The organism is Frankia sp. CcI156, assembly GCF_001983015.1.
In the GTDB taxonomy this organism is placed as follows: domain Bacteria; phylum Actinomycetota; class Actinomycetes; order Frankiales; family Frankiaceae; genus Frankia; species Frankia casuarinae.
Genome location: NZ_MOMD01000001.1, coordinates 57672 through 114938 on the forward strand (window position 1 = coordinate 57672; position 57267 = coordinate 114938).

The 57267-nt window shown below is 69.1% G+C and carries 64 protein-coding genes, 3 tRNA genes and 1 riboswitch (2 of these 68 running past the window's edge); of the genes, 7 read left to right on the forward strand and 60 right to left on the reverse strand.

All coding sequences use genetic code 11. From position 1 onward, the window contains the following. Window positions 1–1162, reverse strand: the 5' portion of a protein-coding gene (gene glyA / locus CcI156_RS00255; protein ID WP_076804043.1) for a serine hydroxymethyltransferase. It extends 101 nt beyond the left edge of the window; the window shows 1162 of its 1263 coding nt (coding positions 1–1162); it begins with the start codon at window positions 1160–1162; its stop codon lies off the left edge, out of view. Window positions 1163–1189: 27 nt separating this feature from the next. Further along, a riboswitch (ZMP/ZTP riboswitch) is annotated at window positions 1190–1276 on the reverse strand. A 278-nt stretch (window positions 1277–1554) separates the two neighbouring features. On the opposite strand from glyA, the gene CcI156_RS00260 reads away from it, so the two are divergent. Continuing rightward, window positions 1555–1878, forward strand: a complete 324-nt coding sequence (locus CcI156_RS00260) for a hypothetical protein (protein WP_011435076.1) — start codon at window positions 1555–1557, stop codon at window positions 1876–1878. Window positions 1879–1932: 54 nt separating this feature from the next. Here the strand turns inward: CcI156_RS00260 and alr are convergent, their stop codons facing one another. From alr to CcI156_RS00280, 4 genes are all read right to left on the reverse strand, one after another. Further along, window positions 1933–3087: an alanine racemase gene (gene alr / locus CcI156_RS00265; protein WP_076803935.1), complete on the reverse strand. Its 1155-nt coding sequence runs from the start codon at window positions 3085–3087 to the stop codon at window positions 1933–1935. Window positions 3088–3091: 4 nt separating this feature from the next. Continuing rightward, on the reverse strand, window positions 3092–4696 hold the full coding sequence (locus tag CcI156_RS00270) for an NAD(P)H-hydrate dehydratase (RefSeq protein ID WP_076803936.1): 1605 nt from the start codon (window positions 4694–4696) through the stop codon (window positions 3092–3094). Between the two features lie 81 nt (window positions 4697–4777). Continuing rightward, window positions 4778–5134, reverse strand: coding sequence for a holo-ACP synthase (locus tag CcI156_RS00275; RefSeq protein WP_011435073.1), 357 nt, complete (start codon window positions 5132–5134; stop codon window positions 4778–4780). Window positions 5135–5311: 177 nt separating this feature from the next. Continuing rightward, a complete protein-coding gene (locus CcI156_RS00280; protein WP_023839785.1) occupies window positions 5312–6223 on the reverse strand; it encodes a PadR family transcriptional regulator in 912 nt (303 codons plus the stop codon). 142 nt (window positions 6224–6365) lie between these two features. Between CcI156_RS00280 and CcI156_RS00285 the strand changes: the two genes are divergently transcribed. Next, window positions 6366–6926 (forward strand): SWIM zinc finger domain-containing protein, encoded by a 561-nt coding sequence (locus tag CcI156_RS00285; protein WP_011435071.1) that lies wholly within the window; start codon window positions 6366–6368, stop codon window positions 6924–6926. Window positions 6927–7140: 214 nt separating this feature from the next. Here the strand turns inward: CcI156_RS00285 and glmS are convergent, their stop codons facing one another. From glmS to rplM, 4 genes are all read right to left on the reverse strand, one after another. Further along, a complete protein-coding gene (gene glmS, locus CcI156_RS00290) occupies window positions 7141–9063 on the reverse strand; it encodes a glutamine--fructose-6-phosphate transaminase (isomerizing) (protein WP_011435070.1) in 1923 nt (640 codons plus the stop codon). Between the two features lie 137 nt (window positions 9064–9200). Further along, a complete protein-coding gene (gene glmM, locus CcI156_RS00295; protein WP_076803937.1) occupies window positions 9201–10568 on the reverse strand; it encodes a phosphoglucosamine mutase in 1368 nt (455 codons plus the stop codon). Window positions 10569–10677: 109 nt separating this feature from the next. Next, a complete protein-coding gene (gene rpsI / locus CcI156_RS00300) occupies window positions 10678–11085 on the reverse strand; it encodes a 30S ribosomal protein S9 (RefSeq protein WP_076803938.1) in 408 nt (135 codons plus the stop codon). Window positions 11086–11178: 93 nt separating this feature from the next. Next, the gene (gene rplM / locus CcI156_RS00305) at window positions 11179–11622 is read right to left on the reverse strand and encodes a 50S ribosomal protein L13 (RefSeq protein WP_076803939.1); all 444 of its coding nucleotides are present in this window, start codon (window positions 11620–11622) and stop codon (window positions 11179–11181) included. Window positions 11623–11915: 293 nt separating this feature from the next. Here rplM and CcI156_RS00310 point away from each other — a divergent pair, with 293 nt between their 5' ends. Continuing rightward, window positions 11916–13376 carry a hypothetical protein gene (locus tag CcI156_RS00310; RefSeq protein WP_051569455.1) on the forward strand — a complete coding sequence of 487 codons (1461 nt, stop codon included), beginning with the start codon at window positions 11916–11918 and terminating at the stop codon, window positions 13374–13376. Window positions 13377–13452: 76 nt separating this feature from the next. On the opposite strand, the gene truA is transcribed toward CcI156_RS00310, so the two are convergent. From truA to rpsL, 36 genes are all read right to left on the reverse strand, one after another. Beyond that, window positions 13453–14277, reverse strand: coding sequence for a tRNA pseudouridine(38-40) synthase TruA (gene truA / locus CcI156_RS00315; RefSeq protein ID WP_371681732.1), 825 nt, complete (start codon window positions 14275–14277; stop codon window positions 13453–13455). Between the two features lie 214 nt (window positions 14278–14491). After that, window positions 14492–15112 carry a 50S ribosomal protein L17 gene (gene rplQ, locus CcI156_RS00320; RefSeq protein WP_076803940.1) on the reverse strand — a complete coding sequence of 207 codons (621 nt, stop codon included), beginning with the start codon at window positions 15110–15112 and terminating at the stop codon, window positions 14492–14494. Window positions 15113–15244: 132 nt separating this feature from the next. Continuing rightward, window positions 15245–16294, reverse strand: a complete 1050-nt coding sequence (locus tag CcI156_RS00325) for a DNA-directed RNA polymerase subunit alpha (protein ID WP_011435063.1) — start codon at window positions 16292–16294, stop codon at window positions 15245–15247. Between the two features lie 175 nt (window positions 16295–16469). Further along, window positions 16470–17099, reverse strand: coding sequence for a 30S ribosomal protein S4 (gene rpsD / locus CcI156_RS00330; protein ID WP_076803941.1), 630 nt, complete (start codon window positions 17097–17099; stop codon window positions 16470–16472). A 95-nt stretch (window positions 17100–17194) separates the two neighbouring features. Next, window positions 17195–17599 carry a 30S ribosomal protein S11 gene (gene rpsK / locus CcI156_RS00335; protein ID WP_076803942.1) on the reverse strand — a complete coding sequence of 135 codons (405 nt, stop codon included), beginning with the start codon at window positions 17597–17599 and terminating at the stop codon, window positions 17195–17197. Between the two features lie 78 nt (window positions 17600–17677). Beyond that, entirely contained in the window at window positions 17678–18058 is a 381-nt protein-coding gene (rpsM, locus tag CcI156_RS00340) for a 30S ribosomal protein S13 (protein ID WP_011435060.1), read from the reverse strand. Between the two features lie 200 nt (window positions 18059–18258). Continuing rightward, window positions 18259–18372 carry a 50S ribosomal protein L36 gene (gene rpmJ / locus CcI156_RS00345; protein WP_003956441.1) on the reverse strand — a complete coding sequence of 38 codons (114 nt, stop codon included), beginning with the start codon at window positions 18370–18372 and terminating at the stop codon, window positions 18259–18261. 79 nt (window positions 18373–18451) lie between these two features. After that, on the reverse strand, window positions 18452–18673 hold the full coding sequence (infA, locus tag CcI156_RS00350; RefSeq protein WP_006541558.1) for a translation initiation factor IF-1: 222 nt from the start codon (window positions 18671–18673) through the stop codon (window positions 18452–18454). A gap of 300 nt (window positions 18674–18973) precedes the next feature. Then, entirely contained in the window at window positions 18974–19810 is an 837-nt protein-coding gene (gene map / locus CcI156_RS00355) for a type I methionyl aminopeptidase (protein ID WP_011435059.1), read from the reverse strand. A gap of 141 nt (window positions 19811–19951) precedes the next feature. Next, complete coding sequence (locus CcI156_RS00360; protein ID WP_011435058.1) at window positions 19952–20605, reverse strand: adenylate kinase; 654 nt, start codon at window positions 20603–20605, stop codon at window positions 19952–19954. Then, on the reverse strand, window positions 20605–21897 hold the full coding sequence (gene secY, locus CcI156_RS00365) for a preprotein translocase subunit SecY (RefSeq protein WP_076803943.1): 1293 nt from the start codon (window positions 21895–21897) through the stop codon (window positions 20605–20607). Before secY ends, CcI156_RS00360 begins: the two co-directional genes overlap by 1 nt. Window positions 21898–22158: 261 nt before the next feature. Next, window positions 22159–22689: a 50S ribosomal protein L15 gene (gene rplO, locus CcI156_RS00370; protein WP_254847217.1), complete on the reverse strand. Its 531-nt coding sequence runs from the start codon at window positions 22687–22689 to the stop codon at window positions 22159–22161. A 2-nt stretch (window positions 22690–22691) separates the two neighbouring features. Further along, window positions 22692–22877, reverse strand: a complete 186-nt coding sequence (rpmD, locus tag CcI156_RS00375) for a 50S ribosomal protein L30 (RefSeq protein WP_011435055.1) — start codon at window positions 22875–22877, stop codon at window positions 22692–22694. Next, window positions 22877–23485 carry a 30S ribosomal protein S5 gene (rpsE, locus tag CcI156_RS00380; RefSeq protein ID WP_011435054.1) on the reverse strand — a complete coding sequence of 203 codons (609 nt, stop codon included), beginning with the start codon at window positions 23483–23485 and terminating at the stop codon, window positions 22877–22879. The genes rpmD and rpsE overlap by 1 nt, the downstream gene beginning before the upstream one ends. A gap of 71 nt (window positions 23486–23556) precedes the next feature. After that, window positions 23557–23931 (reverse strand): 50S ribosomal protein L18, encoded by a 375-nt coding sequence (rplR, locus tag CcI156_RS00385; protein ID WP_011435053.1) that lies wholly within the window; start codon window positions 23929–23931, stop codon window positions 23557–23559. A 10-nt stretch (window positions 23932–23941) separates the two neighbouring features. Next, complete coding sequence (gene rplF, locus CcI156_RS00390; protein WP_011435052.1) at window positions 23942–24478, reverse strand: 50S ribosomal protein L6; 537 nt, start codon at window positions 24476–24478, stop codon at window positions 23942–23944. A 12-nt stretch (window positions 24479–24490) separates the two neighbouring features. Then, window positions 24491–24901 (reverse strand): 30S ribosomal protein S8, encoded by a 411-nt coding sequence (rpsH, locus tag CcI156_RS00395; protein WP_076803944.1) that lies wholly within the window; start codon window positions 24899–24901, stop codon window positions 24491–24493. A 153-nt stretch (window positions 24902–25054) separates the two neighbouring features. Further along, entirely contained in the window at window positions 25055–25240 is a 186-nt protein-coding gene (locus CcI156_RS00400) for a type Z 30S ribosomal protein S14 (RefSeq protein WP_011435050.1), read from the reverse strand. A 4-nt stretch (window positions 25241–25244) separates the two neighbouring features. Further along, complete coding sequence (rplE, locus tag CcI156_RS00405) at window positions 25245–25844, reverse strand: 50S ribosomal protein L5 (protein ID WP_076803945.1); 600 nt, start codon at window positions 25842–25844, stop codon at window positions 25245–25247. A gap of 41 nt (window positions 25845–25885) precedes the next feature. Continuing rightward, complete coding sequence (gene rplX, locus CcI156_RS00410; RefSeq protein ID WP_011435048.1) at window positions 25886–26212, reverse strand: 50S ribosomal protein L24; 327 nt, start codon at window positions 26210–26212, stop codon at window positions 25886–25888. A gap of 2 nt (window positions 26213–26214) precedes the next feature. Continuing rightward, complete coding sequence (gene rplN, locus CcI156_RS00415) at window positions 26215–26583, reverse strand: 50S ribosomal protein L14 (RefSeq protein ID WP_009740518.1); 369 nt, start codon at window positions 26581–26583, stop codon at window positions 26215–26217. A gap of 76 nt (window positions 26584–26659) precedes the next feature. Next, on the reverse strand, window positions 26660–26968 hold the full coding sequence (rpsQ, locus tag CcI156_RS00420) for a 30S ribosomal protein S17 (RefSeq protein ID WP_011435047.1): 309 nt from the start codon (window positions 26966–26968) through the stop codon (window positions 26660–26662). Between the two features lie 5 nt (window positions 26969–26973). Then, entirely contained in the window at window positions 26974–27240 is a 267-nt protein-coding gene (gene rpmC, locus CcI156_RS00425; protein ID WP_011435046.1) for a 50S ribosomal protein L29, read from the reverse strand. Beyond that, entirely contained in the window at window positions 27240–27656 is a 417-nt protein-coding gene (rplP, locus tag CcI156_RS00430; protein WP_009740521.1) for a 50S ribosomal protein L16, read from the reverse strand. Before rplP ends, rpmC begins: the two co-directional genes overlap by 1 nt. Window positions 27657–27658: 2 nt before the next feature. After that, entirely contained in the window at window positions 27659–28606 is a 948-nt protein-coding gene (gene rpsC / locus CcI156_RS00435; protein ID WP_076803946.1) for a 30S ribosomal protein S3, read from the reverse strand. After that, window positions 28606–29031 carry a 50S ribosomal protein L22 gene (gene rplV / locus CcI156_RS00440; protein ID WP_076803947.1) on the reverse strand — a complete coding sequence of 142 codons (426 nt, stop codon included), beginning with the start codon at window positions 29029–29031 and terminating at the stop codon, window positions 28606–28608. Before rplV ends, rpsC begins: the two co-directional genes overlap by 1 nt. Continuing rightward, on the reverse strand, window positions 29024–29305 hold the full coding sequence (rpsS, locus tag CcI156_RS00445) for a 30S ribosomal protein S19 (RefSeq protein WP_076803948.1): 282 nt from the start codon (window positions 29303–29305) through the stop codon (window positions 29024–29026). The genes rplV and rpsS overlap by 8 nt, the downstream gene beginning before the upstream one ends. A gap of 93 nt (window positions 29306–29398) precedes the next feature. Beyond that, window positions 29399–30232, reverse strand: coding sequence for a 50S ribosomal protein L2 (gene rplB / locus CcI156_RS00450; RefSeq protein ID WP_076803949.1), 834 nt, complete (start codon window positions 30230–30232; stop codon window positions 29399–29401). Window positions 30233–30278: 46 nt separating this feature from the next. After that, window positions 30279–30575 carry a 50S ribosomal protein L23 gene (gene rplW, locus CcI156_RS00455; protein ID WP_011435041.1) on the reverse strand — a complete coding sequence of 99 codons (297 nt, stop codon included), beginning with the start codon at window positions 30573–30575 and terminating at the stop codon, window positions 30279–30281. Continuing rightward, the gene (rplD, locus tag CcI156_RS00460) at window positions 30572–31309 is read right to left on the reverse strand and encodes a 50S ribosomal protein L4 (RefSeq protein ID WP_076803950.1); all 738 of its coding nucleotides are present in this window, start codon (window positions 31307–31309) and stop codon (window positions 30572–30574) included. The genes rplW and rplD overlap by 4 nt, the downstream gene beginning before the upstream one ends. Further along, window positions 31306–32013 (reverse strand): 50S ribosomal protein L3, encoded by a 708-nt coding sequence (rplC, locus tag CcI156_RS00465; RefSeq protein ID WP_011435039.1) that lies wholly within the window; start codon window positions 32011–32013, stop codon window positions 31306–31308. The genes rplD and rplC overlap by 4 nt, the downstream gene beginning before the upstream one ends. Window positions 32014–32030: 17 nt before the next feature. Beyond that, window positions 32031–32339, reverse strand: a complete 309-nt coding sequence (gene rpsJ, locus CcI156_RS00470; protein WP_007514815.1) for a 30S ribosomal protein S10 — start codon at window positions 32337–32339, stop codon at window positions 32031–32033. 298 nt (window positions 32340–32637) lie between these two features. Then, on the reverse strand, window positions 32638–33831 hold the full coding sequence (gene tuf, locus CcI156_RS00475; RefSeq protein ID WP_076803951.1) for an elongation factor Tu: 1194 nt from the start codon (window positions 33829–33831) through the stop codon (window positions 32638–32640). Between the two features lie 73 nt (window positions 33832–33904). Next, window positions 33905–35950: an elongation factor G gene (gene fusA, locus CcI156_RS00480; protein ID WP_076804046.1), complete on the reverse strand. Its 2046-nt coding sequence runs from the start codon at window positions 35948–35950 to the stop codon at window positions 33905–33907. Window positions 35951–36007: 57 nt separating this feature from the next. After that, window positions 36008–36478 carry a 30S ribosomal protein S7 gene (gene rpsG / locus CcI156_RS00485; protein ID WP_011435036.1) on the reverse strand — a complete coding sequence of 157 codons (471 nt, stop codon included), beginning with the start codon at window positions 36476–36478 and terminating at the stop codon, window positions 36008–36010. Then, window positions 36478–36852, reverse strand: a complete 375-nt coding sequence (gene rpsL / locus CcI156_RS00490; protein ID WP_076804047.1) for a 30S ribosomal protein S12 — start codon at window positions 36850–36852, stop codon at window positions 36478–36480. Before rpsL ends, rpsG begins: the two co-directional genes overlap by 1 nt. Window positions 36853–37405: 553 nt before the next feature. On the opposite strand from rpsL, the gene mug reads away from it, so the two are divergent. Continuing rightward, a complete protein-coding gene (gene mug / locus CcI156_RS00495) occupies window positions 37406–37993 on the forward strand; it encodes a G/U mismatch-specific DNA glycosylase (protein ID WP_076803952.1) in 588 nt (195 codons plus the stop codon). Here the strand turns inward: mug and CcI156_RS00500 are convergent. The 10 genes from CcI156_RS00500 to CcI156_RS00545 all read right to left on the reverse strand — a co-directional run bounded on the left by CcI156_RS00500 (window position 37970) and on the right by CcI156_RS00545 (window position 51676). Then, the gene (locus tag CcI156_RS00500) at window positions 37970–38884 is read right to left on the reverse strand and encodes an RluA family pseudouridine synthase (protein WP_076804048.1); all 915 of its coding nucleotides are present in this window, start codon (window positions 38882–38884) and stop codon (window positions 37970–37972) included. The genes mug and CcI156_RS00500 overlap by 24 nt on opposite strands. A gap of 348 nt (window positions 38885–39232) precedes the next feature. After that, window positions 39233–43120, reverse strand: coding sequence for a DNA-directed RNA polymerase subunit beta' (locus CcI156_RS00505; protein WP_076803953.1), 3888 nt, complete (start codon window positions 43118–43120; stop codon window positions 39233–39235). A gap of 105 nt (window positions 43121–43225) precedes the next feature. Beyond that, window positions 43226–46651: a DNA-directed RNA polymerase subunit beta gene (gene rpoB, locus CcI156_RS00510; RefSeq protein WP_076803954.1), complete on the reverse strand. Its 3426-nt coding sequence runs from the start codon at window positions 46649–46651 to the stop codon at window positions 43226–43228. Window positions 46652–47534: 883 nt separating this feature from the next. Further along, a complete protein-coding gene (gene rplL, locus CcI156_RS00515) occupies window positions 47535–47927 on the reverse strand; it encodes a 50S ribosomal protein L7/L12 (protein WP_076803955.1) in 393 nt (130 codons plus the stop codon). Between the two features lie 103 nt (window positions 47928–48030). Further along, window positions 48031–48594 carry a 50S ribosomal protein L10 gene (gene rplJ / locus CcI156_RS00520; RefSeq protein ID WP_011435030.1) on the reverse strand — a complete coding sequence of 188 codons (564 nt, stop codon included), beginning with the start codon at window positions 48592–48594 and terminating at the stop codon, window positions 48031–48033. 386 nt (window positions 48595–48980) lie between these two features. Next, window positions 48981–49697, reverse strand: coding sequence for a 50S ribosomal protein L1 (rplA, locus tag CcI156_RS00525; RefSeq protein WP_023839793.1), 717 nt, complete (start codon window positions 49695–49697; stop codon window positions 48981–48983). 137 nt (window positions 49698–49834) lie between these two features. Further along, window positions 49835–50269, reverse strand: coding sequence for a 50S ribosomal protein L11 (gene rplK, locus CcI156_RS00530; RefSeq protein ID WP_076803956.1), 435 nt, complete (start codon window positions 50267–50269; stop codon window positions 49835–49837). A gap of 35 nt (window positions 50270–50304) precedes the next feature. After that, a complete protein-coding gene (gene nusG / locus CcI156_RS00535) occupies window positions 50305–51138 on the reverse strand; it encodes a transcription termination/antitermination protein NusG (RefSeq protein ID WP_011435027.1) in 834 nt (277 codons plus the stop codon). Between the two features lie 155 nt (window positions 51139–51293). Beyond that, on the reverse strand, window positions 51294–51542 hold the full coding sequence (gene secE / locus CcI156_RS00540) for a preprotein translocase subunit SecE (protein ID WP_011435026.1): 249 nt from the start codon (window positions 51540–51542) through the stop codon (window positions 51294–51296). Window positions 51543–51603: 61 nt separating this feature from the next. Beyond that, a tRNA-Trp gene (locus CcI156_RS00545) sits at window positions 51604–51676 on the reverse strand. Between the two features lie 311 nt (window positions 51677–51987). Here CcI156_RS00545 and CcI156_RS00550 point away from each other — a divergent pair. After that, window positions 51988–53196: a pyridoxal phosphate-dependent aminotransferase gene (locus tag CcI156_RS00550; protein ID WP_011435025.1), complete on the forward strand. Its 1209-nt coding sequence runs from the start codon at window positions 51988–51990 to the stop codon at window positions 53194–53196. A gap of 44 nt (window positions 53197–53240) precedes the next feature. Here CcI156_RS00550 and CcI156_RS00555 read toward each other — a convergent pair whose 3' ends face one another. The 5 genes from CcI156_RS00555 to CcI156_RS00575 form a co-directional block, all read right to left on the reverse strand. Further along, complete coding sequence (locus CcI156_RS00555) at window positions 53241–53669, reverse strand: MaoC family dehydratase (protein WP_011435024.1); 429 nt, start codon at window positions 53667–53669, stop codon at window positions 53241–53243. Window positions 53670–53778: 109 nt separating this feature from the next. Beyond that, the gene (locus CcI156_RS00560; RefSeq protein ID WP_011435023.1) at window positions 53779–54240 is read right to left on the reverse strand and encodes a MaoC family dehydratase N-terminal domain-containing protein; all 462 of its coding nucleotides are present in this window, start codon (window positions 54238–54240) and stop codon (window positions 53779–53781) included. 230 nt (window positions 54241–54470) lie between these two features. Next, window positions 54471–54602 (reverse strand): 50S ribosomal protein L33, encoded by a 132-nt coding sequence (gene rpmG, locus CcI156_RS00565; RefSeq protein WP_070131962.1) that lies wholly within the window; start codon window positions 54600–54602, stop codon window positions 54471–54473. Window positions 54603–54732: 130 nt separating this feature from the next. Further along, window positions 54733–54806: transfer RNA gene (locus CcI156_RS00570), tRNA-Met, on the reverse strand. 99 nt (window positions 54807–54905) lie between these two features. Further along, a tRNA-Thr gene (locus tag CcI156_RS00575) sits at window positions 54906–54981 on the reverse strand. A gap of 417 nt (window positions 54982–55398) precedes the next feature. Here CcI156_RS00575 and CcI156_RS00580 point away from each other — a divergent pair. Next, window positions 55399–56889, forward strand: a complete 1491-nt coding sequence (locus CcI156_RS00580; RefSeq protein ID WP_076803957.1) for a GH25 family lysozyme — start codon at window positions 55399–55401, stop codon at window positions 56887–56889. A 178-nt stretch (window positions 56890–57067) separates the two neighbouring features. Beyond that, on the forward strand, window positions 57068–57267 hold the 5' end (the start) of the coding sequence (locus tag CcI156_RS00585; protein WP_011435021.1) for a hypothetical protein. Its footprint extends 358 nt past the window's final position; 200 of the gene's 558 nt are visible here — the first part of the coding sequence; it begins with the start codon at window positions 57068–57070; its stop codon lies off the right edge, out of view.

Genomic DNA, 57267 nt, shown 5'->3' on the forward strand with positions numbered 1-57267 from the left:
CATCGTCGATCCAGCCGGCGAGCACCGGCATGTGACCGACCCCCAGACCGCGGGTGGTGATGGCGGCGGTTCCCAGCCGGATACCGGACGGGTCGAAGGGCCTGCGCTGGTCGAAGGGCACCGCGTTGTAGTTCAGCTCGATCCCGGCCTGGTCGAGCGCCCGGGCCGCGGGCTTGCCACCGATGTCCCTGCTGGTCAGGTCGATCAGGATCAGATGGTTGTCGGTACCGCCGGTGACCAGGTCGAAGCCCCGCTCCACCAGGGCCTCGGCCAGCGCGCGGGCGTTCGCCACGACCGCGTGCGCGTAGTCGCGGAACGCGGGTGCCGYCGCCTCGCGCAGTGCGACGGCGATCGCCGCGGTGGTGTGGTTGTGCGGCCCGCCCTGCAGGCCCGGGAACACCGCCTTGTCGATCGCGGTGGCGTGCTCGGCGTCGGAGAGGAGCATCGCCCCACGCGGGCCGCGCAACGTCTTGTGCGTGGTGGTGGAGATCACCGGGGCGTGCCCCACCGGCGAGGGGTGTGCCCCACCCGCGATCAGCCCGGCGATGTGCGCGATGTCCGCGACGAGCACCGCCCCGACCTCCCGCGCGATCGCGGCGAACCCCGGGAAGTCGATCGTCCGAGGGATCGCCGTACCGCCGCAGAAAATAATCCTGGGACGCTCGGCCAGAGCGAGGTCGCGCACCTCGTCCAGGTCGATGCGGCCGGTGTCGGCGCGCACGCCGTACCGGACACTGCGGAACCACGTGCCGGTCGCGGAGACGCTCCAGCCGTGGGTCAGATGGCCGCCCATCGGCAGCGACAGGCCCATCACGGTGTCCCCCGGCTCGGCGAAGGCCAGATAGACGGCGAGGTTCGCCGGGGAACCCGAGTACGGCTGGACGTTGGCGTGCTCGACCCCGAACAGCGCCTTGGCACGGTCGACCGCAAGCGTCTCGATCGGATCGATGACCTGYTGGCCCTCGTAGTAACGCCGACCGACGTAGCCCTCGGAGTACTTGTTGGTCAGCACGGAGCCGGACGCCTCCAGCACCGCGGTAGAGACGTAGTTCTCCGACGCGATCAGCCTGATCGACGAGAACTGGCGCGTGGCTTCGGCCTCGACGAGACCGGCGAGTTCGGGATCGGCGACGGCGAGGTGGGGAATCRGTGGTTGATGCACCTTGACCTCCGGCAGGTCTGATCCGGCCGGGGGTGCCCAGGCGCGCGGCACCGTTCCGCTCGATCGCTCCCCGGTGGTCAGTTCCACCTCGATGCGCCAGTCACGACTCCGGGCCGAGTCTAGGGGATGAGCCCCGCCCCACAGCACCGGATCCACGCCGGTGCGACGCGTCGCGACGGCACCGGGCGTCGCGAAGACGACAAATGTCGTGAAGACGACAAGCCGGGCGCAGGCCACAGCACCGACGTCCACCGGACCGGGTGGGAGCGGGCCGACTACCGTGGAAGTGCCGCCCCGGCTGGATCGGCTGGATCGGCTGGATCGAGAAGCCGGGAGCGGACGGATCCAGTGGGATCAGATCGATCAGCGAGTGTGGACCGGAGGCGGAGATCGTGCGGCTGAGGTGGCACAGGAGCAAGGACATCCCGGCGAGCGCAGGCCGTCGTCTGACGGGCCCGGAGCGCGCCGCCGCACTAGGGGTGCCGGACGACACCGAGCCGGCCGAGGGCCCCGGCGCCGCGGCTCCGGCTCCGGTGCCGGCCGGGCCGGTGATGCTGACACTGACCACCCGCTCCCGCCTCGAGGAGGCCGAGCGCGAGGCCGCCGTCTCCCGTCCCGTGCGTCGGCGGATGGAGCGCGGCTCGCTCGGCGGCCACGTGTCGCCCACCGGCGGTCACGGTTCCGGCGGTGCCTGYGGCCCCGGCGGCTGCGGCTGAGCCCGCATCCCGCATCCCGCATCTTCGACTCGTCCGGCGCCGCCCGGCGGGCCGTCAGACGTAGCGGCGGGGGACCCGAGCCCCGACCCGGCTGACGATCTCATAGTTGATGGTGCCCAGCGCCGCGGCCCAGTCGTCCGCGGTCGGTTCGCCGCGGTCGCCGGGGCCGAAGAGCAGCACCTCGTCGCCGGCCGCCACCTGGTCGTCACCCACGTCGAGGACGAACTGATCCATGCAGACCGTGYCGGCGATGCGTCGGCGCCGCCCGCCGAACAGCACCTCCGCGGTGTTCGTCGCGGACCTGGGGATGCCGTCGGCGTAGCCCAGCGGCACCACGGCGAGCGTCGTCTCGCGTGTTGTCGTGTACCGGTGCGCGTAGGAGACGCCGGTTCCCGCCGGTACCCGCTTGGTCAACGCGGCGTGCGTCGTCAGCGTCATCGCGGGGCGCAGGCCAAAGGCCGCCGGCGGCCCGATCTCCGGACCCGGGGACAGTCCGTAAACGGACACTCCCGGTCGAACCAGGTCGAAATGCGCCTCCGGGCTGACCAGGGTAGCCGCCGAGTTCGCCAGATGCCGCACGGACGGGTGTAGCCCCGCCTTCGTGGCGATGTCGATCGCATCCCGGAAACGCCCGATCTGACCCTGCACCGTGGGATGCCCGGGGGCGTCGGCGAACGCGAAGTGGCTCCACACACCGATCACCTCGATCACGCCCTCGGCCTCGAGTGCCGCCCCGGCGTCGCACAGCGCCGGCCAGTCGGCCTCCGTGGCTCCCGCCCGGCCGAGGCCCGTGTCCGCCTTGAGGTGCACCCGGGCGGTACGGCCGGTCCGCCGGGCCGCGGCGGCGGCCTCCTCGAGCGCCCAGCCCGCGGACGCGGACAGGTCGACATCCGCGGCGATGGCGGCGGCGAACGATTCACCGGGCGCCGCGAGCCAGGACAGCACCGGGACGGTGAACCCGGCCGCGCGCAGGGCGAGCGCCTCCTCAAGGAACGCCGTGCCGAGCCAGGTGGCCCCGCCCTCCAGGGCCGCCCGTGCGCACGGGATCATGCCGTGGCCGTAGCCGTCAGCCTTGACGACCGCCATGGTGGCGGCGTCGCCTGCCCGGGCGACGAGGGCGGTCACCGACGTGCGGACCGCGTCGAGATCGATGACGGCACAGGAACGAAGATCATTCCCGGCCGGAGAACCGGCTCGCTGTTCGGTCACGCCGTCACGCTACTCCGCGTGGCATCCGTCGCCGGTCAAGCAGGTCGCCGATGACCTGGGGCAGGAGGGCGGGCAGATCATTCGCTGCCAGCGGCGCCGGGGCCCGCTCGGCGGCCCGGCCGTGCAGATAGGCGCCGACCGCCCCGGCCGTCGCGGGGGCGAGCCCGGCGGCGAGCAGCGAGCCGATCAGGCCGGTCAGCACGTCACCGGTCCCGGCGGTCCCCAGCCATGCCGATCCGGTCGTGTTGACCAGCGCCGATCCATCCGGCCGCACGACGAGTGTGCGGGCGCCCTTGAGCAGGATCACCGCTCCCGTCGCCGCCGCGGCCCGCCGGAGAACAGCGAGCCGATCGTCGGCGAGTTCGGCGACGGTGGCCTGCGCGTCCCGGCCAAGGGCGACCGAGACGAACCGCTGGAACTCGCCCTCATGCGGTGTGATCAGCACCGGCGCCGCCCGCTCGGCGACGGCGGGCCGCGCCGCGATGATCTCGGCAAGCGGGTCGAGGCCCCCCGCGTCGACCAGGACCGGAAGGTCCGTCGCCAGCAACGCCGTCAGCAGGGTACGGACCGCGGGTCCCGGCGCCAGGCCTGGGCCGATCGCCCAGGCCTGGACCCGGCCGGCGGCCAGCATCGTGTCGGCGTCACCGGCCTCGATGACGGTCACGACGGCCTCGGGATGCGCCATCCGCACGAAATCGCCGGCCCTGCTCACGACCGCGCCGACGGCCTCGCCCGCGACCTTCTCGGCGTGCCCCGCGGTCACTACCCGCAGGTACCCGSCGCCACCACGCAGCGCGCCGCCGACCGCGAGCACCGCGGCGCCCGGATAGGCGTCGCTGCCGGCGACGAGGCCGAGGACCCCGCGACTGTACTTGGACGCCGTCGGGCTGGGAACGGGCAATGCCGCGGCGACGTCGGCGTCGTCGAGAGCGCACAGGTCGGGTTCAGGCAGGTCCAGTCCGATGTCGACCAGCTCGACGGGGCCGGTGTGGGCGGCACCGGGCATGAGCCACAGGCCGCGTTTGCGGGTACCGAAGGTGACGGTACTGCTCGCCCGGACCGCCGGCCCCGCGACGGCCCCGGTGTCCGCGTCCACCCCGCTGGGGACGTCGACCGCCACCGTCCGTTCGGGGGGTGCCAGAACGGCGAGCCGGGCGTACGGCTCGCGCAGCCCGCCCCGGCCCCCGATGCCGAGCAACCCGTCCAGCACCAGATCGGCGGCGGCGAACAGGATACGCAGCCGCTCATCGTCGATCGGCTGCCCCGCACCCGCCGGACCGCCCGCGCCCACCACCGGACCCGGATGGTGCAGTCGGCCACCGGCCGCAAGCAGGGCTGCGGTGCCTTCCGGGTGGGTGCGGCCGGGTGCCACCGCATCAATCCGCGCCCCTCGGGCGGCCAGCCGCGCTCCGGCCCAGAGGGCGTCACCACCGTTGTCGCCACCGCCGGCGAGCACGACGACGCGGGCACCGTAGACCCGCCCGAGGCGTCGTGCGGCGTGCGCGACGAGCCCGTGCACCGCCCGCTGCATCAGAGCGCCGGGGGGCAGCGAGGCGAGCAGCGGCGCCTCGGCACCTCGAACCTGTTCGACCGTATGGGCATTGCGCATGCCGACATGCTGCCCCGCTCCGATCCGCGGGCGCCCGACAGGCCGGCACGGACCCACCGGACCCACCGGACCCGACCGTGCTCAGGTCTCGGCGACGACCATCGCCACGGCCACGCCGCCGTCGTGGGTGAGCGAGAGGTGCCAGGACGCGATGCCGAGCCGGGCCGCCGCGGCGGCCACCGTGCCGATGATCCGTAACGACGGTCGCCCCCCGGTACCGAGAACAACCTCGGTGTCGTGCCACTCGAGACCGGGGGGTGCGCCGAGAACCTTGGCGACCGCCTCCTTCGCCGCAAACCGGGCAGCCAACCGCTCAGGCCGGGCGAGGCCGCGTTCGGTCGCGGTGAACAGCCTCATCGCGATGCCCGGCGTGCGCGCCAGCGTCGCGGCGAACCGGTCGACATCCACCACGTCCACTCCGACGCCCACCACCGCCACCCGGAAAGGTTCCCACAAACGCGGTGTTGCGCCGCCGTCGGCACCGGGGTGGCCGTGAGGTCCCCGCCAGCCGGTTCACGCCCATCTCGCCGAGGGCGCCCGCGCCCCGCTGATCAACGCTTCGTCGATCAGTGCGTCGCAGCCCGCCCTGGGGCCGATCCGCCGTTGCCGTCGTCCTTAGCTGTCGCCATCGGGAGCGGTGCGGCCCTTGTCCGCGCCGGTGCCCGTGGCGGCACCCTCCGGTCTCATCGGGGGCTCGACGTCGTCCCCGGCGAGGATCCGGTAGAGACCACGGCGGGTCTCGGCGAGCAGGGACCGCGCCGCGGCGATCTGCGCTTCGTCTCCGGCCTGGGCCACCTGGACGATGGCCGCACCGACGGCGAACGCCAGCGTTCGCAAACTGGTGAGATCGTCATCGACCGCCGCCGCAGCAGTCTCCCACGGCTTGCGCTCCCCTGCGCGTGCCTCGACGTGCGCCCGCCCGGCGTCGGTGAGATGGAAGACTCGCTTGCCCTCCGCCTCCTCCGCGCGCACGAGACCCTCGTCGGCCAGCAGTGACAGGACCGGGTAGACCGACCCCGGGCTCGGCCGCCAGATGCCACCGCTGCGCTCCGCAAGCTCGCGGATCATCTGGTAGCCGTGCATGGGCTCCTCGGCCAGCAGCGCGAGCAGCGCCTCCCGGACGTCGCCCCGCCCCACCTTCGGCCCACGGCCGCCGAAGCTGCCGGGGCCACCGAAGCCGGGGCCGCCGAAGCCCGGACCGAACCCCGGACCGGGAAAGCCGCCGAACGGCCAGCCCGGTCCGCCCCGGCGGCCTCTCGGCCCGCCTCCCGCGTGCCCACCGTGCTCACGATGCCCACCGTGCTCACGATGCCCACCGTGCTCACGATGCCCACCGTGGCCGCCACGGCCGACGCGACCGGCCCGACCGCTCTCGGGGTGGTCCTGCTCGCCGGCCACCGCCTCCGACCGGCCACCACACTGCCCCCAAGCGCTCATCGCCTCGAAGAAGTCYCGCAGCCGGGACGGGCCGAACCCGGCCTCGCATCCCCAGTGGCCCCATGGGCCCGGCATCACCTGTGAAACCATGATCATTCCCTTCGAATCGGCGCGACCGGAGCAATCCGCTCACGCTCCATCACGTAGGCTCACGATATATCGCGATGCAATCGATGACAAGACCTACTCGGCTAGGCATCCCCGAACCGCGCGAATTCCGTAGGATTGAGCAGTGATCATTTCGGGGTCCGGGGAGAACGGGCACGGCGGAGACGCCGTCACCCCGCTCGAGGCAGCCTTCGAGGAACGCGCCTGCGCACAGCACGCCGGCACCGACGTCTTCATGGAAGGGGTGAATCTGGCTCTTCTCGGTCGAGTCGAACAACTCCGTATCCGCCCCACCAACGCATCCGGCACGGTGGACGACGACGGTTCGTACGAGGTCCGCCTGGAGGCGGCCGACGACGGGCCACGGACGGGCTGTACCTGCACCGAGGGATCCACCGGCTCGTTCTGCCGGCACGCGGTCGCGGTCGCCCTCGTGGCCACCGGCTCGGCGGGGCTCGCCGAGGACGACGAGGGGGAGGACGGCACGATCCTCGGCGAGGAGACCCTCTTCACCGACGACCCGGTCCACGCCGCGATGCGCGTCTTCCTCAGCCGCGCCCCTCGCGCCGAACTTGTCGAGACCCTGCTCGACGCCGCCGACGACAACGACGCCGTCGCCGATGCGCTGTGGGAGGCGACGGTCGCCTGGCACGGCCGTCAGCACGGAGCGACGCCGTCCACCTGACCGGCAGGCCCCTGACCCGCAGGCCCGAGCCCCCGCAGCCCGATGCCAGGGGCCCCACACTGCGCCGAAGGCGCCGTCGACTACCCCAGGAAGCTCGCCGAAGGCGAGCTGACAGAAACCCCGAACGGCGCCCGATGCCAGGGGCCCCCACACTGCGCCGAAGGCGCCGTGTGGGGAAGGCGCCGTGTGGGGAAGGCGCCGTGTGGGGAAGGGCTTACTCGACTGTCACCGACTTCGCCAGGTTACGCGGCTGATCGACATCGAGGCCGCGCGCAAGCGCCAGCTCGCACGCGAAGACCTGCAGCGGTAGCGTCGTGACCAGGGGCGCGAACAGCGACGCGGTCGCGGGCACGCGGATGAGATGATCGGCGAACGGTTCGACGGCGGTGTCGCTCTCTTCCGCGATCACGATCGTGCGGGCGCCACGCGCCCGGACCTCCTGGATGTTGGAAACGATCTTTCCGTGCAGGTTGGCACGACCCCGCGGGGACGGCACAACGACGAACACCGGCAGGCCGGGCTCGATGAGCGCGATCGGCCCGTGCTTGAGCTCCCCCGCCGGGAACCCCTCGGCGTGCATGTAGGCGAGTTCCTTGAGCTTGAGGGCCCCTTCCAGGGCCACCGGGTACCCCACATGACGACCGAGGAATAGCACCGCCTTCGCGTCGGCCAGGGCGCGGGCGAGCTCCCGCACCGGCTCGACCGTTCCCAGCGTCCGTTCGATCAGCTCGGGCATGCGCTGGAGCCGCTCGACGTACGCGGCGACCTCGTCGCCGTAGAGCACGCCGCGCACCTGGGCCAAGAACAGGCCGACGAGAAGGCACGCGGCGACCTGCCCGAGGAAGGTCTTGGTGGACGCGACCCCCACCTCCGGGCCGCAGCGGGTGTACAGCACCGCATCGGACTCCCGAGGGATCGTAGAACCGTTGGTGTTGCAGATGGCCAGCACCCGCGCCTTCTGCTCGCGCGCGTGTTTGACCGCCATCAGCGTGTCCAGCGTCTCGCCGCTCTGGCTGATCGCGATGACGAGGGTGGACCGGTCGAGCACCGGGTCGCGGTAGCGAAACTCCGAAGCCATCTCGACCTCGCAGGGCAGCCTGGTCCAGTGCTCGATTGCGTACTTCGCGATGAGGCCGGCGTGGTAGGCGGTGCCGCAGGCGACGATGAAGACCTTGTCCACGTCCCGGAAATCCTGGCCAGACAGCCGCTCCTCGTCGAGCACGATCGCACCGTCGGCGGAAAGCCGACCGCGCAGCGTGTCTGCCAGGGCGGTCGGCTGCTCGCTGATCTCCTTGAGCATGAAGTACGGGTAGCCGCCCTTCTCGGCGGCGCTGGCATCCCAGTCGACGTGGTAGCGCCGACCCTCGATGATCTGGCCGCCGAAGTCGGTCACCGTCGCACCGTCCCGGCGGGCCTCGACCACCTGATCCTGCCCGATCTCCAGCGCCTCCCGGGTGTGGGCGATGAAGGCCGAGACGTCGCTGGCGAGGAAGGTCTCCCCCTGACCGAGCCCCACGACCAGCGGGCTGTTACGCCGGGCCCCGACAACCACCTCCGGGAAGTCGCGGTGCAGCACGACCAGGGTGAACGCGCCTTCCAGCCGCCGGCAGACCCGTCGCAGCGCGACGGTCAGCGGATGCGCGCCCCCGTCGTACCCGCGGTCGGCACCAGCACCAGCACCAGCACCGGTGCCGGTGCCGGTGCCGGTGCCGGCAAGCTCGACTTCGAGGAGATGGGCGACGACCTCCGTGTCGGTCTCACTGGCGAGCTCGTGGCCGACCGTCTCCAGCTCGACCCGCAACGCGGCGAAGTTCTCGATGATCCCGTTGTGGATGACGGCGATGGCGCCGGTGCAGTCGGTGTGCGGATGGGCATTCGCGTCGGTTGGTCCACCATGCGTGGCCCACCGGGTATGCCCCATGCCTGTGGTGCCGGGCATCGGCCTGGAATCCGGATTCTCGGCGAGCAGCTTCTCGAGGTTGGACAGCTTGCCGGCACGACGCGCCGTCCGCAGTGCCCCGGCGCCGACCACGGCGACACCCGACGAGTCGTAACCGCGGTACTCCAACCGCCGCAGACCGTTCAACGCGACATCCAGGGCCGCCTGGTCGCCGACGTAACCGATGATCCCGCACATGCGGCTCAGCGTACGCAGGTTCCCGGGGGTGAGAGCGTACCGGGGGAGGCTCGGGGCAAGGTGTCCGCTTGTGGCCGCGGCGGGACCGGTCAGCGGCGGGATCGGTCAGCGGCGGGATCGGTCAGCGGCGGGATCGGTCAGCGCGCCGGCGGCAACGCGGTGCGCACGACGGCGGCGAGCCGCTGTGCGACCGCCCGCGCGGCGGCGTCGGTGCCCGCCTCGACCATCACCCGCACGAGGGGTTCGGTGCCGGACGACCGCAGCAGCACCCGACCCTCGTCACCGAGTTCCGCCTTGGCCAGGGCGACGGCCCGCAGCAGTTCCTCATTGGTGTCCACCTGTGTCCGGTCGACGCCACGCACGTTCACCAACACCTGGGGCAGCCGGGTCATCGCCTTGGTGAGCTCGCCGAGYGGTTGTCCGGTCTCGGCGACCCGGCCCAGGATCCGCAACGCCGTCAACAACCCATCGCCGGTCGTCGCGTGGTCCAGGAACACCACGTGCCCGCTCTGCTCACCGCCGAGCACGTAGCCTCCGGCGCGCATCGTCTCCAGCACGTACCGATCTCCGACGGGTGTAGTGACGACGGTGATACCGGCCTCCCGCATCGCGTGGTGAAAGCCCAGATTCGACATCACGGTGACCACCACCGTGTCGTCGACCAGCTCACCCCGCTCGGCCAGCGCCAGAGCACACATCGCCAGGATCTGGTCGCCGTCGACGACCTCACCGGTCGCGTCCACGGCGAGGCAACGGTCCGCGTCGCCGTCATGGGCGATGCCGACGTCGGCGCCGTGCGCCACGACCGCGGCACGCAGGCTGTCGAGATGGGTGGCACCGCTGCCGTCGTTGATCGCTATCCCGTCGCCGTCGGCGTGCAGCGCGACGACGTCGGCTCCGGCCGCCCGCAGCACCCGAGGGGCCAAGGTGGAGGCGGCGCCCTGGGCACAGTCGACGACGACCCGCAGGCCGTCGAGCGGCACCGGCAGCGTGGCCAGCAGATGCGCCGCATACCGGTCGAGGAGAACCGGTTCGTCGCGGACCCGACCGACGTCGGCGCCGACGGGACGGCGGCTGGGAGGTAGGGCCATCCGCCGCTCGATGGCATCCTCGACCTCGTCGGGCAGTTTGAGGCCGCCGGYGGCGAACAGCTTGATGCCGTTGTCCGGCATCGGGTTATGGCTGGCGGAGAGCATGACGCCGAACATCGCGCCGCTGGCCGCGACGGCGTGAGCCACCGCGGGCGTGGGTGCCACCCCGATCCGGGCCACGTCGGCACCGGAGGCCGCGAGCCCGGCGACCACCGCGGCCTCCAGGAACTCCCCGGAGGGCCGCGTGTCCCGGCCGACGACCACTACCGGCTTACCGCGGCCGGAGGGCCCGCTGGTCCGGTTCGGCCCAGCGAGGACCTCGACCGCCGCGGAAGCCAGCGACAACGCCTGCTCCGCGGTCAGATCGATGTTGGCGACACCTCGGACGCCGTCGGTGCCAAAGAGCCTCACCATTGAGGTCTCCCTCGTCGAAGATCGTGGCGGAGACCGAGGGGGGCACCGGTGGCACCGATCCCCTCCGGGAGCACGCCTCCGGGGGCACGCCCGCGAAGGGGATCCAAGGTCAGCGCTTGCTGTACTGCGGAGCCTTGCGGGCCTTCTTGAGCCCGTACTTCTTACGCTCCTTGACCCGAGCGTCACGGGTCAGGAAGCCGGCCTTCTTCAGGGTAGGCCKGGACTCCTCCTCCGCCRGCGTCAACGCGCGGGCGAGGGCGAGCCGCAGCGCACCGGCCTGCCCGGAGACGCCGCCGCCRTGCAGCCGGGCGACGATGTCGTACGACTCCATCCGATCCAGTGCCTTGAGCGGCTCGTTGACGAGCTGCTGGTGCACCTTGTTCGGGAAATACTGCTCAAGCGTGCGCCCGTTGAGCGTCCACTGCCCGGTCCCCGGGAGCAGACGCACCCGGACGACCGCCTCCTTGCGCCGCCCGGTGGCGCGGGGATTGCCCTGTACGTCGGTCACGACAGCCACGTCGCGTTCCTTCCTCGGTTGATGCGTGGTTCCCGGGGCCGATACCGCCGGGCGGGAAGAGCCCGCCCGGCGACCGGCTCAGGAGGTCCGCGGCTACTGCGCGACCTGGATGATCTCGAACGGGGTGGGCTGCTGCGCCTGGTGCGGGTGAGTCGGACCCGCATAGACCTTCAGCTTGGTCCCCTGGGCTCGGCCGAGCTTGTTCTTCGGCAGCATGCCCTTGATCGCCTTCTCGACGATGATCTGCGGACGGGTGTCGAGCAGCTCCCCGTAGGAGGTGCTGCGCAGACCGCCCGGGAAGCCGGAGTGCCGGTGGTACTGGGCCTGCTCCCGCTTGTTCCCGCTCAGGGCGACCTTACCCGCGTTGATCACGACGACGAAGTCGCCGGTGTCGATATGCGGAGCGAAGTACGGCTTGTGCTTTCCACGCAGGAGCGTGGCGGCCTGGGTCGCCAGCCGACCGAGCACCACGTCGGTGGCATCGATGACGTGCCACACACGCTGGACATCCGCGGGCTTGGGCTGGTACGTGCRCACAGGTCTGCCTTCTCGTTCGGACGATCCCGCCAGGAGACTCCCAAGGGGCCTCTCGCGGATCTCGTCAAGAATGTGGAGCGCGCAGACGGGACGTGTCACGCGCARCAGTCTTTGAGGTTACCAGGCGATCGAAGCGGTCCACCGGGGGGCACGGAAGGCTGGAGTATCGGGAGTACGGGAGTACGGGAGAGCACCGGGAGTACGGACATGCAGTCGGTCCGGCCACCGACCATGGACACCTGACCGCGCTGAATCCCGCCGACAACCTGGCTATTCTCACCAGGATGACGGAGATGGGCAGCGGGCGATCTGACGGGCGCGAGGGGCCCGGGGCCCCCGGGCACGAGGGGCCGACCCCGCTGTCCGGAGGCGCCTGCCATGATCGGGCGTCTCCCGCGCCTGCCGAGGGCCGTCGGTCGGCCGGCGCGTCGAAGGGCGCGTCGGAGGGCGGCGGTCCGGCCTGCCGGGGAGGCACCACGGGCCCGACAGCGGCGACGATTCCCCGCCCGGGTGGCGCGCACCCCGACCTCGACGGCTGGACTCCCCCGGCCGACGATCCCCTGTTCGGGGGGTCCCGGACGTACTCGTTCTCGCCGAAGCCGACCTCCCTGCGGATCACGCCGCCCGACACCACGCCGCCCGACGTAACACCGTCCCCGACCACCACGAGCTTGAGCACGGGGCCAGCCGGGACCGGCGCCGCATCCGTGCCGCCGTCCGGTCCGACCCGCTATGAGCGCCCGGCATCCCGTCCACGGGACTCGGACACGCCGGCCTATCCGGGTGTCTCCCCACGCCCGGGTGTCTTCCCCGACACGGATGCCGTTACCGGCGGTCCCACCCTCATCGGTGAAACCGGCGAATCCCACCCACCCCCCGCGGCTGACAGCGGATTCGGCGACGGCGATCCGGTCGACGGCGATCCGATCAACGGGTCGGCACCGTCCGCCACCGCCGCATCGAGCGCCCGTGGCGCGTACCCGCCGAGGTGGGGGCGGAGCACTCAGGACCAGGCCGGGGACCGTGGGGTCCGCAGCGCTCGGCGGCTGCTGGCCGGCGTCGCCGGGGCCGTCCTCGTCCTCATCGCGGCGGTCGCGGTCGTGGCGGTGCGCAGCGGGGACAACGGGCGCAGCGGGGACAACGGGAACAAGACGCCCACCACCCGGCAGACGCTCCCACCGATCCCGGCAGGCTTCCTCGACAGCGCGACCCTCGACTCCGATCCGGTGACCGCCAACGAGTTCTTCTCCGACGAGCAGGTCGAGGCCGAAGGACGGAACTACCGACGGCTCGCCCGCAAACTGGACAACAGCTGCCCGGATCTCACTGGTGATCTGGTCACACAGCTCAAGGACCGGCGCTGCCGGCAGGTGGTGCGGACGCTGTTCCTCAGCACCCCGAGGGACGGCGAACGCCAGGTGTTGGCCGGCGTCACCGTCTTCGTCCTCGACAAGCTCGCCACCGCCACCGCCACCGCGGACATCCTCAACCAGGGACGCGGTGGCATCGTGCCCCTCCCCGTCCCGGCCAACTCGATTCCGAACGCGCGGATCACCGGCCCGGGTGGGAACAACTCGTGGCGGGGCGCGATCACCCGCGGGCACTACCTCATCTACACGCAGGTCGCCTACACCGACGGCACCCAGGGTGCGGGGATCGATCCCGCGCTGCGGAACGCCCAGACCGATCTGAGCACGCTCGCGACCGAGCCCATCGGAGACCGAGCAGTACTCGGCCACGGTCCGCGCCACTGACTCACCGGCGACCACTGACTCACCGGCGACCACTGACTCACCGGCGACCACTGACTCACCGGCGACCGGGGCCCCCTCAACCGGACGGCGTGGGGGGAATCCGGACGGCCCGGGTGACCTCGGCCCGGGCGGCCAGCTCAGGATCGGGCGGGTAACGCACGTCCACCAGCGTCAGGCCGTGTGCCGGCGCCACGGTGACGGCGGGGTCCCGGACACCTCGGTGCAGCACCGCCGCGGGCCATTGGGGCGGCTTGCGGCCCTCCCCGACGGCGAGCAGGGCGCCGACCAGCGCCCGGACCATGGAGTGGCAGAAGGCGTCGGCCTCGACGTCGGCCACGACGACCCCCTCAGGCCGGCGGAGCACATCGAGGCGCAGCAGCGTACGGACGGTCGTCGCGCCTTCCCGGCGCCGGCAGAACGCGGCGAAGTCATGCTCGCCGACCAGGAACAGCGCCGCCGCCGCCATCGCGGGCACGTCGAGCGGACGAGGCCAGGCCAGGGTGTCGAAGCGCCGCAGGGGTTCGGCTCCATACGGAGCGTCGGTGATCCGATAGACGTAGCGGCGGGAGAGCGCGGAGAATCTGGCGTCGAAGCCGGGCGGTGCCGGGGCGAGCCCGATGATCCGCACGGCCCGGTCCAGGACACCGTTCAGCCGCCGCGCGAGGCCGCYGAGCGGCACGTCGTCCGGGAGATCAACGTGCGCTACCTGACCGACGGCGTGGACACCCGAATCGGTCCGTCCGGCGACGGTGAGCCGTACCGCCGGCAACCGCGCCACCCGCATGAGGGCGTCCTCCACATCGCCCTGCACGGTGCGTTGGCCGGGCTGGCGGGCCCATCCCGCGAACGGCGTCCCGTCATAAGAGAGGTCCAGCCGCAGCCGAACCAGCCCGTCGGTCATCATCATCACCGGCGGGCAGCCGCCTCGCGACCCGCGGGACGACGTCCCGCGGAAACTCCCGGATCGGACATCTGCCTCTCCCCCGTGCAAGCGACGACGCGGCGGTGCGGCGGCACTAAAACGAAAGCCCGCCGCCCATGATGGGCGGCGGGCCTGCGCGGATCTACTCCAGGACGCGAGATTCGGCCAAAGATTTCGGCCTTCGGCCCGGATCTCAGTTTGCGGAGTTCTGCTCCCCGGCGCCGGAGTCGTCCCCGATGCCGGAGTCGTCCGTCTGCGCGGTCGTCGGCTTGCCGGCGGCCCCTTCGGCGGGGGTCTCCGCCGGCTCCGCGGCCTCGACTGCCACAGCAGCCGCGGTTGGCGACTCCTGGGCCAGCTCCTCCGCAGCCTCCACGGTGGCACCGGTGGGCTTGCGACGAGCCTCGAAACGGGTGCCCCGCGCCCGCTCGGCCTCACTGACGGCCTGCTGGCCGACGGTCAGCGCCTCGACCAGCTCGATCCGGGCCAGCGGGGCGTTGTCACCCTTCCGGTTGCCGATCTTGACGATCCGGGTGTAGCCACCGTTCCGGTTCGCGTAGCGCGGACCGATCTCGGTGAACAGGGTGTGCACGACCGAGTTGTCGCRTACCTGGCGCATGACACGCCGGCGGGCGTGCAGGTCCCCCCGCTTGGCGAAGGTCACCAAACGCTCGGCGTACGGACGCAGCCGCTTGGCCTTCGCCTCGGTGGTGGTGATGCCGCCGTGCTCGAACAGCGCGGTGGCGAGGTTGGCCAGCAGCAGCCGCTCATGTGCGGGGCTGCCGCCGAGCCGGGCGCCCTTGGTTGGCGTGGGCATGATGAGTGCTCCWCGTTCCTTTCACTGTCCTGCTGGTCACCGGCCTAGCCAGGCTGCCCGCCCGAAGGACGCGGCTCTCGCCACCGGAGGGTCGCCGAGGGCCCCCGCCGGAAGCGGAGGCCCTMGTGGAGATCAGTACTGCTCGGTCTCGATGAACTCCGCGCCGTCGTCGGACGGGTCGGAGAACGACGGGCTGTACGCGTCGGTGCCGTAGGTGTCCACCGCCTGGCGCGGGTCGAACCCGGGCGGGGAGTCCTTGAGCTGCAGGCCCATCGCGCCCAGCTTCGTCTTGACCTCATCGATCGACTTCTGCCCGAAGTTACGGATGTCGAGCAGGTCGGCCTCGCTACGGGAGACCAGCTCGCCGATCGTGTGGATGCCCTCGCGCTTGAGGCAGTTGTAGGAGCGGACGGTCAGGTCCATCTCCTCGATGGGCAGCGCAAGGTCGGCCGCCAGCGCCGCGTCCGCGGCGGACGGGCCGATGTCGACGCCCTCCGCCTCGGCGTTGAGCTCCTGAGCCAGCCCGAACAGGCCGACCAGGGTCTTGCCGGCGCTGGCCATCGCATCTCGCGGGGAGATCGACGGCTTGGTCTCGACGTCAACGATGAGCCGGTCGAAGTCGGTCCGCTGCTCGACGCGGGTCGCCTCGACCTTGTAGGTCACCTTCAGCACCGGCGAGTAGATCGAGTCGATCGGGATCCGCCCGATCTCCTGGCCGGCCTGCTTGTTCTGGGCCGCGCTGACATACCCGCGCCCMCGCTCGACGGTCAGCTCGATCTCAAGCTTGCCCTTGTCGTTCAGAGTGGCGAGCCGCAACTCGGGGTTGTGCACCTCGACGCCCGCCGGCGGGGCGATGTCCGCCGCCGTGACCTCGCCGGGGCCCTGCTTGCGCAGGTACATCACGGTCGGCTCGTCGTTGTCGGAGCTGACGACCAGTTCCTTGAGGTTCAGGATCAGGTCGGTCACGTCCTCCTTGACGCCGGGCACGGTGGAGAACTCGTGCAGCACGCCGTCGATGCGGATGCTGGTGACCGAGGCACCTGGGATGGAGGACAGCAGGGTCCGGCGCAACGAGTTACCGAGGGTGTAGCCGAAGCCCGGCTCCAGCGGCTCGATCACGAAGCGTGAACGGAACTCGGAGATCGGGTCTTCGATGAGGGTGGGACGCTGAGCGATCAGCATGAGAACGTCCTTCCGACCACGGCGACCGCCATATGACGCCGTGTGGTGCGGGCCCCCTGACGGGAGCCGGTGGGCGGAACATCGGTCCATTCCACCCACGGGTGGTGTCCGGGCGGAGGCCCGCCCGGACTCCAGTGTGCTCCGCCCCTGGCTGCGGGGACGACGCCGGTAGATTTTACTTGGAGTAAAGCTCGACGATCAGCTGTTCCTGCACCTGGGTATCGATCACCTGCCGCGCCGGCAGCGAGTGCACCAGGATCCGCAGCTGGCTCGGGATCACCTCCAGCCAGGCTGGAACGGCCCGACCCTGACCCGCGGTCTCCCGGGCCACGAYGAACGGGGTGAGCTCCCGGGCCTTCGGCGCGATCTCGACGATGTCGTTCTCGCTGATCCGATAGCTGGGGATGTCGACCTTGCGGCCGTTCACCTGGACGTGGCCGTGCCGGACAGCCTGACGGGCGGCGTCCCGCGAGGGTGCGAAGCCACCCCGGTACACGACGTTGTCGAGCCGCGACTCAAGGATCTTCAGCAGCTCGTCACCGGTCTTGCCGGCCCGGCGATTCGCCTCGTCGTAGTAGCCCCGGAACTGCTTCTCCAGCACGCCGTAGATCCGGGCGCACTTCTGCTTCTCGCGCTTCTGCAGCAGGTACTCGGAGTCCTTGGTGYGGCCACGGCCGTGCTCGCCCGGCGGGTAGGGCCGGATCTCGATCGGGCACTTCGGGGTGTCGCACTTGCTGCCCTTGAGGAACAGCTTGGTCTTCTCGCGGCGGCAACGCTTGCAGTCCGCGCCGGTGTAACGGGCCATCTAATCCTTCTCTCTCGTTTCCTGGCGCGAACTCGAACACGACGCCACGACACCGGCCGGCGTGGAGCCCCGGCCACGRCCGCCTCGCCGCATGGTCACACCCTGCGCCGCTTGGGCGGGCGGCAACCGTTGTGCGGGGTCGGGGTGACGTCCTGGATCGCACCGACCTCGAGCCCCGCGGCCTGCAGGGAAYGGATCGCGGTCTCCCGGCCGGAACCCGGGCCCTTCACGAAGACGTCGACCTTGCGCATCCCGTGCTCCTGCGCCTTGCGGGCCGCGTTCTCGGCCGCCATCTGGGCGGCGAAGGGCGTGGACTTGCGGGAGCCCTTGAAGCCGACATGACCCGCCGAAGCCCAGGAGATCACGTTCCCGGACGGGTCGGTGATGGAGACGATCGTGTTGTTGAACGTGCTCTTGATGTGAGCGTGTCCGTGGGCGACGTTCTTCTTTTCCTTGCGCCGGACCTTCTTGGYGCCGGCTGCGCGCGTCTTGGGAGGCATATTCGCGTGTGGTCTCCGTGTACGAGGTCGTCGATCAGTGGTCGGCGGCGGACCCGAACGGTCCGCCGGGGACCCTGACTACTTCTTGCCAGCCTTCTTCTTGCCGGCGATGGCGCGGCGCGGGCCCTTGCGGGTGCGCGCGTTGGTGTGCGTGCGCTGGCCGTGGACGGGCAGGTTACGCCGGTGACGGAGCCCCTGGTAGCACCCGATCTCCATCTTGCGGCGGATGTCCTGCTTGATCTCCCGGTTGAGGTCACCCTCGACCCGGTAGTTCGCGTCGATCCAGTCGCGCAGCCTGACGATCTCTTCCTCGCTCAGATCACGAACACGCGTGTCCGGGTTGACCGCGGTGGCGGCGAGGGTGTCTCGGGAGCGGCTGCGGCCGATTCCGAAGATGTAGGTCAGAGCGATCTCAACCCGCTTCTCGCGGGGAAGGTCGACGCCGGAGAGGCGTGCCATGAACGGATGTTTCCTTCCTGCGGCCGGAGGTCTCGGGCGATGCCGTCCCGGCCGGCGCCGGGCCGGGCGGGCCCCGGCCTCCGACCGGGGGTGGGTCGTCCCGAAGAGGACGCCTGGCATCGCTTGGATGCGGTGGGCCGCATCTCGGCGGGCGGCACGTGCTGYGCCACCCGCCGGGACGAGGCGCACCCGTCAGGACATCAGCCCTGACGCTGCTTGTGACGAAGGTTGTCGCAGATGACCATGACTCGCCCGTGGCGACGGATCACCTTGCACTTGTCGCAGATCTTCTTGACGCTGGGCTTGACCTTCACGGCTGTTGCGGACCTCCTGCGCAGCCGCGGGCCGCGCGTGGCGATTGAGTGGAGCTACGGGCGAGTGAGAAAAGATCGACTACTTGTAGCGGTAGACGATGCGGCCGCGGGACAGGTCGTAGGGCGAGAGCTCGACCACGACGCGGTCCTCCGGCAGGATCCGGATGTAGTGCTGGCGCATCTTCCCGCTGATGTGGGCRAGAACACGATGACCGTTCTGGAGCTCCACCCGGAACATCGCGTTCGGGAGCGGCTCCACCACACGGCCTTCGATCTCGATGGCCCCGTCCTTCTTCGGCATGTCCTCCGCTGTCCTGACGTCGACTATGGGACGGCGGCTCGGCCGCGACCGGTCGGCCCCCCGAAATGTCCGGAAAAGCCCAGGTCAGAGGCTTGAACTACCCCGAGAGGAGCCCGAACCCACCAACCACACTGCCACCGACCGCAACTGCCATGGACAGGACTGCTATCGACACGGTGGAGCACACCGGCGTGAGAAGACCGCCAGCTAAAGAGTGTACGCTGCGACCCCCGTCAAGGGTCAACACGACCCCCGTCAAGGGCCGACGCGACCGACGCGACCTCAGCCGGTTCAGCCGGTTCAGGACGGGGCGTCAGCCGGCTGCCCGCAGACGACCCCGAGCTCGGCGAGTTTCGCCGCTCCGCCGTCCGGCGCCGTTAGCACCCACGGCCCACGGGGAGTGATTGCCACCGAGTGCTCGGTGTGGGCGGCGAGGCTGCCGTCGCGGGTCACGACGGTCCAGTCGTCGGGGAGCACGGCCGTGTCCGGCGACCCCATAGTGATCATAGGCTCGATGGCCAGCGCAAGGCCCTCGATCAGCCGGATGCCACGGCCAGGCCGGCCGTGGTTGAGCACGTGGGGGGGCTGGTGCATCTCGCTGCCGATGCCGTGGCCGCCGTAGTGGTCGACGATCCCGTAGCCATGTGGACGGACATGCCGCTCGACGGCGGCGCTGATGTCGGTGAGCTTTCCGCCGAGCTGGGCTGCGGCGAGGCCCGCCCACAGCGCGCCCTCGCACGTGTCGATCATCGCGAGAACCTCCGGGGCGACCTCACCGACCGGCACGGTGATCGCGGCGTCCCCGTGCCAGCCGTCCACGATCGCCCCGCAGTCGATCGAGATGATATCGCCCTCGCGCAGCACCCGCTTGCGGGTGGGGATGGCGTGCACTACCTCGTTGTTGACCGAGCTGCAGATCGAGGCCGGATACGGCGGCTGGGCATAGCCCTTGAAGGACGGGATACCGCCGTCGTCCCGGATCGTCTTCTCGGCAAGGGCGTCCAGCTCGGCCGTGGTGACCCCGGGGACGACCGCCTCACGCAGCCGCGCCAGCGTCTTCGCGACGAGCAGGCCAGCAACCCGCATCTTGGCAATCTCTGCCGCCGTCTTGATCTGGACGTGCTCTCGTCGCGCCACGCTCGTCGCCCCGGTCCGTGTTCGTGTTGTGTCCGTTTCCGATGCTAGCCGCCGACCCCGCAGGACGTGCTCCAACGATCTTCCGCGAAAAGCACGGGAGTCACGTTCGGCCTGGTCCGCGCCCGGACCAGGCCGACGGGTTCAGTCGCCGTAGTGCCGCAGGGCGTCGAGCGCGCGGTCGGTGACGTTATCCACCGGTCCGGTGGCGTCGATACCGATCAGGATGCCCTTTTCGGCGTAGTAGGCCACCAGCGGCGCCGTCTGGTCCGCGTAGACCTCGAGCCGATGGCGGACCGTCTCCGACCGATCGTCGTCGCGCTGGAACAGCTCGCCACCACACCGGTCACAGACGCCTTCGACCGACGGCGGGTCGAAGTCGATGTGCCAGATGTGACCGCAGTTCCGACAGGTGCGCCGACCGGACAGCCGGCGCACCACCTCGTCGTCGTCGACGACGAGCTCGAGCACCACGTCCAGACGGGTCCCCATGCCATCGAGCATCTGCCCGAGCACCTCGGCCTGCGGGACGTTACGAGGAAAACCATCGAGCAGGAATCCCTTGACCGCGTCGTCCTCGGCCAAGCGGTTGCGGACCATACCGATGGTGATCTCGTCCGGTACGAGATCACCGGCATCCATGAAGGTCTTGGCCTTGACGCCCAGTTCGGTTCCCTGTCGCACGTTCGCCCGGAAGATGTCCCCGGTGGAGATCTTAGGGATCGACCGCGCCTGGGCAATGAACGCGGCCTGGGTGCCCTTTCCGGCACCGGGCGGCCCGACCAGTACGAGGCGCACTACCGGAGGAAACCTTCGTAATTGCGGAGCATGAGCTGGCTTTCGATCTGCTTCACGGTTTCCAGCCCAACCCCCACCATGATCAGGACCGACGTGCCCGCGAAGGGGAACGGCTGGTCCTTGGTCAGGTTCAACAGTGCCAACGGAAGGACCGTGATCACGCCAAGGAACAGCGATCCCGGGAGCGTGATCCGGTCGAGTACATGTTTGAGGTACTCCGCCGTCGGGTTCCCCGGCCTGATCCCGGGGATGAACCCACCATACTTCTTCATGTTGTCCGCGACCTCCGTTGGGTTGAAGGTGATCGCAACATAAAAATAGGTGAAGAAGATGATGAGTGCGAAGTATGTCACCAGATAGAGTGGATGGTCTCCCCTGGAGAGATATCTTTGCTCGAAGTCCTGGAAGCTCCGGTTGCTCCATACCTGCCCGGCGAGTTGAGGGAGCTGCAGCAGCGAGGACGCGAAGATGACGGGGATGATCCCGGCCTGGTTGACCTTGATCGGCAGGTAGGTCGACGTCCCGCCGTACATCCGCCGCCCGATCAGGCGTTTGGCGTACTGGACCGGGATGCGACGCTGAGACTGCTCGACGAACACGACGAACACGACGATCGCGAGACCGAGCAGGAGCACCAGGCTAAACACCACACCGCCGGCGACCTGGAGGATGCGTCCGCCCTCGGAGGGAAGCCTTGCCGCGATCGAGGTGAAGATCAGCAGCGACATGCCGTTACCGACCCCCCGGGTGGTGATCAACTCACCCATCCACATGATGACCGAGGTACCCGCCGTCATCGTGATGACAATCGTCGCGATCCGGAACAGGCTCGTGTCCGGGATGATGGCGGCCGAACAGCTGGGGAACAGCCGGCCGCTGCGGGCCAGCGCCACGATGCCGGTGGCCTGCAGAAGACCGAGGGCGATCGTCAGGTACCGGGTGTACTGCGTAAGCTTCTGCTCGCCCGAGCTGCCCTCCTTCTTCAGCTGCTCCAGCCGAGGGATCACCACAACGAGCAACTGAATGATGATACTCGATGTGATGTACGGCATGATGCCAAGCGCGAAGATGGACAGCTGCAGCAGAGCCCCACCACTGAACAGGTTGATCAGCGAGTAGACGTTGCTGCTGTCGGCACTCGCCGAGTCCAGGCAGGTGTTCACTGCGGACGTCGAGACACCCGGCGACGGCATGACGCTGCCGAACCGGAACAGCATCACGATACCGACGGTGAACAGCAGCTTCTTGCGCAGGTCAGGCGTGCGGAATGYCCGCGTGAAGGCGGTGAGCACGGCTCCTCCTGCTGGGATTGCGGACCGACGGGAAGTGGACATCCTGCCCGGTGCGGATCGCCTCCCCCGGCCGGTCGCCGAGGTCGGTTAGGCGACTGTAACAGGACACCCGGCCCACTCGTCCCGACATCACCATGGGTAAGCGATGGTGGACGGCAAGAGACGGCTGACGCCGAGGCGCACGGCCGTCTGGCGAGGGGTCCGGACGGGCGGGGCCGGGGTGGGAGCGGGGTGACATGGCCCACACCCCCACCCATGCTCTCAGCTCTGTGTGACGCTCCCGCCGGCAGCGGCGATCTTCTCCTTCGCGGAGGCCGAAAACGCGTCCGCGCTCACGTGCAGCGCGACGTTGATGTCACCGTTGCCCAGCACCTTCACCGGCGACTTGYCCCGCACCGCGCCCCTGGCCGCGAGGTCGGCCTTGGTGACCTCACCACCCTGCGGGAACAGTTCCGCGAGGGTGGCGACGTTCACGACCTGGTACTCGACGCGGAACCGGTTGCGGAAGCCCTTCAGCTTGGGCAGKCGCATGTGCAGGGGCATCTGGCCACCCTCGAACCGGGCGGGCACCTGCTTGCGGGCCTTCGAGCCCTTGGTGCCCCGTCCGGCGGTCTTGCCCTTGGAACCCTCACCGCGACCGACGCGGATCTTGGACTTATGGGCGCCGGGGGCTGGCCGGAGGTGGTGCACCTTCAGACCGCGGCCACGGACGACCGGCGCCGAGCCGGCCTCGGTGCCCACGCCGGTGGCGCCGGTGTCGTCACCGGCGTCGGTCTTCGTCAGTTCGGCCATGGCTAGGAGTCCACCTCCTCGACCCGGACAAGATGGGTCACAGTTCTAATCATCCCGCGAATCTCGGGACGATCATCACGGACGGTCGTCGCGTTGATCTTCCGCAGACCAAGGGTACGCAGCGTGGCCCGCTGGTTCGAGGTACCACCGATCCCCGACCGGATCTGCGTGATGCGCAGCTTGGCCATCAGACGCTGGCTCCCGCCGCACGGGCGCGCAGCATGGCCGGCGGAGCGACATCCTCCAGYGGCAGGCCGCGACGGGCGGCAATCTCCTCGGGACGCATCAGGCCACGCAGAGCGGCGACCGTCGCGTGCACGATGTTGATCGGATTCGATGAGCCGAGCGACTTCGAGAGCACGTCGTGCACACCGGCGCACTCCAGCACGGCACGGACCGGACCACCGGCGATGACCCCGGTACCGGGCGAGGCGGGCTTGAGCAGCACGACGCCGGCCGCCTCCTCGCCCTGCACCGGGTGCGGAATCGTCGAACCGATCCGGGGCACCTTGAAGAAGTGCTTCTTGGCTTCTTCGACGCCCTTGGCGATGGCGGCCGGAACCTCCTTGGCCTTGCCATAGCCGACGCCCACGGTCCCGTCCGCGTCACCGACCACAACGAGCGCCGTGAAGCTGAACCGGCGTCCGCCCTTGACAACCTTCGCCACGCGGTTGATCGCGACAACCCGCTCGACGTAGGCGTTCTTCTCCTGCGCCGGGCCGCTGCCCGACCGGTCCCGGCGTTCCCGACGGTCCGAGCCGCCGGAGCCGCCGCCGCGGCGCTGCTGGCCTGGCATCTACAACATCTCCCTGTTCTGGCTGTACTGGCGGTAAAGGCTGGACTGACTGTAAAGGCTGGGGGCAGTCATCAGAAGTCCAGCCCGTTCCCCCGCGCCGCGTCCGCGAGCGCGGCGATGCGGCCGGAGTAGGTCCGCCCGCCGCGGTCAAACACGACCGCGGCGATCCCGGCCGCCTTCGCGCGCTCGGCGACCAGGGCGCCGACCTTGCGGGCCTGCTCGGTCTTGTCCCCCTCGCCGCCGCGCAGCGACACGTCCAGGGTGGACGCCGACGCCAGCGTGTGGCCGGCGACGTCGTCGATGACCTGGGCGTAGATGTGCCGCGAGGACCGGGTGACGACGAGCCGTGGGCGAGACGGGGTGCCCGCCACCTTCTTGCGCACCCGGACGTGCCGACGGAGCTTCGCRGTCCGTCGACGCGAGCTGGCGCCGAGGCTCACTGCCATGATCTATCTCCTACTTCCCGGTCTTCCCGACCTTGCGGCGGACGACCTCGCCCTGGTAGCGCACGCCCTTGCCCTTGTACGGGTCAGGCTTGCGCAGCCCGCGGATCTTCGCGGAGACCTCACCGACCAGCTGCTTGTCGATCCCGTGGACCACGAAGCGGGTCGGGGTCTGCACCTCGAAGCGGATGCCCTCCGGGGCCTTGACCGGCACCGGGTGGCTGTACCCGAGGGCGAACTCCAGGTCGGAGCCCTTGGCCTGGACACGGTAACCGACGCCGACGATCTCCAGGGTCTTCGAGTATCCGGCGGTGACGCCGGTGACCATGTTGGAGACCAGGGTGCGAGTCAGGCCGTGCAGCGACCGGGAGCGACGCTCATCGTCGGGCCGGGTCACGAGGAGCCGACCGTCCTCCGTGTTCACCACGATCGGCTCGGCCACGACGTGGCTCAGGGTCCCTTTGGGCCCCTTGACGGTGATGGTGGCTCCCTCGACGGTGATATCGACACCGCTGGGGACGGGAATGGGCAGGCGCCCGATCCGTGACATCGCTCGCCCTCCTTACCAGATGTAGGCGAGGACTTCCCCGCCCACGCCCCGCTTGCCCGCCTGCTTGTCGGTCAGCAAACCCGACGAGGTGGAGATGATGGCGACGCCCAGGCCCCCGAGGACCTTCGGGAGGTTCGTCGCCTTGGCATAGACCCGCAGACCCGGCTTGCTGATGCGCTTGAYCCCGGCGATCGAGCGTTCCCGGTTGGKGCCGTACTTCAGATCGATGACCAGGGTGTGGCCGACGCCGCCAGCCGAGGTCGCGTCCTCGACGTGCCAGCCGGAGATGTATCCCTCCTGCTGGAGGATCTCGGCGATGTGCGTCTTGATCTTGCTGTGGGGCATCACCACGCGGTCGTGGTACGCCCGGCTGGCGTTACGGACACGCGTGAGCATGTCCGCAATCGGATCGGTCATCGTCATGGCTTGACGCCTTTCTCACGGCGGTTCCCGCCAGTGCCGAGGTCGTCCTCGGCCGCCGGGCCTACCGCGATCGGGTGGAGGTGCGGTGGTGGTGCGGTGGAACCGTGCTGCCGGTGCCGCCGTTCCGGCCCCGGTCCGGGGCGCGGTACCGGCCTACCAGGAGCTCTTGGTGACGCCGGGCAGCTCGCCGCGGTGCGCCATCTGCCGCAGGCATACCCGGCAGAGCCCGAAGCCCCGGTACACCGAGCGGGAGCGGCCGCAGCGCTGGCATCGGGTGTAACCCCGGACCGCGTACTTCGGCTTACGGTTCGACTTCTCGATCAGTGCTTTCTTGGCCATCTCTCTAGTTCTCCCGGAAGGGGAAGCCCAGCGCCCGCAGGAGCGCCCGGCCCTCGTCGTCGGTGGTCGCGGTGGTGACGACCGTGATGTCCATGCCCCGAACCCGATCGATCCGGTCGATGTCGATCTCGTGGAAGATCGACTGCTCGGTCACCCCGAAGGTGTAGTTGCCGGCACCGTCGAACTGCTTCGGCGACAGCCCGCGGAAGTCACGGATACGCGGCAGCGCGATGGTGACGAGGCGGTCGAGGAACTCCCACATCCGGTCACCACGCAACGTCACCTTGGCGCCGATCGGCATCCCTTCGCGCAGCTTGAACTGGGCGATGGACTTCTTCGCGCGCCGGACCGCGGGCTTCTGGCCGGTGATRGCCGCAAGATCCCGCACAGCGCCATCGATCAGCTTCGCGTCCCGGGCGGCGTCTCCGACCCCCATGTTGACGACGACCTTGACGACGCCGGGGATCTGCATGACGTTGCGGTAGGAGAACTGCTCCCGCAGCGCCGGGGCGATCTYGTCGCGGTACCGCTGCTTGAGCCGTGGGACCGGGCGAGCGCCAWTAGGCCGGCCTTCGATGGTCCGGCCCTCGGTGGTCACAGTCATGGTCTAATCTCGTTTCCCAACTGCTCGACTGCTCGCTCGGCCTACAGCTCGGTACCGGTGCGCCGCGAGACACGCACCTTGGTGCCGTCGTCGTTGATGCGGTAACCGATCCGGGTCGGCTTCCCGTCAGACGGGTCGACGATCATCACGTTGCTCACGTGGATCGGCGCCTCCTGGGTGATGATGCCCCCGGACTGCGAGCCGCGTGTGCCCTGCTGGACGCGGGTGTGCCGGGTGATCCGGTTCGCGCCCTCGACGAGGACCTTGTTCTGCTCCGGATAGGCGCGGATGACCTTACCCTTGAGCCCACGGTCCTTGCCGGTGATGATCTGGACCGTGTCGCCTTTCTTGATCTTCAAAGTGGCCACGGTCACAGCACCTCCGGCGCCAGCGAGATGATCTTCATGAACTTCTTGTCACGCAGCTCCCGGCCGACCGGCCCGAAGATGCGGGTGCCCCGAGGGTCACCACCGTCCCGGATGAGCACCGCCGCGTTCTCGTCGAAGCGGATGTAGGAGCCGTCCGGCCGCCGGCGCTCCTTGGTGGTACGCACCACGACCGCCTTGACCACGTCGCCGCGCTTCACGCCGGCGCCGGGCAGGGCGTCCTTCACCGTGCCGACGATGATGTCGCCGATCCCCGCGTAACGACGCCCAGAGCCGCCGAGCACCCGGATGCAGAGAATCTCCCGCGCTCCGGTGTTGTCGGCGACCCGAAGTCGCGACTCCTGCTGAATCACTTTCCGCTCCTGATCACCCGGTACTACTGATCACCCGGTCCTGCCCGGCCCCGGCGTCCGGGCCAGAACTACTTCACTACTTCGCCTTCTCCAAGACCTGAACGATCCGCCACCGCTTGGTCGCCGACAACGGCCGCGTTTCCATCAGCAGGACGCGGTCGCCGACACCGGTGGTGCCGCTCTCGTCGTGCGCCTTGACCTTCTTGGTACGACGGATCGTCTTGCCGTACAGCGGGTGCTGCACCCGGTCCTCGACCGCGACCACGACGGTCTTGGTCATCTTGTCGCTGACCACGAGGCCCTCGCGGACCTTGCGGAATCCGCGGGCGGGAGCCGCCGCGTCCGTGCTCTGCGAAGCCTCCTGGGAGGCCGTCTCGTCTGTCACTGTCCTCACGCCCGTTCCGACTGCGTCGCGTCATCGTCCGCCGCGCCGGCCGCCACCGCCGGATCGTCGGTGATACCCAGCTCCCGTTCGCGCATGACGGTGTAGATCCGGGCGATGTCGCGCCGCACGGCCTGCAGCCGGCGGTTGTTCGACAGCTGCCCGGTCGCCGCCTGGAACCGGAGGTTGAACAGCTCCTCCTTGGCCTCCCGAAGCTTGTCGACGAGCTCCTCGCCCGACAGGCTCCGCAGCTCGTCCGCGGTAGCGATAGCCATTACGCACCACCTTCACGGACCACGAAACGGCACTTCATCGGCAGCTTGTGGATAGCCCGCCGCATCGCCTCGCGGGCCACCGGCTCCGCGACCCCGGACAGCTCGAACAGGACCCGGCCCGGCTTGACGTTCGCGACCCACCACTCGGGCGAGCCCTTACCAGAACCCATCCGGGTCTCGGCCGGCTTCTTGGTCAGCGGACGGTCCGGGTAGATGTTGATCCAGACCTTTCCACCACGACGGATGTGCCGGGTCATCGCGATACGGGCCGACTCGATCTGCCGGTTCGTCACGTAGGCCGACTCCAAGGCCTGGATCCCGTACTCACCGAACGTGACCCGGGTTCCGCCCTTGGCGGCACCGGTCCGCCCGGGGTGGTGCTGCTTGCGGTGCGCGACCTTCCGGGGAATCAGCATGTCTATTCCTCCGCCTTCTCCGGAGTGTTCGCCACGGCCGCCTCGGCCGGCGCACTCGCCGCCTCGGCCGGCGCACTCGCCGCCGCGGTGGCGGGCTCCGCGACGGGTGCCGTCGGCTCGGTCGCCGCGGCCTCGCCCGCCGGAGTCTCAGCCGGGGCGTTCCCGCCGCCACCACCACGGCCCCGGCGCTCGCCGCGGGCCGCCGCCCGGCCCGCTTCGGTCCCGCCCTGGGTCGTGCCGGACGAGCCGGAACGCGGCCCGCGGCGCGGGCGCTCCCGGCGGGTCTGGCGCTGCAGCGCCTCCTGCGCCTCACGCTCGGCCCGGCTCTGGACGATGTCGCCCTTGTAGATCCAGACCTTCACGCCGATGCGGCCGAAGTTCGTCCGAGCCTCATAGAAGCCGTAGTCGATGTCCGCGCGAAGGGTGTGCAACGGCACCCGACCCTCGCGGTAGAACTCCGACCGGCTCATCTCGGCGCCGCCGAGACGACCCGAGCACTGCACCCGGATCCCCTTCGCGCCGCCCTTCATCGCGGTCTGCATGGCCTTGYGCATCGCCCGGCGGAAGCTGACCCGGCTGGAGAGCTGCTCGGCCACCCCTTGGGCGACGAGTTGGGCGTCGACCTCGGGGTTCTTCACCTCGAGGATGTTGAGCTGCACCTGCTTGCCGGTGAGCTTTTCCAGGTCGCCACGGATGCGGTCGGCCTCGGCGCCACGGCGACCGATGACGATGCCCGGGCGCGCGGTGTGGATGTCCACCCGCAGCCGCCCCTGGGTCCGCTCGATGTCGACCCGGCTGATGCCGGCCCGCTCCATGCCCCGCGACATCATCTTACGGATCTTCACGTCCTCGCCGACGTACGCCTTGTACTGCTTGTCGGCGTACCAACGGGAGGTGAACTCCGAGGTGATGCCAAGCCGGAACCCGTGCGGGTTGACCTTCTGCCCCACTACCGGGCCCTCCTTGTCGTCTTCGCGCCCCGGCCGGCCGCGGAGACCGGCTCCCGGCTCTCCACCACGACGGTGATGTGGCTGGTGCGCTTGCGGATCCGGTAGGCCCGGCCMTGAGCTCGGGGCCGGATGCGCTTGAGCGTCGGCCCCTCGTCCACGTAGACCTCGCCGACCCACAGGGTGGCCGGATCGAGGCTGTGGTTGTTCTCGGCGTTCGCCGCAGCGCTGGCGACAACCTTGTACACGTCCTCGCTGGCCGCCTGCGGAGCGAACCGGAGGATGTCCAGCGCCTCGCCGACCGAGCGCCCGCGCACCAGGTCGACGACCCGGCGGGCCTTCGTCGGCGAGACCCGGACATAGCGGGCCGAGGCCTTCGCCCCGGGAAGACCGGCCCGGGTCAGGCCGTCAACGAGATCGTCAGCCACGGCGTGACCTCCGGTCCTCCTTGACGTGGCCACGGAAGGTCCGGGTCGGGGCGAACTCGCCGAGCTTGTGCCCGACCATGYCCTCGGTGATGAAGACCGGGACGTGCTTGCGGCCGTCGTGCACGGCGATCGTGTGCCCCAGCATGTCGGGGATCACGGTCGACCGGCGCGACCAGGTCTTGATGACGTGCTTGGTGCCCTTGGAGTTCTGCAGATCCACCTTCTTGAGCAGGTGGTCGTCGACGAACGGGCCCTTTTTCAGACTGCGTGGCATGGCTGTGTCTCCTCCTTCCTGCTCAGATCCGATGGGTACGGCTGGTCGGCGGCGCGCTGGTGGCCGACGCGGCCCGGGGCCTGGAGATCACCATTACCGCCGCCTGTTCTGCTTGCGACGACGCACAATGAGCGCGTCGGACGACTTGCGGGTCGCCCGGGTCCGCCCCTCCGGACGGCCCTTGGGATTGACGGGGTGACGACCGCCGGAGGTCTTACCCTCACCACCACCGTGCGGGTGGTCGACCGGGTTCATCGCGACACCGCGCACGGTGGGTCTGCGACCCTTCCAGCGCATCCGGCCGGCCTTACCCCAGTTGATGTTGCTCTGCTCCGCGTTGCCGACCTCGCCGACCGTCGCGCGGCAGCGCACATCCACGTTGCGGATCTCACCGGAGGGCATCCGCAGCTGAGCGTAGGGGCCGTCCTTCGCGACGAGCTGCACACTCGTGCCGGCGCTACGGGCGATCTTCGCACCACCGCCGGGACGCAGCTCGATGGCGTGCACCACCGTGCYGGTCGGGATGTTGCGCAGCGGCAGCGCGTTGCCGGGCTTGATGTCGGCGCCCACGCCGGAACTGACCGTGTCGCCCTGCCTGAGCTTGACCGGCGCGAGGATGTAGCGCTTCTCGCCGTCGAGGTAGTGCAGCAGCGCGATCCGGGCGGTGCGGTTGGGGTCGTACTCGATGTGCGCGACCTTGGCCGGCACCCCGTCCTTGTCCCGCCGGAAGTCGATGACCCGGTACGCCCGCTTGTGCCCGCCGCCCTGGTGCCGGGTGGTGATCCGGCCGTGGACGTTGCGCCCGCCCTTGGAGTGCAGCGGGCGGACCAGCGACTTCTCCGGGTGGTCACGAGTGATCTCGACGAAGTCGGCCACGCTCGCACCACGACGCCCCGGCGTCGTCGGCTTGTACCTACGAATACCCATGGCTTCCTACCGTCCTGGACCCACCGCCGCCGCGGAGCGCACGCGCTCAGGCACCGGGGCCTCCGAAGATCTCGATCGTGTCACCGGGAGCCAGGCTCACCAGGGCCCGCTTGGAGGCGGACCGGTGTCCCCAGCCGTGCTTGGTCCGCTTGCGCTTGCCCTGCCGGTTGATKGTGTTCACCCGCAGGACCCGCACATTGAAGATCTGCTGGACCGCGAGCTTGATCTGGGTCTTGTTCGCGTCCGGACGCACGATGAAGGTGTAGACGTTCTCGTCGAGCAGGCCGTAGCTCTTCTCGGAGACGACCGGCCGCAGGATCACGTCACGCGGGTCGGGAATCACTTGTTCTCCTCCGCCCCGGCCACACCTTCGGTGCCYGCGGCAGCCTCGGTCCCGGCGGTGGAGGTTGCCGGACGGGTGTCACGAGCAAGGAACGCGGCCAGCGCATCCTCGATGAAGACCACGTCGTCGCTCACCAGCACGTCATAGGTATTGAGCTGGCCCGGGTCGAGCAGGTGCACCGCCGCGACGTTGCGCAGGCTCTTCCAGGTCAGCTCGTCCGAACGRCTCGCCACCACCAGCACCCGGCGGGTGTCGGCGATCGTCCGCAGCGCGGTGACCGCGCTCTTCGTCGACGGCGTCTCGCCGGAGACCAGCGAGGACACCACGTGCACCCGGTTGTTGCGGGCCCGGTCGGACAGCGCGCCGCGCAGCGCGGCGGCCTTCATCTTCTTCGGGGTCCGCTGGTCGTATCTGCGCGGTGTGGGGCCGTGCACGGTGCCACCGCCGGTGAACTGCGGAGCCCGCAGCGATCCCTGCCGGGCCCGGCCGGTGCCCTTCTGCCGATACGGCTTGCGGYCACCGCCGCGGACCTCGCCGCGGGTCTTCGTGTCGTGCGTGCCCTGGCGGGCCGCCGCGAGCTGCGCCACCACGACCTGGTGGATCAGCGGGATGTTGAGCGGCACGTCGAACACGCCACCGGGCAGCTCGACGCTGCCGCCTTCGCCCCCGTTCGGCGCGTGCACCGCGACGGTGCGCGCGGTGACGCTCGGGTCGGATGTGGCCACCCGGCTCATGCCGAGACCTCCTCACCGGTACCGGCCAGCTCGGCCGCCGGGGCGATGGCCTCGGGCGCCGGGCGCTTGGCCGCGCTGCGCACGAGGACCAGACCACCATCCGGGCCGGGCACCGCACCCCTGACCAGCAGATAGCCACGCTCGGTGTCGACGGCGTGGATCGTCAGCCCCGAGGTCGTGGTGCGCACGTGACCCATCCGGCCGGCCATGCGCAGGCCCTTGAACACGCGACCGGGCGTGGCGCAGCCGCCGACCGACCCCGGCGAGCGGTGCTTGCGCTCGACGCCGTGCCCCGCGCCCAGACCCTTGAACCCGTGACGCTTCATGACACCGGCGAACCCCTTGCCCTTCGAGGTGCCGGTGACGTCAACGACGGTCCCGGCGGAGAACACCTCGCCGGTCAGCTCCTGGCCGGGCCGGTAGTTGCCGGCATCGGCGGTCCGCAGCTCGACGAGGTGGCGCCGGGGCGTCACCCCGCTGGTGGCGAAGTGGCCGCGGGCGGGTTTGTTGATCTTACGCGGGTCGACCTCGCCGTAACCGAGCTGAACGGCCGAGTAGCCGTCCGAGTCAGGCGTCTTGACCTGCGTGACGACGTTGGGTCCGGCCTTGATGACGGTGACCGGCACGACGCGGTTGTTCGCGTCCCATACCTGGGTCATCCCGAGCTTGGTGCCCAGGAGCCCTCTGTAGTTGCGGATGAGCATGACTGCGCCGGCCCCTCTTACAGCTTGATCTCGATATCGACGCCGGCGGGCAGGTCGAGGCGCATAAGCGAGTCGACCGTCTTGGGCGTCGGGTCAAGAATGTCGATCAGCCGCTTGTGCGTCCGCATCTCGAAGTGCTCGCGGCTGTCCTTGTACTTGTGCGGCGACCGGATGACGCAGTAGATGTTCTTCTCCGTCGGCAGCGGCACCGGTCCCGCGACCTGCGCGCCCGTCCGCGTCACCGTCTCGACGATCTTCCGCGCCGAGCTGTCGATGACCTCGTGGTCATAGGCCTTGAGCCGGATGCGGATCTTCTGTGCCGCCATGGTGGGCTTCGCCTGTCCTGTCTGTCTCGTCCGGCCGGTATCGCTACCGGGTCACCGCCCGTAGATCCTCACCGCCGGCCGCGCGGCGAGCCTGGCGCCCCGCCGCCGGCGGAAAGAACCTGCCGGTTGTACCGCTGTCTCGTGCCGGTCCCGCTCGACGTGTCGACCGGGACCGGGCTGCGTCCCTTGCCGGCGGCCGGTTGTCCTCGGCAGCCGAGTCTCGCGAGAGCCTTGCCTGGTCAGGCAGCGCAGTGGGCGGTGGGTCCGTACACACGCCCGGACCCACCGCCCACGGCTACTACTTGAGAACCTTCGTAACCTGGCCCGCGCCGACGGTCCGGCCACCCTCGCGGATGGCGAAGCGCAGACCCTCCTCCATGGCGATCGGCTGGATCAGCTCGACCGTCATCTCGGTGTTGTCCCCCGGCATGACCATCTCCGTGCCCTCGGGGAGGGTCACGACGCCGGTCACGTCGGTGGTGCGGAAGTAAAACTGCGGGCGGTAGTTCTTGAAGAACGGCGTGTGCCGTCCGCCCTCATCCTTGTTGAGGATGTAGACGCGAGCCTCGAACACCGTGTGCGGGGTGATCGACTTCGGCTTGACGATGACCTGGCCGCGCTCGACGTCCTCCCGCTTGATACCGCGCAGGAGCAGACCGACGTTGTCGCCGGCACGCCCCTCGTCGAGCAGCTTGCGGAACATCTCGACACCGGTCACGGTGGTGGAGGTGGTCTCCGGCTTGATACCGACGATCTCCACGGTCTCGTTGACCTTGACGATTCCGCGCTCGACGCGACCGGTGACCACGGTGCCACGACCGGTGATCRTGAAGACGTCCTCGATCGGCATGAGGAACGGCCGGTCGATGTCACGCTGCGGCTCGGGGATCGACTCGTCGACCGCCGCCATGAGCTCGAGGAGCTTGGCGCCCCACTCCTTGTCGCCCTCCAGCGCCTTGAGCGCGGAGACCCGGACGACCGGAACGTCGTCGCCCGGGAACTCGTACGAGCTCAGCAGCTCCCGGACCTCCAGCTCGACGAGCTCGAGGATCTCCTCGTCGTCGACCATGTCGGCCTTGTTCAGGGCGACGACAATGTAGGGCACGCCGACCTGGCGGGCGAGGAGCACGTGCTCCTTCGTCTGCGGCATCGGGCCGTCGGTGGCGGACACRACCAGGATCGCGCCGTCCATCTGAGCGGCACCGGTGATCATGTTCTTGATGTAGTCAGCGTGTCCCGGGCAGTCGACGTGCGCATAGTGCCGGGTGTCGGTCTGGTACTCGACGTGGGCGATCGAGATCGTGATGCCGCGGGCCTTCTCCTCCGGCGCCTTGTCGATCTGGTCGAACGGCGTGAAGGGGTTGAGGTCTGGGTAGGCGTCGTGCAGGACCTTGGTGATCGCCGCGGTCAGGGTCGTCTTGCCGTGGTCGATGTGACCAATGGTGCCGATATTGACGTGCGGCTTCGTCCGCTCGAACTTCTGCTTCGCCACGGGTGTCCCTCCAAGGACGGGTGGTGTCGTGCTGTGTAGTCAGGTAGGGGTATTGCTCACGCCGTGAGGGCGCTCACTCTCCCCGGGCCTTGGCGATGATCTCCTTGGCGACGTTCGCGGGAACCTCGGCGTAGGAGTCGAACTGCATGGAGTAGCTCGCCCGGCCGGAGGTCTTCGAGCGAAGATCACCAACGTAGCCGAACATCTCCGACAGTGGCACCAGCGCCCGTACGATCCGGGAGCCCCCCCGCTCCTCCATCGCCTGGATCTGCCCACGGCGGGAGTTCAGGTCGCCGATCACGTCACCCATGTGGTCCTCGGGGGTGGTGACCTCGACGGCCATCAGGGGCTCGAGCAGCACCGGGTCGGCCTTGCGGGCCGCGTCCTTGAACGCCATCGAACCGGCGATCTTGAATGCGAGTTCGGACGAGTCGACGTCATGGAACTGGCCGTCGAGCAGGGTGACCTTGACGTCCACCAGCGGATAGCCGGCGAGCACGCCGAACTCCATGGCCTCCTGGCAGCCCGCATCCACCGAGGGGATGTACTCCCGGGGGATGCGACCACCCGTGACCTTGTTCTCGAACTCGTAGCCACCGCCGTCGCCGCCGGAGGGCTCCAGGTTGATGATCACCCGGGCGTACTGGCCGGATCCACCCGTCTGCTTCTTGTGGGTGTAGTCGACCTTCTCCACCTTGCGGCGGATCGTCTCCCGGTAGGCCACCTGCGGCTTGCCGACGTTCGCCTCGACACCGAACTCGCGGCGCATCCGGTCGACCAGCACATCCAAGTGCAGCTCGCCCATGCCGGCGATGATCGTCTGACCGGTCTCCTCGTCGGTGCGGACCTGGAAGGTCGGGTCCTCCTCGGCGAGCCGCTGGATGGCGGTGCCCAGCTTCTGCTGGTCGGCCTTGGTCTTCGGCTCGATCGCGACGTGGATGACCGGCGCCGGGAACGTCATCGACTCCAGGATCACCGGGGCGTTCGGGTCGCAGAGCGTGTCACCCGTGGTGGTGTTCTTCAGCCCCACCACGGCCACGATCTGTCCCGCGCCGACGCCCTCCCGGTCCTCCCGGTGGTTGGCGTGCATCTGCAGGATGCGGCCGACACGCTCCTTGCGGTCCTTCGTCGAGTTCAGCACCGGCGAACCACCAGTCAGCTTGCCGGAGTACACCCGGATGTAGGTCAGCTTACCCACGTACGGGTCACTCATGATCTTGAAGGCGAGCGCGGAAAACGGCTCGTCCTCGCTCGGCTCCCGGCGGACCTCGGYCTCCTCGTCACCGACCGCATGGCCGACGGTGGCGCCGATGTCCAGCGGGTTCGGCAGGAAGTCGACGACGGCGTCGAGCATGGGCTGGACGCCCTTGTTCTTGAACGCCGAACCGCACAGCACCGGGTTGACCTTGCTCGCCAGGGTCGCGCGGCGCAGGGCTGCGACGAGCTGCTCCGTGGAGGGCTCCTCACCCTCGAGGTAGAGCTCCATGAGCTCGTCGTCGTTCTCAGCGACGGTCTCGAGGAGCTTGTCGCGCCACTCCTGYGCGGCCTCAAGGTGATCCCGCGGGATGTCGACGGTCTCGTAAGAGGCGCCCTTGTCCTCGGTCTTCCAGAGGAGGCCCTTCATGCGGACCAGGTCGATGACACCGCGGAAGTCGGCCTCCACGCCCCACGGGAGCTGGATCACGGCCGGCGTCGCGTCGAGCCGGTCGATCATCAWCTCCACGCAGCGGTGGAACTCGGCACCGACCCGGTCCATCTTGTTGACGAAGGCGATACGCGGGACGTTGTAACGGTCGGCCTGCTTCCAGACCGTCTCGCTCTGYGGCTCGACTCCGGCGACCGCGTCGAAGACCGCGACCGCACCGTCAAGGACCCGCAGCGAGCGCTCCACCTCGACGGTGAAGTCGACATGGCCGGGGGTATCGATGATGTTGATGGTGTGGTCGCGCCAGAGACAGGTGGTGGCCGCGGAGGTGATGGTGATCCCCCGCTCCTGCTCCTGCTCCATCCAGTCCATCGTGGCGCCGCCCTCGTGGACCTCACCGATCTTGTAGTTCACACCGGTGTAGAAGAGGATGCGCTCGGTGGTGGTGGTCTTGCCCGCGTCGATGTGGGCCATGATCCCGATGTTGCGGGTCCCGGCCAGCAAGGAACGTACGTCAGATGGMATGTCGGATCACCAGCGGTAGTGGGCGAAGGCCTTGTTGGACTCCGCCATCTTGTGGGTGTCCTCCCGGCGCTTCACGCTGGCGCCGAGGCCGTTGCTTGCGTCGATGAGCTCGTTCATCAGCCGCTCGGTCATCGTCTTCTCGCGACGAGCCCGGGAGTAGCCGACGATCCAGCGCAGCGCGAGGGTAGTGCTCCGGCCGGCGCGAACCTCGACCGGAACCTGGTAGGTGGCACCACCCACCCGGCGGCTGCGCACCTCCAGCGTCGGCTTGACGTTGTCCAGCGCGCGCTTGAGCGTGACGACCGGGTCGTTGCCGGTCTTGTTCTTCGCACCCTCGAGTGCGCCGTACACGATGCGCTCCGCGACCGACTTCTTACCGCTCAACAGCACCTTGTTCACCAGCGCGGTCACCAGCGGCGACCCRTACACCGGGTCGACCACCACGGTGTGCTTGGGCGCAGGCCCCTTGCGCGGCATCAGCCCTTCTCCTTCTTCGCGCCGTAGCGGCTACGAGCCTGCTTACGGTTACGGACGCCCTGCGTGTCGAGAGCGCCTCGGACGATCTTGTACCGGACACCCGGAAGATCCTTCACTCGGCCACCGCGAACCAGGACGATCGAGTGCTCCTGCAGGTTGTGGCCGACCCCGGGGATGTAGGCGGTGACTTCGATCCCGCTGTTCAACCGGACCCGGGCCACCTTGCGCAGGGCCGAGTTCGGCTTCTTCGGGGTGGTCGTGTAGACGCGGGTGCACACACCACGACGCTGAGGGCTTCCCTTGAGTGCCGGGGTCTTGGTCTTCTCGACCTTGTCCTGCCGGCCCTTGMGGACCAGCTGCTGGATCGTGGGCAACRCCGCTCCCGTTCCTGTCACGCCTCGTCGTACTGCCTTGGGCAACCAGACCGGTACGCCGGCCTACCTGCTGCTGTGGTCCGCACCCGATCCACCGGAGTGTCCTCGAGCGGCTTCTCCGACCCACGCGGTCGGGCGTGTCGCGCCATTCGACCGAAACCTCGATGCGATGATCCAGTTCCGGTGAGGAGCACGCCAGCCCGCCCGTCCGCTTTGCGGAACCGAGCTCGACAGTCGCCGACGGATACCCGAACAGTGACTTTACGTCAACCTAGCGAGCACCACGGCGCCACATCGAAGTGCAGGACGCACGCCGKAGCCACGTGGACTCCGACCACAGGGCTCAACAGTACTCCACGCCCGCGCCAGGTGTCGAACGGGGGTGTCCGGCGAAATCCCACGCAGACCCCACGCGCACTATGCACTCGACGGGCGTACGCACTCGAYGGGCGGCACAGGCGGGCACCAGCACGGCCCCCCGTACTGGCACGCTGTACCTACTGGCACGCTGTACGGGACAGCACGATACCGGCATCGGAGGGCCCGCGAGGACATGTCTGACGCAGCCGGCGCACGATTCGCGGCCGCCCCCACCCGACGCCGGCCGAGCCGGGACGCGCTGCTCGCGGCCTACGGGACCACCGTCCCGGACCTRGTCGCCCCGGCCACCGTCGTGCTGCTCTGCGGGATCAACCCGTCCCTCGAGTCCGGGGCCACCGGCTTTCACTTCGGCACGCCGAGCAACCGGCTGTGGCCGGTGCTGCACCTCGCCGGCTTCACCCCACGCCGGTTGCATCCCAGCGAGACCGACGAACTGGTCCGCCGGGGCATCAGCATCACCAATCTCGTCCACCGCTCCACCGCGCGCGCCGACGAGATCAGCGATGACGAGGTCCGCGCCGGCGTGCCCCGGCTCACCGAACTCGTCGAACGGGTCGCACCCCGGTGGGTGGCCTTCCTCGGCTTGGCCGCCTACCGGATCGGGTTCGGACGCCGCGGCGCGAAGGTCGGCCGCCAGGCGGAGACCCTGGGATCCGCCGGCGTCTGGCTCCTGYCCAATCCGAGCGGCCTGAACGCGCACTACCAGCTGCCCGACCTGGTCCGGGTCTACKGCGAGCTACGCGAAACCGCCTATTCCTGACCCACCCGCCACGTTTCCGAGGAGGGTCGCCGCCAGGCCGGCCGGCAGATGCGTGCGTACCGGGGCCCAGAAGTCGGCTCCGGGGGGCGCCTCGACCTCGATGCGGGAGCCGCCGGCCCAAGCCGCATCGAAGGCGAGCCGCCACGAGTGCAGCAGGGTGCGGGCGGTGGCATCGCGGCCGAACAGCGGATCGCCCTCGATCGGGTGCCCGATCCAGGCCAGATGCACCCGGATCTGGTGGCGCCGCCCGCTGACCGGCGTGACCGCGAGCAGGGTGTACTCACCGCCCTCCCACACCCGGATGAAGGTCGTGACGGACGGGTATGTCCGGACGTGGGGAAACACCGCGGCGGGCGGAACCGTCCAGCGTCCGACGCCGGCGCCGGCGCCGGCGCCGGTCGGGCCAACCTCTGCCCGGGCCGCCTCCGCCAAGGGGGCCGCCTCCCCCAGGTCGGCCACCTCCGCCAAGGGGGCCACCTCCGCCAAGGGGGCCACCTCCCCCAGGTCGGCCACCTCCGCCAAGGGGGCCACCTCCGCCAGGTCGGCCATGATGTCGGCCCGGTTCGCCGCCACCCGGACCCGACTCTTGCGCCCCACACTCAGCGGCAGGTCGAYGGTCCCCGAGGCGGGCAGTCCGCGGGTGCGGGTCAGGACGAGGTAGCGCTTGTCCACCGTGCGGCGCTGGAACTGCCGGGTGAGATCACCGTGGAACCGCAACTGCCGGGCGAAGAGCACCAGGCCCGAGGTGACCTTGTCGATGCGGTGCACCGGGAACAGCTCCTCGCCGTCATCCCCGGCGAGGGTGWCGAGATCGGTGTCGTGCCGCTCTCCCATGACCGAGATGCCGACGGGTTTGTCGAGCACGAGAATGGCCTCATCCTCGTAGATCATTCGTTCCCGGCGAATCTCGGTCCACTCGCGGTCAGCCCCGGTCACGTCCACTGYCGGGGAGCGCTTCGATGACCACTGTCCGATAAGGCGCGGCCAACCGACTCAGGTCGTCGTGGTCGCCGGTCAGAATCACGCCGCCGCCACCTTCCACCGCCACCGCATGTACCTGCCCCTGTCCTGCCGATTTTCGCCTCTGCGCGCTGTCCCACCAGCGGGCTTCGGACCTGGACGCGCAACCGGCCCGGCACCCTGGTGAGGGCGCCGGGCCGGTCCTGATCGATCGGGCTTCGGTCGGGCTCTGGTCAGCTCCGCTCGGTCAGCCTCGCGACCTGCTTACGCGCGGCCTGCTCAGCGGAAGTCTCCCGAGCTGCGGTAGTCGAACTCGTCCAGCGGGACCGCCTGGCCGGAGCCCGTGCCGAACGCACCGTACTCGACGCCGCCGTCCTCGTAGGCACCGACGGAGTACATCGCCGCACGTGCCTCCTCGGTCGGCTCGACCCGGATGTTGCGGTACCGGGAGATCCCGGTGCCGGCCGGGATGAGCTTTCCGATGATGACGTTCTCCTTCAGGCCGACGAGCGAGTCCGACCGGGCGTTGATCGCCGCGTCGGTGAGCACCCGAGTCGTCTCCTGGAAGGAGGCCGCCGACAGCCACGACTCGGTCGCCAGCGACGCCTTGGTGATTCCCATGAGGACCGGGCGGRCCGAGGCCGGCTGGCCACCGGTTTCCACCACCCGACGGTTCTCCGCCTCGAACCGGGCCCGCTCGCAGAGCTCACCGGGCAGCAGGGTGGTGTCGCCCGACTCGAGAACGTTCACCCGCTTGAGCATCTGGCGGATGATGATTTCGATGTGCTTGTCGTGGATCGACACACCCTGCGACCGGTAGACCTCCTGGACCTGGTCCACCAGGTGGAGCTGGACCTGGCGCGGCCCGAGGATGCGCAACACCTCGTGCGGGTCGACGGCACCGTCGACAATCTGGCTGCCGACCTCGATGTGGTCGCCCTCGCGGACCCGCAGGCGCGAACGCCGCGAGACCGGGTAGGCGATCTCGTCGCTGCCGTCGTCCGGCACCACCACGACCTTGAAGGTCTTCTCGGTCTCCTCGATCTTCACCCGGCCGGAGACCTCGGTGATGGGGGCCTTGCCCTTCGGGCTGCGCGCCTCGAACAGCTCGACGACACGCGGCAGACCCTGGGTGATGTCGTCGCCGGCGACGCCACCGCTGTGGAAGGTACGCATCGTCAGCTGGGTGCCGGGCTCACCGATGGACTGCGCGGCGACGATGCCGACGGCCTCACCGACGTCAACCAGCTTGCCGGTGGCGAGCGAGCGCCCGTAGCACTGGGCGCACACCCCCATCCGGGACTCGCAGGTCAGCGCCGAGCGGACCCGCACCTGCTCGATGCCGGCCTCGATGATCTGGCTGATCGCGACGTCCCCGGCGTCGGTGCCGGCGGGCACGATGACCTCGCCGTTCGCGTCGATCGCGTCGGAGGCCAGCGTCCGCGCGTACGCCGAGGTCTCGGCATACCGGTCCCGGACCAGCACCCCGTCGGCGCCCTTGCGGGCGATCCGAGTGAGGATGCCGCGCTCGGTGCCGCAGTCCTCCTCGCGGACGATGACATCCTGGCTGACGTCGACGAGCCGCCGGGTCAGGTACCCCGAGTCCGCGGTGCGCAGGGCGGTGTCGGCGAGTCCCTTACGGGCACCGTGGGTGGAGATGAAGTACTCCAGCACGGTCAGGCCCTCGCGGAAGTTCGCCTTGATCGGCCGCGGGATGATCTCACCTTTCGGGTTGGAGACCAGACCACGCATGCCGGCGAGCTGCCGGATCTRCATCATGTTTCCAGCGGCTCCGGAGTTGACCAGCACGTAGACCGGGTTGGTCTCCGGGAAGTTCTCCTCCATCGCCTCGGCGATCTTGTTGGTCGCCTCGGTCCAGATCTGGACCAGCTCGCTGCGGCGCTCCTCGTCGGACAGGAAGCCGCGGTCGAACTGCTTCTGGACCCGGTCGGCACGCTGCTCGTAGTCGTCGAGGATCTCGGCCTTGTTCGGCGGCGCGACGACGTCCTCGATCGCGACGGTGACCCCGGACCGGGTGGCCCAGTAGAAACCGGCGCTCTTCAGGGCGTCCAGGGTCGCCGCTACCTGGATCTTCGGGTACCGCTCGGCCAGGTCGTTGACGATCGCGGCCTGGGCCTTCTTGTTCAGCTGGGCGTTGATGAAGGGGTAGCCCTCCGGCAGCGCCTCGTTGAGCAGGCAACGACCGAACGTGGTCTCCAGGGTGAACACGTCCCCGGTGACCCAGTCGGCGGGCGGGACCCAGTCCGACGGCGGGGTGGTGTCCCGCAACCGCACCCTGATCTTCGCCTGAAGGGCGACCTCCCGGGCGTCGAAGGCCATCTGCGCCTCGGCGACGCTGGAGAACGACCGCCCCTCGCCGAGCGCCCCCTCGGCCAGGCGGGACAGGTGGAACACCCCGGTCACCATGTCGAGGCTCGGCATCGCCAGCGGCCGGCCCGATGCGGGCGAGAGAATGTTGTTGCTCGACAGCATCAGGATCCGCGCCTCGGCCTGCGCCTCGGCGGACAGCGGCAGGTGCACCGCCATCTGGTCACCGTCGAAGTCGGCGTTGAACGCCGTGCAGACCAGCGGGTGGATCTGGATGGCCTTGCCCTCGACGAGCTGCGGTTCGAAGGCCTGGATGCCGAGGCGGTGCAGGGTCGGCGCCCGGTTGAGCAGCACGGGGTGCTCGGTGATGACCTCCTCGAGCACGTCCCACACGACCGGGCGGGCCCGCTCGACCATCCGCTTCGCCGACTTGATGTTCTGCGCGTGGTTGAGGTCCACCAGGCGCTTCATCACGAACGGCTTGAACAGCTCCAGCGCCATCTGCTTGGGCAGACCGCACTGGTGCAGCTTGAGCTGCGGACCGACGACGATGACCGAACGGCCGGAGTAGTCGACCCGCTTGCCCAGCAGGTTCTGGCGGAACCGGCCCTGCTTGCCCTTGAGCATGTCGGACAGCGACTTCAGCGGGCGGTTACCCGGGCCGGTGACCGGCCGGCCGCGGCGGCCGTTGTCGAACAGCGCGTCGACGGCCTCCTGCAGCATCCGCTTCTCGTTGTTGACGATGRTCTCGGGCGCGCCGAGGTCGAGCAGCCGCTTCAACCGGTTGTTCCGGTTGATCACCCGGCGGTACAGGTCGTTGAGGTCCGAGGTGGCGAACCGRCCACCATCGAGCTGCACCATCGGGCGCAGATCGGGTGGGATCACCGGGACGCAGTCGAGCACMATCCCCATCGGGGAGTTGCGGGTGTTCAGGAACGCGGAGACGACCTTGAGCCGCTTGAGCGCGCGGGCCTTCTTCTGCCCCTTGCCGCTGCGGATGGTCTCGCGCAGCGACTCGGCCTCGGCGGCCAGGTCGAAGTCGGCCAGCCGCCGCTGCAGCGCCTCGGCGCCCATACCGCCGTCGAAGTACGCACCGAAGCGGTCGCGCAGCTCGCGATAAAGCAGCTCGTCCGGCTCCAGGTCCTGGACCTTCATGTTCTTGAACCGGTCGAAGACGCGGTCGAGATCGTCGATCTTACGCTGCACCCGGTCCCGGAGCTGGCGCATCTCGCGCTCGGCCGACTCGCGGACCTTGCGTCGCGCGTCACCCTTGGCGCCCTCGGCCTCGAGCTGTGCGAGGTCGGCCTCGAGCCGCTTCTGCCGGACTTCCACGTCGGCGTTCTTCTTGTCCTCGAGCTGCTGCTTCTCGACGCCGATGCGGGCCTCGAGGGTCGGCAGATCGCGGTGGCGGGCGTCCGTGTCCACCTTTGTGATCATGTAYGCGGCGAAGTAGATGACCTTCTCGAGGTCCTTCGGCGCGAGGTCCAGCAGGTAGCCGAGGCGGCTCGGGACACCCTTGAAGTACCAGATGTGGGTGACCGGCGCAGCCAGCTCGATGTGGCCCATGCGCTCACGGCGGACCTTGGCCCGGGTCACCTCGACGCCGCAGCGCTCACAGATGATGCCCTTGAACCGGACCCGCTTGTACTTGCCGCAGTAGCACTCCCAGTCCCGGGTCGGACCGAAGATCTTCTCGCAGAAGAGCCCGTCCTTCTCCGGCTTCAGGGTGCGGTAGTTGATCGTCTCGGGCTTCTTGACCTCACCGTGCGACCACTGGCGGATGTCATCCGCGGTGGCGAGACCGATGCGCAGTTCGTCGAAGAAGTTGACGTCCAGCAAGACTGTCGCCTGCTCTCTCTTTCTCGGTCGGGACGCTGGAGTCGGATGGAGCCGCCGGGGGCCTCGCCGCCCATCAGGGCGGGTGCGTCGGACCCCCGGCGTCCGTCAGACCTCCTCGACGCTGCTCGGCTCACGCCGGGACAGGTCGATCCCGAGTTCCTCCGCCGCACGGAAGACGTCCTCGTCGGTGTCACGCATCTCGATCTGCACGCCATCGCTGGAGAGCACCTCGACGTTGAGGCACAGCGACTGCATCTCCTTGATGAGCACCTTGAACGACTCCGGGATACCGGGCTCCGGAATGTTCTCGCCCTTGACGATCGCCTCGTAGACCTTGACCCGGCCCACGACGTCGTCGGACTTGATGGTCAGTAGTTCCTGCAGGGCGTAGGCGGCGCCGTAGGCCTCCAGCGCCCACACCTCCATCTCGCCGAACCRCTGGCCACCGAACTGCGCCTTACCACCCAGGGGCTGCTGGGTGATCATTGAGTAGGGACCGGTCGACCGAGCGTGGATCTTGTCGTCGACCAGGTGCAGCAACTTGAGGATGTAGATGTAGCCGACCGCCACCGGGTAGGGGTACGGCTCACCGGTCCGGCCGTCGAACAGCTTGGCCTTGCCGGAGGAGCCGATCAGCTGGATGCCGTCGCGGTTGGGCAGGGTGGAGTCGAGCAGACCGGTGATCTCCTCCTCGCGGGCACCGTCGAAGACGGGGGTCGCCACATTGGTGCCGGCCGAGGCGGCGTCCGCGCCGATGCCACGCAGCCGCTCCTTCCAGTCCTCGGTGCCGGAGTCGACCTGCCAGCCGGTCTTGGCCACCCACCCGAGGTGGGTCTCCAGGATCTGGCCGATGTTCATCCGCCGAGGCACACCATGCGGGTTGAGCACGACGTCGACCGGGGTCCCGTCCTCGAGGAAGGGCATGTCCTCGGCCGGGAGGATCTTCGCGATGACACCCTTGTTGCCGTGCCGGCCGGCAAGCTTGTCCCCGTCGGTGATCTTTCGCTTCTGGGCRACGTAGACCCGGACCAGCTCGTTGACCCCGGGCGGGAGCTCGTCGCCGTCCTCGCGGGAGAACACCCGCACGCCGATGACCTTGCCGGACTCACCGTGCGGCACCTTCAGCGAGGTGTCACGGACCTCCCGGGCCTTCTCCCCGAAGATCGCGCGCAACAGGCGCTCCTCGGGGGTCARCTCGGTCTCGCCCTTGGGCGTGACCTTGCCGACCAGGACGTCGCCGGGCGAGACCTCGGCGCCGATCCGGATGATCCCCCGCTCGTCGAGGTCGGCGAGAACCTCCTCGGCGACGTTCGGGATGTCCCGGGTGATCTCCTCCGGGCCGAGCTTGGTGTCGCGGGCGTCGACCTCGTGCTCCTCGATGTGGATCGAGGACAGCACGTCGTCCTGGACGAGACGCTGGGACAGGATGATCGCATCCTCGTAGTTGTGCCCCTCCCACGGCATGAAGGCGACCAGCAGGTTCTTGCCGAGCGCCATCTCACCGTTGTCGGTGCACGGGCCGTCCGCGATGACCTGGCCGGCCCCGACCCGGTCGCCCTCGTTCACGATCGGCTTCTGGTTGATGCAGGTGCCCTGGTTCGACCGGCGAAACTTCGCCAGCCGGTAGGTGCGCCGGGTGCCGTCGTCGTGCATGACGGTGATGTAGTCGGCCGAGAGATCCTCGACCACCCCCGCCTGGGCGCAGACGACCACGTCGCCGGCATCCTTGGCCGCGCGGGCCTCCATCCCGGTGCCGACCAGCGGCGCCTCGGAGCGCAGCAGCGGCACCGACTGGCGCTGCATGTTGGAGCCCATCAGCGCGCGGTTGGCGTCGTCATGCTCGAGGAACGGGATCATCGCGGTCGCCACGGACACCATCTGCCGCGGCGAGACGTCCATGTAGTCGACCTCGTCCGGCGGGATGAACTCGACCTCACCGCCCTTGCGGCGGACCAGGACACGGTCCTCCGCGAACGAGCCGTCGGGCCGCAGCGGGGTGTTCGCCTGCGCCTTGACGTGCCGGTCCTCCTCGTCCGCGGTCAGCCAGTCGATCTGGCCGGTGACCCGGCCGTTCTCCACCTTGCGGTACGGGGTCTCGATGAAGCCGAACGGGTTGACCCGCGCGAACGTCGACAGCGAGCCGATCAGGCCGATGTTCGGGCCTTCCGGCGTCTCGATCGGGCACATCCGGCCGTAGTGGCTGGGGTGYACGTCACGGACCTCGAAGCCGGCCCGCTCCCGGGACAGACCACCGGGGCCGAGCGCGTTCAGGCGGCGCTTGTGGGTCAGACCGGCGAGCGGGTTKGTCTGGTCCATGAACTGCGAGRGCTGGCTGGTGCCGAAGAACTCCTTGATGGAGGCGACGACCGGCCGGATGTTGATCAGGGTCTGCGGGGTGATCGCCTCGACGTCCTGGGTCGTCATCCGCTCGCGGACGACACGCTCCATCCGGGCCAGGCCGAGGCGGACCTGGTTCTGGATAAGCTCGCCGACGGTGCGTATGCGCCGGTTGCCGAAGTGGTCGATGTCGTCGACCTCGTACTCGGCCGGGTCGGCACCCGCGTGCAGCTTGACGACGTACTCGATCGTGCGCACGATGTCGTTCTCGGTGAGGACACCGACGTCGTGGGCAACACCCAGGGAAAGCTTCTTGTTGACCTTGTAGCGACCGACCTTGGCGAGGTCGTAACGCTTCGGGTTGAAGAAGAGGTTCTCCAGCAGGGTCTGCGCCGACTCCCGTGTCGGCGGCTCACCCGGGCGCAGCTTGCGGTAGATGTCGAGCAGCGCATCGTCCTGGCCGGCGGTGTGGTCCTTCTCCAGGGTGATCCGCATCGACGGGAAGTCACCGAACCGCTCGAGGATGCGGGCCTCGTCCCAGCCGAGCGCCTTGAGCAGCACCGTGACGGACTGACGGCGCTTGCGGTCGATCCGCACGCCCACGGTGTCGCGCTTGTCGATCTCGAACTCCAGCCAGGCTCCCCGGGAGGGGATCACCTTGCAGGAGTACAGGTCCTTGTCGGAAGCCTTGTCGAGGCTGCGCTCGAAGTAGACCCCCGGAGAGCGCACGAGCTGACTGACCACCACGCGCTCAGTGCCGTTGATGACGAAGGTGCCCTTCGGGGTCATGAGCGGGAAGTCACCCATGAACACCGTCTGGCTCTTGATCTCGCCGGTGTTGTTGTTGGTGAACTCGGCCGTGACGAACAGCGGGGCCGAGAAGGTCATGTCCTTGTCCTTGCACTCCTCCACGGAGTACTTGGGCGGTTCGAACCGGTGGTCCCGAAAGGACAGTGACATCGAGCCGGAGAAGTCCTCGATCGGGGAGATCTCCTTGAAGACCTCCTCGAGACCCGAGGTGATCGGAACGTCGTCACGRCCGGAATCGATGGCCTCCTGCACCCGCTCCGCCCAGGCGTCACTACCGATCAGCCAATCGAAGGACTGCGTCTGAAGAGCAAGGAGATCCGGGACCTCGAGGGGCTCGATGATCTTAGCGAACGAGATGCGGGAGGAAGAGCGCGAGGCGGCCAAGGTGGTCCTTCCGGTGGCCTGATCGTCGGGCTGGCGTCGCGGACGTCAAGTATCCGTCGGGGAATGGTCARGTGATCAGTGTCTCGCTACGGTTGTCAGGAACGGCGGCGGGGGGTGCCCCACCGGTGAGATGATGGCCGCGGGACGTGGAGGCCGACCCCCGGGCGTCCTGCGTAGCGGATGTGCGGCCGACAAGCCGACAACGGGCACGCGGAAGCCTCGCCACGGCATGTGCGCGCGGCGACACGAGTGTCCGCTGAGAACAACGGATCGGTGTATGGGCAAGGGTCTCGCTCAGGGTCCTCGGTGTGGCAGCCGTACAGCCGTGCCACACTCCGGCACGACCAGCGCGCCCCCACATCGTCCCGGACTGACCGCGAGTACCGCTCCGGACCACGTAACCGGAACCGCCTCGCGGTGCATACCAGCCCCCGAACAGGGCCGACCATCACCAACGGCACGACGTCGACGAGGCCGATACAACGAGAAGGGCAGCGCAAACTAGCAGTGTAGCCGAAGGGCACACCGCTGGCAAGGACCTGCGTGATGGGACCACGCAGGGAGGACGTAGCGCACCGCATCCGCTCCCGACGAGGGTTCGCAAACTTGATGGAACTCCGATCCACAGAGGCCGTCAACCCCCTTCGGAAAACGTCACGAACGGACCCGACCTGCCCATCTGTGCATCGGGCCGCCTGCGGTGGACCTTTCGGGCCTTCCAGACAGCACGTGCCGGGGCACCGCAGAGGGGTGCCCCGGCACGGGGGTGTCCGCCACGGCCACGCCGGGTGGCCGCAAGGGACGCCCCGTCCGGCGACGGGCATCGCCGGACGGGGCGTCCAGGGCAGCGGGGTGCTGCCAGTACTGCTCGGACTGCCGGTACTTACTTGACGGTGACCGTGGCGCCGGCGCCCTCGAGGGCCGCCTTCGCCTTGTCCGCCGCCTCCTTGGCGACCTTCTCCAGGACTGGCTTCGGAGCCCCGTCGACGAGGTCCTTGGCCTCCTTCAGCCMGAGGCTGGTCAGCGCGCGGACCTCCTTGATGACCTGGATCTTCTTGTCACCGACGGATTCAAGGATGACGTCGAACTCGTCCTRCTCCTCGGCGGCCGGCGCCTCGCCGCCCGCACCACCGGCGGCCGGAGCGGCGGCCACGGCGWCCGGAGCCGCGGCGGTGACACCGAAGGTCTCCTCGAACTGCTTCACGAACTCCGAGAGCTCCAGCAGGGTCAGTTCCTTGAAGGCGTCCAGCAGCTCTTCGGTCGACAGCTTCGCCATGGTGGCGGTTCCTTCCTCGTCATGCCTGATTCGGGGTGGCCTGCTCGTGACTGCGAGCGACCTGATTGTGATCTCGGAGCGGCACCATGGTGGCGCCGCTCGGCTATTCGGCGGCAGCCTCGGCGGCCGGCTGCTCGGCGACGCCGGCGGACTGGCCTTCGCGCTGCTCGCGCAGCGCCTCGGCGAGCCGGGCCACCTGGGACAGCGGAGCGGCGAAGAGCCCGACGGCCCCGGCCAGCGTGCCCTTCATCGCCCCGGCCAGCTTCGCCAGCAGGACCTCGCGGGACTCAAGATCCGCAAGCTTGCGAATCTCGTCGGCGGTCATCGGCTTGCCCTCGACGAAGCCGCCCTTGAGCACCAGTGCCGGGTTCGCCCGAGCGAAGTCKCGCAGGCCCTTGGCCGCCTCGACCGGGTCGCCRCTGACGAAGGCGACGGCGGTCGGCCCGACGAACAGGTCGTCGAGTCCGGTGACCCCGGCCTGCTCCGCCGCAATCTTGGTCAGGGTGTTCTTGACCACGGAGTAGCGCGTGCCCTCGCCGAGGGCACGCCGCAGCTCGGTGAGCTGGCTCACCGTCAAACCGCGGTACTCCGTGAGCACCGCAGCGGTCGAGCCACGGAACTCCTCGACGATCTCCGCCACCGCGGCGGTCTTCTCAGCTTTCGCCATGGGGCTCCTTCGGGGTGTCGGCTGGTCATACGGAAACGCCCCTGGAACATGACGAACGCCCCGGCGCAGGCGCACGGGGCGTGAAGGGCGGCGGTGGYGCTACCGGGTGTGTCACCCGGCTGCGTGCATCCGTCACGGAACTTCCCGTCCGTCACCTGCGCGGGCCGCCCGGGGAACCCGGGGCCTTCGGCCGTCGGTCGAACCGGACGAGGAGTGGCCCTCGACGGGAACGGAGACGGCAACCAGCGGTCTTCGGTGTGGAACTGGATATCAGTGTACGCGACTGTTCGTCGCTGTTCTCGCCCCTGTTCGCTCGCCCGGCGGCCGCACGCATGGCTTCGTGCGGCGATGCCTCCGGACGAGCGAGAGCCGCCGGACGGCTCGGATCAGGCGGCGGCACCCTCGTCGAGAAGGTTGCGGGTGCGGTTCGGGTCGACCGGGATACCCGGGCCCATGGTGGTCGTGAAGGTGATCTTCTTCAGATACCGGCCCTTGGCCGCGGACGGCTTCACCCGGACGATCTCATCCAGGGCAACCGTGTAGTTCTCGATCAGCTGGGTGTCGGTGAAGTTCGTCTTCCCGATGACGATGTGCAGGTTACCCTGCTTGTCCACCCGAAAGTTGATCTTTCCGCCCTTGATGTCGGAGACGGCCTTGCCGATGTCCAGCGTCACGGTGCCGGTCTTAGGGTTCGGCATCAGGCCGCGGGGGCCCAGGACCCGAGCGATCCGACCAACCTTCGCCATCTGATCGGGCGTCGCGACGGTCGCGTCGAACTCCAGGAAGCCCTCCTGGATCCGGGCGACCAGGTCATCGCTACCGACGATGTCGGCCCCGGCCGCGCTCGCCTCAGCGGCCTTCTCCCCGGCTGCGAAGACAGCGACGCGGGGGGACTTCCCGGTGCCGTGCGGCAGGTTGACCGTGCCACGGACCATCTGGTCGGCCTTGCGAGGGTCGACCCCGAGCCGGATCGCAACCTCGACCGTCGCGTCGTACTTCGTCGTCGAGGTCTGCTGCGCGAGGCGGACCGCCTCCAGCGGGCTGTAGAAGTTCTCCGGGTTGATCTTCTCGGCCGCGGCACGGTAGGCCTTGCTGCGCTTCATACTGTCTGTCTCCTCGTGGTGATGGCGGACGGCCGTCGAAGGGACGCGGCGACGTGGACACATCCTGTCCACCCGGCACCTGCGCCCGGCCGCCCTCCCACTGGTCGGTCCGGTGGTGGGGGGAACGCGAGGGCGTACTACTCGCCGACCGTGATACCCATGGATCGAGCGGTGCCGGCGATGATCTTCTCGGCGGCCTCGATCGAGGTGGCGTTGAGGTCCGGGAGCTTGGTCTGGGCGATCTCGCGGATCTGCGCCGTGGTGAGCTTGKCAACCTTGTCCCGGTGCGGGGTGCCACTGCCCTTCTCCACGCCCGCGGCCTTGAGGATGAGCCGCGCGGCCGGCGGGGTCTTCGTGACGAAGGTGAAGGACCGGTCGTCGTAGACGGTGATCTCGACCGGCACGACGTTGCCGGCCTGCGACTCGGTCGCCGCGTTGTACTGCTTGCAGAACTCCATGATGTTCACGCCATGCTGACCCAGCGCGGGGCCGACYGGCGGCGCCGGGGTGGCCTTGCCGGCGTTGATCTGGAGCTTGATGATCGCAGTGATCTTCTTCTTCTTGGGAGGCATGTGCTCGTCTTCCTACCGGGGTTCTACGGAGCGGATCAGATCTTCGCGACCTGATTGAACTGCAGCTCGACGGGCGTCTCCCGACCGAAGATCGAGACCAGCACCTTCAGTCGCTGGGCGTCGAGGTTGATCTCGCTGATGGTCGCCGGGAGCGTGGCGAAGGGGCCGTCCATGACGGTGACGGACTCGCCGACCTCGAACTCCTGCACCCGGACGGTCTCGACCTTCTTCTCCTTCGGCACAACCGGGGCGAGGATCGAGAGGACCTCCTCCCGGCGCAGCGGGGAGGGCCGGTTGGTGAGCCCGACGAACCCGGTCACACCCGGGGTGTTACGGACCGCCGACCACGACTGATCGGTCAGATCCATCCGGACGTAGATGTAACCCGGGTACTTCTTCTGCTGGACAAGCTGCCGCTTGCCGTTCTTGACCACCGGGACCTCCTCGGTGGGCACCTCGATCTGGAAGATGTAGTCCTCCATGTTGAGGCTGGAGATCCGGGTCTCGAGATTGGTCTTGACCTTGTTCTCGTACCCCGCATAGGAGTGCACGACGTACCACTCGCCAGGCGCGTCCTCGATCGCCCGCCGCAGGTCGGCATCGTCGTCGTCGGCATCGTCGTCGGTCAGGGCCGGCGGCACCGTCCCGACCGCCGGGGAGACCGGGAAAGCACCCTCGGGGGTGGGATCGGCCTCGGGGGTGGGATCGGCCTCGGCGGTGGGATCGGCCTCGGCGGTGGCGTAGACGTCGCCGAGCTCGGCGCCGGCGTCCGTGCTCGCCACCTCGTCGTGCTCGAACGCCGCGAGGGGATCGAGACGGGCGAGGGCCTCCCCCTGCTCGGAGGAGGCGTGCTCGGGCGACTGGGACACGCGGACGATCCTTACTCTCGTGAACACTTCTGCTGCTGTGGACCCGCGAAGCGGCGCTGCGCGGGCGTGGGGCCGGACGGGCAGCCAGCTCGCCGATGGGCAGCTCCAGCGACCACCGCCTRCTTCGGCCCCGGCCTGTCCGGCGGTGGGACCCGTCAGCCGAAGATCGCGAGGACCGCCTTCGTGAGGCCGAAGTCGAGGGTAGCCACGAACGCCGTCATCACGCTGACGAAGACAAGCACGACCAGCACATAGGTGATCAGCTCACTCCGCCCGGGGTAGACGACCTTCCGCAACTCCGCCATGACCTCGCGGATGAACACAAGTGGCCGATACCGACGTCGACCCGCGGCACGCGTAGCCCGCTTGGGGCGCGGTGCCGCGTCACGGGTATCRGTCGCCACTCAACTCCACCCACTCCGTCATCGAACCAGCGTCATCGAACCAGCCAACTGTCGAACAGCGCAGGGGCGACAGGACTCGAACCTGCAACCGCCGGTTTTGGAGACCGGTGCTCTACCAATTGAGCCACGCCCCTAGACACACACCCGGATCCTTGCGACCGCTACGCCACCATACCCCGGCTATGYGCTACGTAGCGCATAGCCCAGCCGCACGGCGATGTACCGGAATGGGTACCCGAGCGGATCGAGCATACCCCTTTGCCGCCTGGACTCCGCGTACGGCGATCGCGTCGAGGGGGTAGCGGGGGGCGAGGGGGCTGGCAGCCTGTCACGGAGGTTCGAATGGATGCGGCCGGAYGGGCCGGAGGACCGTTGCCGGAGGGTCCGGACGGATCCCACGGTACGTCCGACGTGCATCCGACACGCGTGTGACAGCCGTGGCAGCATGGCGGCCATGAGCAGGATCTCGCACCGCATCGGGGGAATCGCCCCCTCCGCAACGCTCGCCGTCGACGCCACCGCCAAGGCGATGCGCGCCGCGGGCCGCGACGTGATCGGGTTCGGCGCCGGGGAGCCGGACTTCCCAACCCCGGACCACATCGTCGCCGCCGCCGAGAAGGCATGCCGTGAGCCCCGCATGCACCGCTACAGCCCGGCCGCGGGCCTGCCGGAGCTGAAGCAGGCCATCGCCGAGAAGACCGCCCGAGACTCGGGGGTGATCGTCTCGCCGAGCCAGGTCCTGGTGACCAACGGCGGCAAGCAGGCTGTCTACGCGGCGTTCGCGACGCTGCTCGACCCGGGGGACGAGGTGCTCCTGCCCGCCCCGTACTGGACGACCTACCCGGAGTCGATCCGGCTGGCCGGGGGTGTCCCGGTCGACGTCGTCACCGGTCCGGAAGCCGGGTACCGGGTGACGGTGGAACAACTGGAGGCGGCACGCACCCCGCGGACCAAGGTTCTGCTGTTCAACTCCCCGTCGAACCCGACCGGCGCCGTCCACACCCCCGAGGAGGTCCGCGCGATCGGACGGTGGGCCGAGCAGGCCGGGATCTGGGTCATCAGCGACGAGATCTACGAGCATCTGGTCTACGGCGAGACAAGGTTCGCCTCCGTTCTCGCCGAGGTACCTGAGCTCGCCGAACGCTGCATCATCGTCAACGGGGTCGCGAAGACCTACGCGATGACGGGATGGCGGGTCGGTTGGCTGGTCGGGCCGGCGGACGCCGTAGCCGCCGCGACCAACCTCCAGTCCCACGCGACGTCGAACGTCTCGAACGTCGCCCAGGCCGCCGCGCTTGCCGCGGTCGCCGGCCCGCTGGATGCGGTCGCCACGATGCGCACCGCCTTCGACCGCCGCCGGCAGACGATGCACCGCCTGCTGTCGCAGACGCCCGGGATCCGCTGCCCACTGCCCGACGGGGCGTTCTACTGCTATCCGTCGGTGCGGGACGTGCTCGGGCGCACCCTGCGCGGCCGTATCCCCACCACGTCCGCGGATCTGTGCCAGCTGATCCTCGAGGAGGCTGGGGTCGCGATCGTGCCGGGTGAGGCCTTCGGCACTCCCGGCTTCGCCCGGCTGTCCTACGCGCTGAGCGACGACGATCTCGTCAAGGGAGTCAGCCGCCTCTCCGCCCTGCTCGCCGAGGCGGCCTGAGGCCGCCGGGCGGCTCAGCGGCCGGACCTGCCGCGCGGCAGGCCTCAGCGCAGCCGGACGGTCGCCCGGGCCGCCATCAAGACCTTTTTTCCGTCGCATCGGGTGGTGAGATTCACCACCACCAGGTTGTCGTCGAGCTTCTTCTCGACCATGCCACGCACGGACACCGTCGCGCCGGCGCCGTCGTCGGGCACGATCACCGGGGAGGAGAACTTCACCCCGAACTCGACCACGGCGCCCGGGTCCCCGAGCCAGTCCGTGACCAACCGCGCGGCCGTCGCCATGGTCAGCATGCCGTGCGCCAGCACTCCCGGTAGGCCGGCCTCGGCGGCCGCCCGATCGCTCCAGTGAATGGGGTTGAAGTCGCCGGACGCACCGGCATACCGGACAAGATCATCCCGACGCAACGGGAAAAGTCGCTCCGGCAGCTCGGTGCCGACCTCGACGTCGTCGTAGCTCACCGTGGCGGTCATCGTTCTCCAGATCGTGAGGACGCCCGGGGTCGCCCGGAACGTGCGCAACGCGCGGTCGCCGGAGCCGAGCGGGGCCGGTGGGACTCCGACAACCCTGTCGGCAAAGGTGTCATTGGCGCCTCGGCGGAGCCGTCCCGCGCGAGACCAGCCCACACACGCCGGTGGCGACCTGCTCTCCGTAGATCGTGGCGAACTGGTAGTTGACGACGAGCACCTCGTTGGTCCCCACGGACCGGATGCCGGTCAGGGTCGAGGTGCAGATCAGCTCGTCGCCGGCCACCACCGGCCGAAGCAACACGAAACGTTCCTCGCCGTGGACGACCAGAGAGAAGTCGAGGCCGAGCTCCGGATCGTCGGTGGGCACCCCGAGGGTTCCGGGGATCACTGTGATGAGGAACGTGGGTGGAGCCACGAGATCGGGATAACCAGCGGCCTTCGCGGCCTCCAGATCGTGGTACAGCGGGTTGTCGTCCCCGATCGCTTCGGCGAACCTCCGGATGTGCTCGCGCCCGACCTGGAACGGGGCGGGGGAAACCGAGCTTCGTCCCACGAAGTCCTGATTGAGCGGCATCGCAACTCCGATCGCGCCATCAGCGGGATGACCAGGGTGTCTCTACGTGGTTACCACATCGCCCGCCATCGGTCGATAATCTTGGCTGGCATGCCAGGAAGCCGGCCAAGGACTTCCCTGACCGGCTACCGGTGCGGAACGTAGATACGTGCACGGAGGATTCAGCGACTCCGCCCGTCCAGGTGGGGACGGGCGCCCGGACGCGCCGATGGGCAGCCRCCGGAGCAACGTCAGCGCGTCTCGCGGTGCTCCGTGTGCTTGCCGCAGTTCGGGCAGAACTTCTTCAGTTCGAGGCGGTCCGGGTCGTTGCGACGGTTCTTGCGCGTGATGTAGTTCCGGTGCTTACACACCTGACACGCCATCGTGATCTTCGGGCGTACGTCAGTGGCGGCCACGGCGTGATGCCTCTTCCTAAGTCGGTTGCTGAACAGGTCAGGCGGCGCGGCGAACCGCGATCCCGCACGGGCTCCGCGGTAGGCCGCACACTGCTKGTAGCGGTGGCCGGACTTGAACCGGCGACACAGCGATTATGAGCCGCTTGCTCTGCCAGACTGAGCTACACCGCTAGGATGGTCCACCTGCTTGCGGCGGCCCGACCAACATCTTACCCCGCGGGAGGACCGGCGGACATCCCCCCGGACACGAACCCACCCGAAGGCGGAACGTGGAGCCCCTTTACGGAATCGAACCGTAGACCTTCTCCTTACCATGGAGACGCTCTGCCGACTGAGCTAAAGGGGCGAGGCCGCGGAGCTCAGGTTACACGACGACAGGCGGGGTTGGGTGACCCCCTCACCCACTTCGTCCCCGAACCCGCCGGTCCTCCCGGCGACCGGTCCTCCCGGCGACCGGCGTGAGGGCCCCCGCTGGCCCCGTCGGCGCTACGCCGGCCGGAAACGACCCCCCTGCCCTGACCGCCAGGTCCGCCCCATGACACGCCAGTACGCCCGACCCTCACTCCGTTCCATCGAAACATGCGGAGATTGCCGACGGGAACAACTATCCGTAGCGACCTACCTGGACGCCACTCACACTGATAGCTGTAAGTAATCTCTTCGATGCTTAGCGTGTGGAGCACCCGTTGGTGCGCCGCTGCCGGCGTGGCCAACCGCCTGGCGAGCCTCCCCAGCATCGCCTCCCGAGCATCGAGGGTTGCCCATGCGTCCTATGCACCGTTCCAGCCGGTATCCGACGACACGCGAGGTCCGGCCCGGTCCCACCGCCGGCGACACCGTGCCTACGACCACCACCCTGCCGACCACCACCCCCACGTCTGGCCACCCGGATGAAGAAGGCCACGGCCCTCCTCCGGGGTCGACGCGGCGGCGGGTCGACACCCGCCCGTCCCTGCTGCCAATCCCCCTCCCCCGGCGGGTGACGAGCATCGCGGCGCTGGCCATCACCGCGGGGGCGTTGACCGCGACCACCGGAGTCGCCCAGGGCGCGGTGCCGTCCCCGACCTGGCCACGGGGGATCGACGTGGCCTCCTGGCAGCATCCCGGCGGCGGCCCCATCGACTGGACCGCAGCGCGCGGCTCCGGCCTGAGCTTTGCGATCATTAAGGCCACCGAAGGACCGAACTACACCAATCCGTACTTTGCCGCGGACCGGGACGCGGCCGCCAAAGCCGGTCTGGTGGTCGGGGCCTATCACTACGCGCGGCCGGCGCGGCCGATCTCGACCGCGGTGGACCAGGCACAGCGCTTCATCACGGTGAGCGGGCTGACCCGCGCCGYCGGGCAGCTGGCCCCCGTGCTCGACCTCGAGGACGACGGAGGACTCGATCCCGCCGCGCTGGCCGCCTGGACGCGGGCGTTCCTCGAGAAGATCGAGACCGAGACCGGCCGGGCGCCCATCCTCTACACGTACCGCTCGTTCTGGACCAAGAAGCTGGCGGACAACCACAGCTTCGCCCGGTATCCGTTCTGGTTCGCCATCTACAACAACAAGGCGACCCCGGGCTGGCTGCCCGGCGGCTGGACCAAGTGGGCGCTGTGGCAGTACACCTCGAGTGGAAATGTCCCGGGGATCATGGGAAATGTCGATCTGAACGTGCTGTGCTGCACGCTGACCGCGCTCGCCRCACAGGCCGACGGCACCCGCAGCGAGATCGAGAAGTGGTACGCGACCGCCGGGCTGACCCKCCTGGCCGTTGGGACGCCCGTCGACAGCGAACTGCCCGCCGGCGGTGGCGGTCGCTGGCAGCGTTACTCCAACGGCCTGGCCTTCTGGTCCGTGGCGACCGGCGTACAGGCCCTGCACGGATCCATCGCGACGAAGTTCCTGGAGCTGGGCGGAACGAACAGCTTCCTGCGCCGGCCGGTGAGCGGTGTCGAGTACGCCACGGCCCCGGAGACGCTTCAGGCGAAGTTCCAGGGTGGCTGGATCTACTGGCACCCGGCCATCGGCGCGCACGAGGTCCACGGCCGCATCCTGCGGACCTATCTGGGCCTCGGTGGCACGACGTCGAGCCTCGGGCTTCCGATCACCGACGAGTACTCGGTCCCGGGCGGACGGGAGAGCACCTTTCAGTTCGGCAAGCTCCGCTGGAGCGCGGCGACRAACGCGGTCACGACACTGCCGGCCGGCAAGAACGGCAYCGGCAAGAGTGGCGTGGGTGTGGCGGGTGGCGCCGGCACCGCTCCCTGATCGTGTCCCGGGCCGGAGAGAACCGCCTCCGGCCCGACGGACACAACGATGGGTGACGGCGGCCTACCGTGGGTATCGCACCTACGCGGCGGAGAGGTGGTCGTATGACTACCGAACAACGACGGACCGCACCATGCGGGCAGAGCGATCCGCCGCGAGTACGACCGGGGAGGATGAGATGGCAGGAACACGGGTGGCACGCCCGCTGAACGGATGGCTCACCTTCGCCGCCGTCATCATGTTCATCGTCGGCTTCCACAACCTGATCTACGGCATTGCGTCCCTGCGCGACTACACCGTCGTGGTGAACAACCTCAACGGCGGGACCAGCGTGATCTACGCCGACACCACCTTCTGGGGCTGGTTGTGGATCGTGGT

Bases quoted from the DNA above. Each gene is read 5' to 3' on its own strand.
- rpsJ (WP_007514815.1), bottom strand. From the start codon at position 32,339: ATGGCGGCACAGAAGATCCGCATCCGGCTCAAGGCCTATGACCACGAG.
- rpmC (WP_011435046.1), bottom strand. From the start codon at position 27,240: ATGGCTATCGCTACCGCGGACGAGCTGCGGAGCCTGTCGGGCGAGGAG.
- CcI156_RS00400 (WP_011435050.1), bottom strand. From the start codon at position 25,240: ATGGCCAAGAAAGCACTGATCGAGAAGTCGAACCGTAAGCCGAAGTAC.
- CcI156_RS00560 (WP_011435023.1), bottom strand. From the start codon at position 54,240: ATGCCGCTCAATCAGGACTTCGTGGGACGAAGCTCGGTTTCCCCCGCC.
- rpsM (WP_011435060.1), bottom strand. From the start codon at position 18,058: ATGGCACGCCTCTCCGGCGTCGACCTTCCCCGCGAGAAGCGGGTTGAG.
- CcI156_RS00550 (WP_011435025.1), top strand. From the start codon at position 51,988: ATGGCGGCCATGAGCAGGATCTCGCACCGCATCGGGGGAATCGCCCCC.
- rplP (WP_009740521.1), bottom strand. From the start codon at position 27,656: ATGCTGATTCCCCGGAAGGTCGCGCACCGCAAGCAGCACCACCCCGGG.
- CcI156_RS00310 (WP_051569455.1), top strand. From the start codon at position 11,916: ATGGGCAGCGGGCGATCTGACGGGCGCGAGGGGCCCGGGGCCCCCGGG.
- rplA (WP_023839793.1), bottom strand. From the start codon at position 49,697: ATGAAGCGCAGCAAGGCCTACCGTGCCGCGGCCGAGAAGATCAACCCG.
- rpmD (WP_011435055.1), bottom strand. From the start codon at position 22,877: ATGGCCAAGCTGCGCATCACGCAGATCCGGTCGGGGATCGGTGGTACC.
- rplC (WP_011435039.1), bottom strand. From the start codon at position 32,013: ATGCTCATCCGCAACTACAGAGGGCTCCTGGGCACCAAGCTCGGGATG.
- glmS (WP_011435070.1), bottom strand. From the start codon at position 9,063: ATGTGCGGGATCATCGGTTACGTCGGCGACCAGGCGGCCCTGGATGTC.
- rplF (WP_011435052.1), bottom strand. From the start codon at position 24,478: ATGTCACGGATCGGGCGCCTGCCCATTCCCGTCCCCAGCGGTGTCGAT.
- rpmG (WP_070131962.1), bottom strand. From the start codon at position 54,602: ATGGCGTGTCAGGTGTGTAAGCACCGGAACTACATCACGCGCAAGAAC.
- CcI156_RS00555 (WP_011435024.1), bottom strand. From the start codon at position 53,669: ATGACCGCCACGGTGAGCTACGACGACGTCGAGGTCGGCACCGAGCTG.